This is a genomic window from Cryobacterium sp. MP_3.1 (genome assembly GCF_035984795.1).
Taxonomy (GTDB): Bacteria; Actinomycetota; Actinomycetes; order Actinomycetales; family Microbacteriaceae; genus Cryobacterium; species Cryobacterium zongtaii.
Genome location: NZ_JAXCHV010000021.1, coordinates 1 through 53,812, shown reverse-complemented (window position 1 = coordinate 53,812; position 53,812 = coordinate 1). Strand labels below are relative to the sequence as shown.

At 69.6% G+C, this 53,812-nt stretch carries 61 protein-coding genes (1 of these 61 cut by a window edge); 33 read left to right on the top strand and 28 right to left on the bottom strand.

The window, feature by feature from the left end:
- Positions 1 to 305: the 3' end of an MBL fold metallo-hydrolase gene (locus RCH12_RS13255; protein ID WP_327017152.1), read on the top strand. It extends 511 nt beyond the left edge of the window; 305 of the gene's 816 nt are visible here — the last part of the coding sequence; its start codon lies off the left edge, out of view; the stop codon is at positions 303 to 305.
- A gap of 10 nt (positions 306 to 315) precedes the next feature.
- Here the strand turns inward: RCH12_RS13255 and RCH12_RS13250 are convergent, their stop codons facing one another.
- The 3 genes from RCH12_RS13250 to RCH12_RS13240 all read right to left on the bottom strand — a co-directional run bounded on the left by RCH12_RS13250 (position 316) and on the right by RCH12_RS13240 (position 2,128).
- Positions 316 to 636 (bottom strand): DUF7882 family protein, encoded by a 321-nt coding sequence (locus RCH12_RS13250; RefSeq protein ID WP_088457684.1) that lies wholly within the window; start codon positions 634 to 636, stop codon positions 316 to 318.
- Positions 637 to 773: 137 nt separating this feature from the next.
- Entirely contained in the window at positions 774 to 1,154 is a 381-nt protein-coding gene (locus RCH12_RS13245; RefSeq protein WP_103430905.1) for a hypothetical protein, read from the bottom strand.
- 56 nt (positions 1,155 to 1,210) lie between these two features.
- Positions 1,211 to 2,128: a hypothetical protein gene (locus tag RCH12_RS13240; protein WP_327017151.1), complete on the bottom strand. Its 918-nt coding sequence runs from the start codon at positions 2,126 to 2,128 to the stop codon at positions 1,211 to 1,213.
- A 418-nt stretch (positions 2,129 to 2,546) separates the two neighbouring features.
- Here RCH12_RS13240 and RCH12_RS13235 point away from each other — a divergent pair, with 418 nt between their 5' ends.
- Positions 2,547 to 3,548, top strand: a complete 1,002-nt coding sequence (locus RCH12_RS13235) for an SRPBCC family protein (protein ID WP_103430907.1) — start codon at positions 2,547 to 2,549, stop codon at positions 3,546 to 3,548.
- Here the strand turns inward: RCH12_RS13235 and RCH12_RS13230 are convergent.
- Complete coding sequence (locus RCH12_RS13230) at positions 3,545 to 4,258, bottom strand: NUDIX domain-containing protein (RefSeq protein WP_327017150.1); 714 nt, start codon at positions 4,256 to 4,258, stop codon at positions 3,545 to 3,547. The genes RCH12_RS13235 and RCH12_RS13230 overlap by 4 nt on opposite strands.
- On the bottom strand, positions 4,255 to 4,641 hold the full coding sequence (locus RCH12_RS13225; RefSeq protein WP_327017149.1) for a DUF4406 domain-containing protein: 387 nt from the start codon (positions 4,639 to 4,641) through the stop codon (positions 4,255 to 4,257). The genes RCH12_RS13230 and RCH12_RS13225 overlap by 4 nt, the downstream gene beginning before the upstream one ends.
- 55 nt (positions 4,642 to 4,696) lie before the next feature.
- Here RCH12_RS13225 and RCH12_RS13220 point away from each other — a divergent pair, with 55 nt between their 5' ends.
- Positions 4,697 to 5,458, top strand: a complete 762-nt coding sequence (locus RCH12_RS13220; RefSeq protein WP_327017148.1) for a DeoR/GlpR family DNA-binding transcription regulator — start codon at positions 4,697 to 4,699, stop codon at positions 5,456 to 5,458.
- 121 nt (positions 5,459 to 5,579) lie between these two features.
- Here the strand turns inward: RCH12_RS13220 and RCH12_RS13215 are convergent, their stop codons facing one another.
- The 3 genes from RCH12_RS13215 to RCH12_RS13205 form a co-directional block, all read right to left on the bottom strand.
- Positions 5,580 to 6,917, bottom strand: a complete 1,338-nt coding sequence (locus RCH12_RS13215) for an MFS transporter (RefSeq protein WP_327017147.1) — start codon at positions 6,915 to 6,917, stop codon at positions 5,580 to 5,582.
- A gap of 70 nt (positions 6,918 to 6,987) precedes the next feature.
- On the bottom strand, positions 6,988 to 7,668 hold the full coding sequence (locus RCH12_RS13210; protein WP_327017146.1) for an MMPL family transporter: 681 nt from the start codon (positions 7,666 to 7,668) through the stop codon (positions 6,988 to 6,990).
- Between the two features lie 9 nt (positions 7,669 to 7,677).
- Positions 7,678 to 9,291, bottom strand: a complete 1,614-nt coding sequence (locus tag RCH12_RS13205) for an MMPL family transporter (protein ID WP_327017145.1) — start codon at positions 9,289 to 9,291, stop codon at positions 7,678 to 7,680.
- 189 nt (positions 9,292 to 9,480) lie between these two features.
- Between RCH12_RS13205 and RCH12_RS13200 the strand changes: the two genes are divergently transcribed.
- Positions 9,481 to 9,861 (top strand): DUF5655 domain-containing protein, encoded by a 381-nt coding sequence (locus tag RCH12_RS13200; protein WP_133163777.1) that lies wholly within the window; start codon positions 9,481 to 9,483, stop codon positions 9,859 to 9,861.
- Positions 9,862 to 9,872: 11 nt separating this feature from the next.
- Here RCH12_RS13200 and aztA read toward each other — a convergent pair whose 3' ends face one another.
- Positions 9,873 to 10,574 (bottom strand): zinc ABC transporter ATP-binding protein AztA, encoded by a 702-nt coding sequence (aztA, locus tag RCH12_RS13195; RefSeq protein ID WP_327017144.1) that lies wholly within the window; start codon positions 10,572 to 10,574, stop codon positions 9,873 to 9,875.
- A gap of 49 nt (positions 10,575 to 10,623) precedes the next feature.
- Between aztA and aztB the strand changes: the two genes are divergently transcribed.
- The 4 genes from aztB to aztD are packed head-to-tail and all read left to right on the top strand — an operon-like array spanning position 10,624 to position 15,008.
- The gene (aztB, locus tag RCH12_RS13190; RefSeq protein WP_327017143.1) at positions 10,624 to 11,526 is read left to right on the top strand and encodes a zinc ABC transporter permease AztB; all 903 of its coding nucleotides are present in this window, start codon (positions 10,624 to 10,626) and stop codon (positions 11,524 to 11,526) included.
- Entirely contained in the window at positions 11,513 to 12,829 is a 1,317-nt protein-coding gene (locus tag RCH12_RS13185; protein WP_327017142.1) for an ABC transporter, read from the top strand. Before aztB ends, RCH12_RS13185 begins: the two co-directional genes overlap by 14 nt.
- 4 nt (positions 12,830 to 12,833) lie before the next feature.
- The gene (gene aztC, locus RCH12_RS13180) at positions 12,834 to 13,745 is read left to right on the top strand and encodes a zinc ABC transporter substrate-binding protein AztC (RefSeq protein WP_327017141.1); all 912 of its coding nucleotides are present in this window, start codon (positions 12,834 to 12,836) and stop codon (positions 13,743 to 13,745) included.
- A 30-nt stretch (positions 13,746 to 13,775) separates the two neighbouring features.
- Positions 13,776 to 15,008 carry a zinc metallochaperone AztD gene (gene aztD, locus RCH12_RS13175; RefSeq protein WP_327017140.1) on the top strand — a complete coding sequence of 411 codons (1,233 nt, stop codon included), beginning with the start codon at positions 13,776 to 13,778 and terminating at the stop codon, positions 15,006 to 15,008.
- A 71-nt stretch (positions 15,009 to 15,079) separates the two neighbouring features.
- On the opposite strand, the gene RCH12_RS13170 is transcribed toward aztD, so the two are convergent.
- Complete coding sequence (locus RCH12_RS13170) at positions 15,080 to 15,811, bottom strand: fumarylacetoacetate hydrolase family protein (protein ID WP_327017139.1); 732 nt, start codon at positions 15,809 to 15,811, stop codon at positions 15,080 to 15,082.
- A 79-nt stretch (positions 15,812 to 15,890) separates the two neighbouring features.
- Entirely contained in the window at positions 15,891 to 17,351 is a 1,461-nt protein-coding gene (locus tag RCH12_RS13165) for an MFS transporter (RefSeq protein WP_103430919.1), read from the bottom strand.
- 400 nt (positions 17,352 to 17,751) lie between these two features.
- Here RCH12_RS13165 and kduI point away from each other — a divergent pair, with 400 nt between their 5' ends.
- Complete coding sequence (gene kduI / locus RCH12_RS13160; RefSeq protein WP_327017138.1) at positions 17,752 to 18,582, top strand: 5-dehydro-4-deoxy-D-glucuronate isomerase; 831 nt, start codon at positions 17,752 to 17,754, stop codon at positions 18,580 to 18,582.
- Between the two features lie 4 nt (positions 18,583 to 18,586).
- Here kduI and RCH12_RS13155 read toward each other — a convergent pair whose 3' ends face one another.
- The 3 genes from RCH12_RS13155 to RCH12_RS13145 all read right to left on the bottom strand — a co-directional run bounded on the left by RCH12_RS13155 (position 18,587) and on the right by RCH12_RS13145 (position 21,093).
- Entirely contained in the window at positions 18,587 to 19,819 is a 1,233-nt protein-coding gene (locus tag RCH12_RS13155) for an LCP family protein (protein ID WP_327017137.1), read from the bottom strand.
- Between the two features lie 121 nt (positions 19,820 to 19,940).
- Entirely contained in the window at positions 19,941 to 20,396 is a 456-nt protein-coding gene (locus RCH12_RS13150; protein ID WP_103430952.1) for an SRPBCC family protein, read from the bottom strand.
- Between the two features lie 202 nt (positions 20,397 to 20,598).
- Positions 20,599 to 21,093, bottom strand: a complete 495-nt coding sequence (locus RCH12_RS13145) for a Dps family protein (RefSeq protein ID WP_088457703.1) — start codon at positions 21,091 to 21,093, stop codon at positions 20,599 to 20,601.
- A gap of 340 nt (positions 21,094 to 21,433) precedes the next feature.
- Here RCH12_RS13145 and RCH12_RS13140 point away from each other — a divergent pair, with 340 nt between their 5' ends.
- Positions 21,434 to 21,943 (top strand): septum formation family protein, encoded by a 510-nt coding sequence (locus tag RCH12_RS13140; protein WP_088457704.1) that lies wholly within the window; start codon positions 21,434 to 21,436, stop codon positions 21,941 to 21,943.
- A 222-nt stretch (positions 21,944 to 22,165) separates the two neighbouring features.
- Here RCH12_RS13140 and RCH12_RS13135 read toward each other — a convergent pair whose 3' ends face one another.
- Positions 22,166 to 22,603 carry a hypothetical protein gene (locus tag RCH12_RS13135; protein ID WP_103430923.1) on the bottom strand — a complete coding sequence of 146 codons (438 nt, stop codon included), beginning with the start codon at positions 22,601 to 22,603 and terminating at the stop codon, positions 22,166 to 22,168.
- The gene (locus RCH12_RS13130; RefSeq protein WP_327017136.1) at positions 22,600 to 23,037 is read right to left on the bottom strand and encodes a GNAT family N-acetyltransferase; all 438 of its coding nucleotides are present in this window, start codon (positions 23,035 to 23,037) and stop codon (positions 22,600 to 22,602) included. Before RCH12_RS13130 ends, RCH12_RS13135 begins: the two co-directional genes overlap by 4 nt.
- Before the next feature lie 262 nt (positions 23,038 to 23,299).
- On the opposite strand from RCH12_RS13130, the gene kdpF reads away from it, so the two are divergent.
- The 7 genes from kdpF to RCH12_RS13095 all read left to right on the top strand — a co-directional run bounded on the left by kdpF (position 23,300) and on the right by RCH12_RS13095 (position 32,602).
- Complete coding sequence (kdpF, locus tag RCH12_RS13125; RefSeq protein ID WP_103430925.1) at positions 23,300 to 23,389, top strand: K(+)-transporting ATPase subunit F; 90 nt, start codon at positions 23,300 to 23,302, stop codon at positions 23,387 to 23,389.
- Positions 23,389 to 25,062, top strand: a complete 1,674-nt coding sequence (gene kdpA / locus RCH12_RS13120; RefSeq protein ID WP_327017135.1) for a potassium-transporting ATPase subunit KdpA — start codon at positions 23,389 to 23,391, stop codon at positions 25,060 to 25,062. The genes kdpF and kdpA overlap by 1 nt, the downstream gene beginning before the upstream one ends.
- A gap of 3 nt (positions 25,063 to 25,065) precedes the next feature.
- Positions 25,066 to 27,249 carry a potassium-transporting ATPase subunit KdpB gene (gene kdpB / locus RCH12_RS13115; RefSeq protein ID WP_327017134.1) on the top strand — a complete coding sequence of 728 codons (2,184 nt, stop codon included), beginning with the start codon at positions 25,066 to 25,068 and terminating at the stop codon, positions 27,247 to 27,249.
- Positions 27,250 to 27,298: 49 nt separating this feature from the next.
- Positions 27,299 to 27,931: a potassium-transporting ATPase subunit KdpC gene (gene kdpC, locus RCH12_RS13110; protein ID WP_327017133.1), complete on the top strand. Its 633-nt coding sequence runs from the start codon at positions 27,299 to 27,301 to the stop codon at positions 27,929 to 27,931.
- An 8-nt stretch (positions 27,932 to 27,939) separates the two neighbouring features.
- A complete protein-coding gene (locus RCH12_RS13105) occupies positions 27,940 to 30,507 on the top strand; it encodes a sensor histidine kinase (RefSeq protein WP_327017132.1) in 2,568 nt (855 codons plus the stop codon).
- Positions 30,504 to 31,205: a response regulator transcription factor gene (locus tag RCH12_RS13100; protein WP_327017131.1), complete on the top strand. Its 702-nt coding sequence runs from the start codon at positions 30,504 to 30,506 to the stop codon at positions 31,203 to 31,205. The genes RCH12_RS13105 and RCH12_RS13100 overlap by 4 nt, the downstream gene beginning before the upstream one ends.
- Before the next feature lie 98 nt (positions 31,206 to 31,303).
- Complete coding sequence (locus tag RCH12_RS13095) at positions 31,304 to 32,602, top strand: sensor domain-containing phosphodiesterase (protein WP_327017130.1); 1,299 nt, start codon at positions 31,304 to 31,306, stop codon at positions 32,600 to 32,602.
- Here the strand turns inward: RCH12_RS13095 and pepE are convergent.
- Entirely contained in the window at positions 32,541 to 33,308 is a 768-nt protein-coding gene (pepE, locus tag RCH12_RS13090) for a dipeptidase PepE (protein ID WP_327017129.1), read from the bottom strand. The genes RCH12_RS13095 and pepE overlap by 62 nt on opposite strands.
- A gap of 159 nt (positions 33,309 to 33,467) precedes the next feature.
- Between pepE and RCH12_RS13085 the strand changes: the two genes are divergently transcribed.
- On the top strand, positions 33,468 to 34,358 hold the full coding sequence (locus RCH12_RS13085; protein WP_165789072.1) for a D-hexose-6-phosphate mutarotase: 891 nt from the start codon (positions 33,468 to 33,470) through the stop codon (positions 34,356 to 34,358).
- Between the two features lie 156 nt (positions 34,359 to 34,514).
- Here the strand turns inward: RCH12_RS13085 and RCH12_RS13080 are convergent, their stop codons facing one another.
- Complete coding sequence (locus RCH12_RS13080) at positions 34,515 to 34,832, bottom strand: hypothetical protein (RefSeq protein ID WP_327017128.1); 318 nt, start codon at positions 34,830 to 34,832, stop codon at positions 34,515 to 34,517.
- A 203-nt stretch (positions 34,833 to 35,035) separates the two neighbouring features.
- On the opposite strand from RCH12_RS13080, the gene RCH12_RS13075 reads away from it, so the two are divergent.
- Entirely contained in the window at positions 35,036 to 36,169 is a 1,134-nt protein-coding gene (locus RCH12_RS13075) for an SDR family oxidoreductase (protein WP_327017127.1), read from the top strand.
- Positions 36,170 to 36,208: 39 nt separating this feature from the next.
- Positions 36,209 to 36,574 (top strand): SdpI family protein, encoded by a 366-nt coding sequence (locus tag RCH12_RS13070; protein WP_327017126.1) that lies wholly within the window; start codon positions 36,209 to 36,211, stop codon positions 36,572 to 36,574.
- A gap of 4 nt (positions 36,575 to 36,578) precedes the next feature.
- Here RCH12_RS13070 and RCH12_RS13065 read toward each other — a convergent pair whose 3' ends face one another.
- Positions 36,579 to 36,875 carry a helix-turn-helix transcriptional regulator gene (locus RCH12_RS13065; protein WP_103431345.1) on the bottom strand — a complete coding sequence of 99 codons (297 nt, stop codon included), beginning with the start codon at positions 36,873 to 36,875 and terminating at the stop codon, positions 36,579 to 36,581.
- 63 nt (positions 36,876 to 36,938) lie between these two features.
- Between RCH12_RS13065 and map the strand changes: the two genes are divergently transcribed.
- Together map and nhaA are read left to right on the top strand one after the other, a co-directional pair.
- Positions 36,939 to 37,739 carry a type I methionyl aminopeptidase gene (gene map, locus RCH12_RS13060; RefSeq protein ID WP_327017125.1) on the top strand — a complete coding sequence of 267 codons (801 nt, stop codon included), beginning with the start codon at positions 36,939 to 36,941 and terminating at the stop codon, positions 37,737 to 37,739.
- Between the two features lie 91 nt (positions 37,740 to 37,830).
- Entirely contained in the window at positions 37,831 to 39,198 is a 1,368-nt protein-coding gene (gene nhaA / locus RCH12_RS13055) for a Na+/H+ antiporter NhaA (RefSeq protein ID WP_103431343.1), read from the top strand.
- A gap of 24 nt (positions 39,199 to 39,222) precedes the next feature.
- On the opposite strand, the gene RCH12_RS13050 is transcribed toward nhaA, so the two are convergent.
- The 3 genes from RCH12_RS13050 to RCH12_RS13040 all read right to left on the bottom strand — a co-directional run bounded on the left by RCH12_RS13050 (position 39,223) and on the right by RCH12_RS13040 (position 41,698).
- The gene (locus tag RCH12_RS13050) at positions 39,223 to 39,567 is read right to left on the bottom strand and encodes a VOC family protein (RefSeq protein WP_327017124.1); all 345 of its coding nucleotides are present in this window, start codon (positions 39,565 to 39,567) and stop codon (positions 39,223 to 39,225) included.
- Between the two features lie 98 nt (positions 39,568 to 39,665).
- Positions 39,666 to 40,964: an ABC transporter permease gene (locus RCH12_RS13045; RefSeq protein WP_103431341.1), complete on the bottom strand. Its 1,299-nt coding sequence runs from the start codon at positions 40,962 to 40,964 to the stop codon at positions 39,666 to 39,668.
- The gene (locus tag RCH12_RS13040; protein WP_103431357.1) at positions 40,961 to 41,698 is read right to left on the bottom strand and encodes an ABC transporter ATP-binding protein; all 738 of its coding nucleotides are present in this window, start codon (positions 41,696 to 41,698) and stop codon (positions 40,961 to 40,963) included. The genes RCH12_RS13045 and RCH12_RS13040 overlap by 4 nt, the downstream gene beginning before the upstream one ends.
- Before the next feature lie 292 nt (positions 41,699 to 41,990).
- On the opposite strand from RCH12_RS13040, the gene RCH12_RS13035 reads away from it, so the two are divergent.
- The gene (locus RCH12_RS13035) at positions 41,991 to 43,343 is read left to right on the top strand and encodes a sensor histidine kinase (protein ID WP_327017123.1); all 1,353 of its coding nucleotides are present in this window, start codon (positions 41,991 to 41,993) and stop codon (positions 43,341 to 43,343) included.
- Positions 43,340 to 44,011, top strand: coding sequence for a response regulator transcription factor (locus RCH12_RS13030; protein WP_103431340.1), 672 nt, complete (start codon positions 43,340 to 43,342; stop codon positions 44,009 to 44,011). Before RCH12_RS13035 ends, RCH12_RS13030 begins: the two co-directional genes overlap by 4 nt.
- 19 nt (positions 44,012 to 44,030) lie before the next feature.
- Here RCH12_RS13030 and RCH12_RS13025 read toward each other — a convergent pair whose 3' ends face one another.
- The gene (locus tag RCH12_RS13025; protein WP_103431339.1) at positions 44,031 to 44,603 is read right to left on the bottom strand and encodes a YdeI/OmpD-associated family protein; all 573 of its coding nucleotides are present in this window, start codon (positions 44,601 to 44,603) and stop codon (positions 44,031 to 44,033) included.
- Positions 44,604 to 44,736: 133 nt separating this feature from the next.
- Between RCH12_RS13025 and RCH12_RS13020 the strand changes: the two genes are divergently transcribed.
- Entirely contained in the window at positions 44,737 to 45,165 is a 429-nt protein-coding gene (locus RCH12_RS13020; RefSeq protein WP_327017122.1) for a hypothetical protein, read from the top strand.
- Positions 45,166 to 45,187: 22 nt separating this feature from the next.
- On the opposite strand, the gene RCH12_RS13015 is transcribed toward RCH12_RS13020, so the two are convergent.
- Positions 45,188 to 45,532 (bottom strand): hypothetical protein, encoded by a 345-nt coding sequence (locus RCH12_RS13015; RefSeq protein ID WP_103431337.1) that lies wholly within the window; start codon positions 45,530 to 45,532, stop codon positions 45,188 to 45,190.
- 90 nt (positions 45,533 to 45,622) lie between these two features.
- Complete coding sequence (locus RCH12_RS13010) at positions 45,623 to 46,615, bottom strand: bile acid:sodium symporter (protein ID WP_327017121.1); 993 nt, start codon at positions 46,613 to 46,615, stop codon at positions 45,623 to 45,625.
- Positions 46,616 to 46,711: 96 nt separating this feature from the next.
- Here RCH12_RS13010 and RCH12_RS13005 point away from each other — a divergent pair, with 96 nt between their 5' ends.
- The gene (locus tag RCH12_RS13005; protein ID WP_165788003.1) at positions 46,712 to 46,870 is read left to right on the top strand and encodes a hypothetical protein; all 159 of its coding nucleotides are present in this window, start codon (positions 46,712 to 46,714) and stop codon (positions 46,868 to 46,870) included.
- 88 nt (positions 46,871 to 46,958) lie between these two features.
- Entirely contained in the window at positions 46,959 to 48,380 is a 1,422-nt protein-coding gene (locus RCH12_RS13000) for a GH1 family beta-glucosidase (RefSeq protein ID WP_327017120.1), read from the top strand.
- Here the strand turns inward: RCH12_RS13000 and RCH12_RS12995 are convergent.
- Together RCH12_RS12995 and RCH12_RS12990 are read right to left on the bottom strand one after the other, a co-directional pair.
- Positions 48,377 to 48,982 carry an Asp23/Gls24 family envelope stress response protein gene (locus tag RCH12_RS12995; protein ID WP_133163824.1) on the bottom strand — a complete coding sequence of 202 codons (606 nt, stop codon included), beginning with the start codon at positions 48,980 to 48,982 and terminating at the stop codon, positions 48,377 to 48,379. The two genes, RCH12_RS13000 and RCH12_RS12995, sit on opposite strands and share 4 nt — an antisense overlap.
- Positions 48,979 to 49,533, bottom strand: a complete 555-nt coding sequence (locus tag RCH12_RS12990; protein ID WP_103431333.1) for an RNA polymerase sigma factor — start codon at positions 49,531 to 49,533, stop codon at positions 48,979 to 48,981. The genes RCH12_RS12995 and RCH12_RS12990 overlap by 4 nt, the downstream gene beginning before the upstream one ends.
- 227 nt (positions 49,534 to 49,760) lie before the next feature.
- On the opposite strand from RCH12_RS12990, the gene RCH12_RS12985 reads away from it, so the two are divergent.
- From RCH12_RS12985 to RCH12_RS12970, 4 genes are read left to right on the top strand one after another with little or no spacing between them, the layout of a single operon-like run.
- Positions 49,761 to 50,201 carry an Asp23/Gls24 family envelope stress response protein gene (locus RCH12_RS12985; RefSeq protein WP_103431332.1) on the top strand — a complete coding sequence of 147 codons (441 nt, stop codon included), beginning with the start codon at positions 49,761 to 49,763 and terminating at the stop codon, positions 50,199 to 50,201.
- A complete protein-coding gene (locus tag RCH12_RS12980; RefSeq protein WP_327017119.1) occupies positions 50,198 to 50,554 on the top strand; it encodes a hypothetical protein in 357 nt (118 codons plus the stop codon). Before RCH12_RS12985 ends, RCH12_RS12980 begins: the two co-directional genes overlap by 4 nt.
- 41 nt (positions 50,555 to 50,595) lie before the next feature.
- Positions 50,596 to 51,048 (top strand): hypothetical protein, encoded by a 453-nt coding sequence (locus RCH12_RS12975; RefSeq protein WP_103431330.1) that lies wholly within the window; start codon positions 50,596 to 50,598, stop codon positions 51,046 to 51,048.
- A gap of 58 nt (positions 51,049 to 51,106) precedes the next feature.
- On the top strand, positions 51,107 to 51,280 hold the full coding sequence (locus tag RCH12_RS12970; RefSeq protein WP_103431329.1) for a CsbD family protein: 174 nt from the start codon (positions 51,107 to 51,109) through the stop codon (positions 51,278 to 51,280).
- Positions 51,281 to 51,291: 11 nt separating this feature from the next.
- Here the strand turns inward: RCH12_RS12970 and RCH12_RS12965 are convergent, their stop codons facing one another.
- Complete coding sequence (locus tag RCH12_RS12965; RefSeq protein WP_327017118.1) at positions 51,292 to 52,581, bottom strand: serine hydrolase domain-containing protein; 1,290 nt, start codon at positions 52,579 to 52,581, stop codon at positions 51,292 to 51,294.
- 253 nt (positions 52,582 to 52,834) lie between these two features.
- Here RCH12_RS12965 and RCH12_RS12960 point away from each other — a divergent pair, with 253 nt between their 5' ends.
- A complete protein-coding gene (locus RCH12_RS12960; RefSeq protein WP_327017117.1) occupies positions 52,835 to 53,527 on the top strand; it encodes a DUF4232 domain-containing protein in 693 nt (230 codons plus the stop codon).
- A 95-nt stretch (positions 53,528 to 53,622) separates the two neighbouring features.
- Positions 53,623 to 53,812, top strand: a 190-nt coding sequence (locus RCH12_RS12955; protein WP_327017116.1) for a hypothetical protein, incomplete at its 3' end; no start/stop codon positions are given.

The following is a 53,812-nucleotide window of genomic DNA, read 5'->3' as shown; positions in this document are numbered from 1 at the left end:
TCCCCGGCAGCGGGGTGCTGCACTGGGCGGCCGGCGCGGCGGGGCGGGGAGTGCTGCTCAGCGGCGACACCGTGTTCGCCAACCCCGACCGTACCTCGGTGAGCTTCATGCGCAGCTACCCCAACCGGCTGCCTCTGTCGGGTCCGGTGGTGGAGCGGATCGCCCGCACCCTCGAGCGGTTGACCTTCGACCGGCTGTACGGCAACTTCGACACCGTGATCGCGGCGGATGCCCGCGGCGTGGTGCGCCGATCGGCCGACCGGCACTGGGGCTGGGCGCGCGGCGACTTCGACGACCTCACCTGAGGCGCGTGGGTCACTCGGCTCGCGGGGTCCGCTCTGGCGGTTCGGGGAGGATGCGCAGGCCGGCCGGGGTGTTCGCCACCTGCACGAGTTCATCGATCCAGGTGCGGTTGAGGGTGGGCTCCCGCTTGCCGGAGAACTCGAAATCGAGGGGTACCGCGGGGTTCAGCCAGATGGAGCTGTGGCCACTGCCCGAGTCCTTGGACCGTTCCCAGGAGAATGCGAAACTCTCGCCCCGGCGCAGCTTGGCCACGATCACGACCTTGAGGTGCGCGAGTGTGCGGTCGTCGATCTCCACCGAGATCGCCGGCGTCCCGTAGATGAACTTGCCCATCGCATTCCTCGTTTTGCACATTCCTCGTCGTGACCGGAGGGCCCGCACGATCCGAGGACCGACGCGGACAGGTGTCTCACGACGGAGTGTAGGCCGAGGTGGCCTCGCTGGCTATGACACTCGGCACCCGCCGGTTCTCACCGGTCGAACAACCCATCGCTGCCCTGGTCGATTTCCTCGACCGCCCTGTTGAAGTCCGCGGCGTGCTCCTCGGCCTCCGCCTCGGTCTCGGCCGACGGCTCCTTCACCGCGAGGATGTGGCTGGGCGGGAAGACCGGCAGGGGAAAGAGCGCGATCTCACCCGCGAGCGAGTCCTCCGCGACATCGGCGACGTCCAGTTCGGTGGCCGGGCCGAGCACGAGAGTGTGCGTGCGGGTGCTGCCGTCGGGTTCGAGCACCTGGATCTCCACCGCAATGCTCTCCTCACCCTGGGAGTGTGCGGTGACGTAGTCGAGTAAGGCCTCCGCGACGTCGTCGCCGGTGAGGATGGTGCCACCGGCGTAGGTGATGAGCTTCATATCACCGACGATAACCGCGCGGATGGGTCTTGGGAATGACCTCGGCCCGGCAGCTGCTACCGGACGAGCGCCTGCACGGCGGCCGAACCCTCGGGCAGCACCAGGTCGATCCGCGCCGCGCCCAGGCGGACGGTGACGACGGAGGCGCCCAGGTAGGTCGGGTGCGGCGCCAGCACGATCTCATCGATCGCGGCCAACGGGATGCTCGTGTGCGAGCGCGACAGATCCGGGGTGTTTCCGCGCACCAGCCAGCCCTTGCGGCCGACGATGTGCAGCTCACGGTCGGTGCGGCAGAGCACCGCTCCGTGCAGGGTCATCGGGTAGAGGGCGTGCACGGCCCGACTGACCAGGCCGCCGCGGGGCGGCAAGAGTGTCCGGCCGTGGGCGGCGAGCAGCGTCGCCCCGAGCTCGTGGCGCATCACGTCGAAGTACGAGGTGACCAGGCCCACATCTTCCTTGCCCAGGTCGAGCAGATCGAGGTCGGCGGGCGGGGCATCCGCTTCGGGGATGGTCACGGCGGGCGTGGGCCGCAGCGCCGCCAGCGTGAGTTCGCTCAGCACGTCGACGAGGCGGGTGATCACCTGTTGCGACGACCCGTTGTACGGCACGGTGAGGGTCTCGCCCGTGCGGGCCAGGATGTCGAGGCGACCGTCCACCAGGTCGATGGTGTCGGTGACCGCGACGACGTCCCCGTAGCCGAGGGTCCTCTCGGTGTAGCCGCGGGGGCTCCCGCTGGTGTCGGCGTTCGCGCGGCTCAGCACGACGAGCGTCTCCGGGGCCGCGATGATCAGGTGGTCGTAGAGGTCCATCGTGGGCAGCGCATCGCGCCGGCTGATGTTGCGGGGCACCTTGAGCACAAGCCGGCTGGTGACAAAATCCACCGGGTAGTCCCGGTACAGGCCGGGGACCTCTGTGGCGTCGTGCACCCGGTCCACCCAGGGGCCGAAGGCATCGAATTCCGCCGATCGTGTCATATCCGTCGAACTCACTGGCCGCTTTCCGGGGCCTCCGCGCCGGTGCGTGCCCCCCGCGGCCACAGTGCCGCTGAGGATCAGGCTAGACCTTCCACGCCCCCGGCCGTGACCACGGAATTCCGGGCGGCCCCCGAGCCGCGCGCAGACGAATCCGCTTTCGAGAGTGCTAGCACGCGGGAGGCGGGGAGCGGACTTCGCCGCGCCGGGCCGTTTCGGAGAAGTGCACAGCTCTCTCCCCAGCTTTTCCACAGCCCAATCCACAGCCTCAGCGCGGTGATTCCGGGGTTTTCCACACCCTGTCCACAGGGTTATCCACAGGATGGGATGGGAAGGTACTTTCGAACAATCTCATACTCCCGGCATTCGGGTCCGGTGCCGAGCCCTAGGAGCGTGATGCGGCCGGAGCTACACTCACCGCATGGAAACGCAGCATTTCTCAATTCTGGTGAATGCGCCGGCCGCCATCGTCTGGCAGACGATGTTCGACGCTTCCACCTACCGGCAGTGGACGAGCGTGTTCGACCCGGACTCCTACTTCGAGGGTGACTGGTTGCCCGGAAGCGAGATCCGGTTTCTCGGCAGCAATCCCGGCGGTGAGCTGAACGGCCTCAACGGCATGTACGGGGTGATCACCGAACATCGTCCGTACGAGTTCGTGCTGATCGAGTACCAGGGCCAGATCGTGAACGACGTCGATGACACCACCAGCCGAGAGGCCAGGCAACTGATCGGCGCGCGCGAGGCCTACACTTTCAGCGAGGTCGATGGGGCGACGACGGTGACGATCGACGTGGACACCGCCGACACCTACGCCGAACTGTTCGGTGAGCTGTGGCCGAAGGGTCTGGCCAAGCTCAAGGATCTGGCCGAGGCAGCCTGGGCGCAGCGGGCAGCCGAACCGGCTGCGCAGCCGCGAGACCGGAGCTACACTCCCGCCATGGAAACCATGCATTTTTCAACCCAGATCAATGCCCCGGCCGAAATCGTCTGGGAGACGATGCTCGACGACGCCACCTACCGGCAGTGGACCAGCGTGTTCAACCCGGGGTCGTATTTCCTCGGCAGCTGGTTGCCCGGCAGCGAGATCCGGTTTTTCGGCAGCGACGAGGACGGGGACGAGGGCGGCATGGTCGGGGTGATCGTCGAGCACCGCCCGCACGAGTTCCTCTCCATCGAGTACCGCGGGCAGATCGTGAACGGCATCGAGGACACCACCAGTGACGACGCCAAGCGGTTGATCGGCACCCACGAGAACTACACCTTCACCGAGGCCGACGGGGTCACCACCCTGACGGTGGATGTGGACGTGGACGATGAGTGGGCGGGCATGTTCGGCGAACAGTGGCCCCTGAGTCTCGAGAAGCTCACCGAGCTCGCCGAGGCCGAGGTGGCCACGCGCGGTCAGCATCCGGCCGACTAGTCGGACTTCGCCACCGTGCGGGAGGCCGGGTTCGTGCAGGCCTGGAAGATGCCGGCCAGTGCCGCCCACTGCAGCAGGCTGACGGTCTTGCCGTCGACGATGCGGCCGTCGGCCACCATGGCCAGGGCGTCGTCGATGGGCAGCTCGAGCACCTCGATGTCTTCACCCTCCTCGGCGAGACCGCCCCCGGAGTCGACCCGGTCGGCCGGCCCGTACTCGGCCAGATAGAAGTGCACCAGCTCGGTGACCGAGCCCGGGCTCATGTACAGGTCGAAGACGTGCCGCACCGCGCCGACCCTCACGCCGAGCTCCTCGCCGGCCTCCCGGCGGATCGCCACCTCGGGGGCGTCGTCGTCGAGCAGCCCGGCCGCGGTTTCGATGAGCATGCCGTCGGCGTGGCCGTTGACGTAGGCGGCGTAGCGGAATTGCCGGGTGAGCAGCACGGTGCGCCGGTCCGGGTCATAGAGCAGGATGGTGGCGCCGTTGCCGCGGTCGTACGTTTCCCGCTGCTCGGTGACGACCTGGCCATCGCGCCGCCGGTAGCCGAAGGTGGTGCGCCGCAGCACATGCCATCCGTCGGACGTCACCTCCACCCGCTCGACCGTGACGGCAGGGTTGCCGTGCAGGCCGGTGCCGGCCTGGTCCAGGCCGGTGCGCCCCCGACCGTCCGGCAGGTCGACGCCCAGTCGCCCGAGTGCGACCGGGGTCACCGGTGCGCCGGTGCTTCGGTCAGGCCCGGGATCTCGGCGAGGCTGGTGTACACCGGCATGCCCCGGCGCCGGGCGATGGCGACATCCTGGTCGGCGCCGCGGGAGTCGCCGGGCAGCCGCAGCACACCGTCGCACCTCTCGAGCAGGCGCTCGGCCGTGGGATACATCACGTCGGCGGCCAGCGGATGGGCCACATCCGTCACCCCGGCGCTGGCGAGAACCGGCAGCGCCACCCACTCGCCGATCATCGGCACGTGGCCGGCCTGGAAGATCGGCCAGGCGGCCTCTTCGAGGCGGGCGAGGTTCTGGCGGAGGAGCACGGGGTCGTCGCCGGTGCCCGAACGGTAGGGGCCGGCGATCAGGATCATCAGGGAGCTGGTCATGTCCGCTACAGTAATACAACGTGCAGAAACATGCACAACTCGGAAGGAACGCGAAATGCTCGCTGCGGAACGCCAGGCACTCCTGCTCGACCGCCTCGCCAGGGACGGCAAGGTCGTGGCCAAGGAGATCGCCGCAGAACTGGGCCTCTCCGACGACAGCGTGCGCCGCGACCTGCGCGAACTCGCCGCCGCGGGCCTATGCCAGCGGGTCTACGGCGGTGCCCTGCCGGTGTCGCCCGCACTGGCGCAGTATGCCGAGCGCAGGCTCGTGGAACCCGACAGCAAGGACCGGGTCGCCGCGCGTGCGGCCCGGCTGATCATGCCGGGCAGCACCGTGATCCTCGACGGCGGCACGACCACCCTCGCGGTGGTGCAGGCGCTGCCTTCGACCCTGACCTGCACGATCATCACCCATAGCCCCACCATCGCCGCCGCGCTGGTGCCGCACGACGGCGTCGAGGTCTTCCTGCTCGGCGGCCGGCTGTTCAAGCACTCCGCGGTGACCTGCGGCGCCGCCGCGGTCGAGGCCGCCCAGGCGATCACCGCCGACCTGTTCCTGCTCGGCGTCACCGGGGTGCATCCCACCGCCGGCCTGACCACCGGAGATGTGGAGGAGGCCGCGATGAAACGGGCGCTGGCGGGCCGGGCGGCCGACACCTACGTGTTGGCGAGTGCCGAGAAGATCGGGGTGGCCTCGCCCTACCGGGTGCTGCCGTTCGACGAGATCGCGGGCCTCATCACCGACACCGCGGCCGACGATCCGACTCTGGCCGGGCTGCGCGACGCCGGCGTCAGCATCCTGGGCCTCGGCGACTGAGCGTCGACCTCCCCGCTGCTGCCGACCGCCCGCCGACCTCCCGCCGACCTCGGTGGCAACTGTTGCCGAATCGGACATTTGCACCCGGCGTACCGGGTGCACATGTCCGCAACGGGAACAGTTAAGGCTGGCTTGGAGCGGGGTCGGCAGGCACAGCAGCATCGGTGCCGGCAGCCACGGCGGGCGGGGCGTCGGCAGGGGGCACGCCGACGGTGAGCCGGCGGACGCTGCGGACGGAGAGCGCCGCGAGGCTCGCGACCACGATCACCGCGGCGCAGCCGAGCAGCACCGGCGTGGTTCCCCAGAGGTGCGCGAGCGGTCCCACCAGGATCTCCCCCACCGGGATGGCGATGAACGAGCCGACCGCGTCGTAGGAGTACACCCGGGCGAGCTTGTCTTGCGGAATATTCTGCTGCAGCGACTGGTCCCAGGCCACCCCGAATTGCTCGATGGCCACCCCGCCGATGAGGAAGGCGATGACGAGCAGCGGCACCAGCGGCACCAGCGCGAGTCCCACGATGGGCACGGCCGTCACTGCGACCAGGCCCACCCCGATGCCCAGGGCGTGCCGGGGGCGCCAACGCAGCGCGAGCATCCCGCCGAGAGCGAGGCCCACGGTTTCGGCGGCGATGATCAGGCCCCAGGCGGCGCGGCCGAAACTCTCGTCGGCCACGAGCGGGCCGAGCACCGCGATCGCTCCCACAAACGCGGCGTTCACGAGGGCGAACTGGGCCACGACCACCCACACCCAAGTGCGGCTGGAGAACTCCTGCCAGCCCTCCCGCAGCTCCCGGAAGACGCTGGCCGGGGGCGCGGCGCCGCCGGTAGCGACGGTGCGCTGCGCGTCGGGCGTGCGAACGAACGCGAAGACGATGCCGGCCAGGGCGAAGGATGCGGCATTCAGCGCGAGTCCCCAGCCGGGGCCGACCGCCGCGATCAGGATCGCGCCGAGGCTGGCGCCGAGGATCGCGCCGCCGTTGAGGCTCAGCCGCAACAGGGCGTTGGCCGGGCGCAACTCGGTGACCGGCACGGTCTGCGGCACGATCGCGGCCGAGGCCGGAAAGCTGACGGCGGCCACGGCCCCGTTGAGGATACTGAGGACCACGAGCAACGGGATGGTGGCCGAGCCCGACAGGACGAGCGCGGCCACCACGGCCTGGGTGGCCGCGGCCGCGAGGGAGGTGCCCACCAGCAGCAGGTGCTTGGGCAGCCGATCGGCGATCACCCCGCCGAACAGCAGCACGGCCACGTTGGCGAGGGAGCGGCTGGCTACGACGATGCCGAGGTCCACCGCGGACCCGGTGAGGTCGAGCACCGCGAAGGCGAGGGCGATCGGGGCGGCGGCGTTGCCCAGGGTGGCGATGGTGCGGGCGGTGAGCAGCCAGCGGAACGGCGCGAAGGCGAACGGTCCGGCACCGCCCGGGGCGCGGTCCTGCGACGTGCGCCCCCGAGTAGCCATGCCGCAAGTCAACCACGCCGGCCCGGCCGGCCCGGCCGGGCCGGTCCGTGCCCGTGCGCGGCACGTGTTGTTATTCGCTGAGGCCGAAGCGGGTGTGGATGGGGGCGGTCCAGCGCGGGGCCCACCAGAGGACTCGCTCGAGGGAGGTCATCACGGCGGGCACGAGCACGATCCGCACCAGCGTCGCATCCAGCAGCACCGCCACGGCCAGGGCCGTGCCGATCTGTTTCATCTGCATCAGCTCCCCGGTGGCGAAGCCCGCGAAGACCAGCACGATGATCAGCGCGGCCGAGGTGATGATGCGGCCGGAGCTCTGCAGGCCGGTCTCGATGGACAAGCGGGTGCTCTCGCCGCGGTCGTGGTGCTCCTTGATCCGGGCGAGCAGGAACATCTCGTAGTCCATGGCGAGGCCGAACCCGAAGGTGAGCACCAGGGTCAGCACGAGGGCGTCGACGCCGGAGATGGTGACGGGGTCGAAGTTGAGCAGGCCGGACAGGTTGCCCTCCTGGAACCCCCAGACCAGGACGCCGGCGGCCGCGCCCAGCGAGATCGCGCTGATCACCAGGGCGGTGAGCGGGATGATCACCGATCCGGTCATCAGGAACAGCAGAACGAAGGTGGCGAGGGCGATGATCAGCACCGCCCAGGGCGCTCCCCTGGCCAGAGAGTCGAGGTAGTCGACGGCCTGCGCGTCGGCGCCGGCGACCCAGTTCTCGAAGGCCGGCCGGTCGGCGCGGATCTGGCGCACCACGTCGTCGCCCTAGTGGGTGTCGACGTTCACCCTGGACACCCAGTAGCCGTTCTGGTCGACCGGCGGCGCCACATCCGTCACCCCGGGCAGGGTGGCGACCTCTGTCGCCCAGTCGGCCGCCGCGGCCTCGTCGGTGTTCGACACCAGCAGCACCCGCGGCGCGGTGGCCAGGGGGAACTCCTCGTTCAGGGTGGTGATGAAGTCGTACTGGGTGGACGAGGGCGGGATGGCGTCGTCGGCGCTGTTGGCGACCGTCATCGACAGCACGGGGCTGCTCAGCAGAAGGAGCACGGCGGTGCCGCCGAGCGCGACGAGCACCGGCGCCCGCTGCACGAGTCGGGCCAGCTTGGAGAAGACGCCTTCCTCCGGCGCGATGTCGCCGAAGCGGGTGAGCCACCGGCCGACTCCGGGGATGCGGGTGAGCACGCCGGGCTGCACCAGCCTTTCGCCGAGGTAGCCGAGCAGCGCCGGCACCAGGACCAGCGCGGTCAGGACGGCGATGAGCACCACGCAGATGGCGCCGATGGCGATGGCCCGGATGATCGACGGTTCGAACACGAGCAGCCCCGCGGTGGCGATCGCGAAGGTCAGCCCGGAGTACAACACGGTGCGTCCGGCCGTGTTGACCGTGGCGCCAACGGCCTGGAGCATCAGTTCATGACGACTGTGCCGGTGGTGCGGCAGGGTGGCCAGCTCCCCGGTTTTCAGTGGCGGCAGGTCCGCGAACGGCTCGCCGTGCGGGCCCGGCGGGGCGCCGGGGCCGCCGCCGCCCACCCGGGCCCGGAACTCCTCCCGGAACCGGCTGACCATCAGCAGGCCGTAGTCGATGGACAGGCCGAGCCCGATCACGGTGATCACGTTCATCACGGTGATGCCGATGTCCGACACGTAGGTGAAGGCGTAGAGCATCCCGAGCGCCCCGATGATCGACGCGATGGCGCCGACCAGCGGGATGCCCGCGGCGAGGAAGCCGCCGAAGATGATCAGCATCACCAGCAGTGCGATCGGCAGTGCGATCAGTTCGCCTTTCTGCAGGTCGGACTCGGCGACGGCGACGAGGGACTCCACGATCAGGGGCGTTCCGCCGACCTCGACCCGGGCGTTGGGGTCCAGTTGGCCGATCTCGTCGGCGGCCACCTGGAGGCGCCGCTGAACGTAGGTGAGCAGCGGATCACTGACGGTTCCGTCGGTGGTGTCCATGGCCACGGTCAGGAGCATCCCCGCGCCGTCGGCGGAGAGCAGCGGCGCGGCGGCCGGGTTGGGGCTTCCGTCGGGCAGCGGCGGGATGACGAGCGGATTGACCACCTGGGCGACCCCGTCGACCTGTTCGAGGCGCAGGGTGGCGGAGTCGAGGATCGCGGCGAGGTCGGGTGAGGCCAGGTCGGTGGGGTGCACAAGCAGGGAGAGCGATTCGGTCTGCTGGTCGGCCGGGCCCTCAATCAGGTCGGTGGCGGCTTGGGCCTCACCGTCCACCGACGGGCCTGCGCTGGACAGCCGTTGGAAGAGACTCTCCCCGGTGACCCCGAGCAGGGCCGTGGCCAGGCAGGCGGCGAGCGCCACCGCCCAGCACAGCAGCGCGATGAGTCGGTGGCGGGCGACGCTCACGCCCAGTTTTCGCAACATGGCGGGTCATTCCTCAGCTAGTGGATGCGCACCCGCTCTGCCCGGATACGCCGGGCCGCCGGCCCTACCGCGGCCAAGCTACTCCCGTCGGAGCGCCCGTGGCGGGTCTGGGCGGGCAACTCACCCGGTTTCGACGGGCTCAACCAGCGGTGCGGGCGCGACCGGGCGGACGGGGCTACCCTGGCGCACATGACCGCACTGGCGAAGACCATCCCGCTCGAGCAGTACTTCGCGGGCCGCGATCCGCTCGCGCGGACTCTCTTCGATGCGGTCTCTGCGGCCGTCCTGTCGATCGGTGACGCCGAGGTCCGCGTGACGACGAGCCAGATCGCGTTCCGCCGGCAACGCTCCTTCGCGTGGACCTGGCTGCCGGCTCAGTACCTCTCCGGCAGCGTGGCCCCGCTCGTGCTCACGGTCGACCTGGACCGGTTCGACACCTCGTCGCGGTGGAAGGAGGTGGTCGAGCCCACGCTCAACCACTTCATGCACCATCTCGAGCTGCACTCCGCGGACGATCTCGACCCCGGCGTGCTCGCCTGCCTGCGCGAGGCCTGGGCCCAGGCCGGCTGAGCGCCGTCGCGTCAACTCCGGACGCCGTGCTCCCCCGGGGCTGCGTGGCTGACGAGGACACCCGCCGCTAACCGGATTACCCGGTCGGCCCGGCGAATCACCGCTGGGTCGTGGGTGGCGCAGACGACGGCGACGCCCCGGTCGGCCTCGGCGCGGATGGCCAGGTCGATGAGCAGCAACGCCTCACCGTCGAGCCCGGCGGCAGGTTCGTCGAGCAACAGCACATCCGCCCGTTGGGCAAGCCCCTGGGCCACCAGGGCGCGCTGGCGCTGGCCGCCGGAGAGCTCTCCGAGCGAGCGCCGTTCGAGCCCGGCCAGGCCGAGGGCGCCGATGCTGTCGGCGATGATGGCGCGATCCTCGCCGGACAGCGGCCGCCACAGGCCCCGGCGGCCCCACCTCCCCATGCTCACGGTCTCGAACACGGTGAGCGGCAGCGTGTCGGGGGCCGCGCTCCGCTGCACCACCATCGCGATCCGGCCGGCGCCCACCGCGTGGCGCTGGCCTGCCTGCCAGGGCTGGATACCGGCCAGGACCCCGAGCAGGGTGGACTTGCCCGACCCGTTCGCGCCGGCCAGAGCGGTCACCCGGCCGGGCTCGATCGCGGCCGACACGCCGTCGAGGGCAACGGTGTGCCCATGAGTCACCCGGATGCTCCGGACGGTGATCCGCGGCGGATTCACGGGGATCTGAGGGGAGGTCCGAGAGGGTTGCATGCACCCACCGTATCAATAATGAGAACCATTATCAGTTAGAGTCGCTGTCATGACCTGGCTCACCGACCCGCTCTCGGCGGATTTCATGCTGCGCGCCCTCCTCGGTGGTGTGCTCGTGGCCGCGATCTGCGCCGTCGTGGGCACCTGGGTGGTCGTGCGGGGCATGGCCTTCCTCGGTGAGGCCATGGCGCACGGCATGCTGCCCGGTGTGGCTCTCGCCGCGCTGCTGGGCCTGCCCGTGATCGTGGGCGCCGCCGTGAGCGCGCTGGTGATGAGCCTGGGTGTCGGCCTGATCACCCGCCGCGGGCGGCTCTCCTCCGACACCAGCATCGGCCTGCTCTTCGTGGGGATGCTCGCCCTCGGTGTGATCATCGTGTCGCATTCGCGCAGTTTCGCGGTGGACCTCACCGCGATCCTGTTCGGCGACGTGCTCGCCATCCAGGCCGGCGACCTGGCCGGGCTGGCCATCGCCCTCGCCGTCACCGTGGTCCTGGCCGCTCTGTTCCACCGGGCCTTCGTGGCGCTGGCCTTCGATGCGCGCCTCGCCCGCACCCTGGGCCTCCGCCCGCGGCTGGCCCAGCTGGTGCTGGTCGGCCTGGTCACTCTGGCCGTGGTCGCCTCCTACGGCGCCGTCGGCTCCCTGCTCGTGGTGGGCCTGCTGCTCGCGCCCGCCGTCGCGGCCGGGCACTGGGTGCGCCGGATCCCCGCGATCATGCTGCTCGCCGCCCTGCTCGGCGCGGCGGCGGTGATCGCCGGGCTCCTCGTCTCCTGGCATGCCGGCACCGCGGCCGGCGCCACGATCGCTGCGGCGTCCGTGGGCCTCGTCGCCGTCTCGGCCGCCGGGCGCCGGCTCGTCAGCCTCGTCCGTGCGCACTCCGCCTCGCCGCCGGCCGCGCGGCCGGCCCTTGCCCCCTCCATGCCCGACCAGAAAGTCGCCAGTGCCTCCCAGTAGTTCCCTGACCACCGCTCCCCTGACCACCCGAACCGTCGCATCCGTGCTCGGCGCCGTTGCTTTGCTGGGCATCACGGCCTGTGCCGACCCGGCCGCGAGCCCGGCCTCCTCTCCCACGGCGAGCGCCGCGCACGGCTATGTGGCCGGCGCCGCCGAAATGCCCGAACCGCAGCTGCACCTCGCCACGGTCGACGCCACCGGCCGCCTCGACCTGCTCGATCTGCTCGACGGCGCCTCCACCTCGGTCACCACCCTCGACCGGGTGAGCGGCGTCTCCACCGACGGTCGCTTCGTGTTCGCCGCGGCCGCCGAGCAGGGCACCGTCACGATCGTCGACAGCGGCGCCTGGACCGTGGACCACGAAGACCACCAGCACTACTACCGGGCCGACCCTGCCGTGGTCGGCACCGTCAGCGGCAGCGGCGCCGGCATCACCTCCGGCGGCGGCACCCTCACCACCGTGCGCTTCGCCGACTCCGGCACCGCCGTGATCCTCGACACCGGCGACCTCGGCGACGGCACGATCACCGAGCTGGCCCGAATCGATGTCGAGCCAGGCCCCGGCACGCTGGTTCCGGTGGGTGACCGGGTGATCGCCGGGCGTACGGATGCGCCGGGCAGCGCCACGAACGGCATCGACGCCGTGCAGGTGCTCACGTCGTCCGGCGCCCCGATCGCCGGGGCGACCGCGGACTGCGCCGAGCTCTCCGGAACGATCAGCACTGCCGTCGGGGTGGTGTTCGGCTGTTCCGACGGAGCCCTGCTGGCCACGGCGAACACCGCCAGCGCGGGCGCAGGGACGGCAGAGTCCACGATCACCTTCGAACGCATCCCGTACCCCGCCGGCGTGAACGACGCCGACCGGGCCCTCGAATTCGCCAACCGCGCCGGCCGGCCCACCGTGGCCGCCGTCGCCGGCGACACCGGCGCCTGGCTGCTCGACACCCGGGAGCGCCGCTGGTCGCGGCTGGTGACCGACACCCCGTTGCTGCAGGTCGCCGCGGTCGACGACTCCGCCGAACACGTCGTGGCCCTCGCCGACGACGGCCGGGTGCTCGTTCTCGAGGCGGCGACCGGCAGCACCCTTGCCGCAACCGAGCCGCTGCTGCCCGCCACCCTCGCCGCCGACGGCGCCGAGGCGCTGCTCGCCGGCGTCGAACTCACCGTGGACGCCGGCCGGGCCTACCTGAACGCCCCCGCTGACGGGCTGGTCTACGAGATCGACTTCGCCGACGGCGCGCGTATCGCCCGCACCTTCCCCATCGACGGCGAACCACGCTTCCTCGCCGAGACGGGCCGGTAGACCGATGCGCTCCCTCTCCCTGGCCCTCGCCGCCGCCCTCGGCCTCGGCGCCCTCTCCGGCTGCGCCGCCCCGGCCGGCGACCGGCCGCTCATCGTGGTGACCACCAACATCCTCGGCGACGTCGTGCAGAACATCGTCGGCGACCAGGCCGAGGTTCTCACCCTGATGCGCCCCGACTCCGACCCGCACTCGTTCGAGATCTCCGCACAGGAGGCCGCGCGCATCCTGCGCGCCGACCTCGTCGTGTCCAACGGTCTCGGACTCGAGGAGGGCCTGCAACAGCAGCTCGACGCGGCGGAGACGGCGGGGGTGGCGATGCTCACCGCGGGCACCGTGATCGACCCGCTGCCCTACGCCACCGGCACCGGCAGCGACACGGCCGACCCGCACTTCTGGACCGATCCGGCCCGCGTGATCGAGGTCGTCGAGGCCGTCACCGCGGCCGTGCGGACCGACGTGGCGGGCGTCGATGCCGCCCTGATCGAAGCGCAGGCCGCGGCCTACACGACCGAGCTGCAAGCCCTCGACGCCGAGATGACCACGGCCTTCGCCGCCATCGGGGCCGAGCACCGCAACCTGGTCACCAACCACCACGTCTTCGGCTACCTGGCCGACAGGTTCGATTTCACCGTCGTGGGCGCCGTGATCCCTGGCGGCTCCACCCTCGCCGCACCGAGCGCCTCAGACCTGCAGAGCCTCGTCGACGCGATCGACACCGCCGGTGTCGCCACCATCTTCGCCGAGTCCTCCCAGCCCGACCGGCTCGTGCAGGTGCTCGCCGACGAGGCCGGCCTCGACGTGGCCGTGGTGGAACTGTTCACCGAATCTCTCAGCGAACCGGGCTCGGGCGCCGACAGCTACCTCACCATGATGCGCACCAACACCGAGCGCATCGCCACCGGGCTCTCCCTTTAACCGGGCGCCCTCCGACACAGAAAAGAAAACATGAGAACACAACACCGCAGCACGGCCTTCGCCGCCGTCATCGCCGCCTCGGCCCTGCTCCTGACCGGCTGCGCCTCGACGGATGCCGCGCCTGGCGCCACCGGCACCGGCTCGGCCGCCGACACCGGCACGTCCGCCCTGCCCCGGGTCGCCCTCACCTACGACGGCGGGCTCTACGTGCTCGACGGCGACACCCTCGAGCTCGAAGCCGACCTGCCCCTGGCCGGATTCAACCGGCTGAACACCGCCGGGGACGGCCGCCACGTGCTGGTCACCACCGCCGACGGCTTCCGGGTGCTCGACACCGGCACCTGGACCGATGCCTCCGGCGATGCCCAGACCGCGGACCCCGCGCTCACCGACCTGGTCTTCGAGGCTCCGGCCGCCGGGCATGTGGTCAGGCACGGCGACAAGACCATCCTCTACGCCGACGGCACCGGCGACACCACGATCTTCGAGACCGCCGCACTGCTGGACGCCACCGACGACCTGCCGGCCACCGAGGTCATCCCCGCCGAAGCCGCGCACCACGGCGTGTCCATCGAGCTTGAAGACGGCACCCTGCTCAGCACGGTCGGCACCTCGGAGGCTCGCACCGGCATCCGCGTGCTGAACGCGGAGCGGGAGGAGACCGCCCGCAACGCCGAGTGCCCGTCGGTGCACGGCGAGGGCGCGGCCGCGAACGAGGTGGCCGTGTTCGGCTGCAGCGACGGCGTGCTGGTCTACGACGACGGCGAGATCACCAAGATCGCCGCGCCGGACGCCTACGGCCGCACCGGCAATATGTACGTCTCCGAGACCTCCACCATCGCCGTCGGTGACTACAACTCCGACCCCGACTCCGAGGGCTACCTGCTGAGCGAGCTGGTGCTCGTGGACACCGTGGCCAAGACCTCCACGGTGATCGACCTGCCCACCGGCGTGGAATACACCTGGCGGGATGTGGCCCGCGGCCCGAACGACGAGGCCCTGATCCTGGCCTCGGACGGCGCCCTGCATGTGCTCGACCCGGCAACCGGCGAGCTCGGCGACTCCTACCCGGTGATCGGCGCCTGGGAGAGCCCGGTCGAGTGGCAGGATGCCCACCCGGCGCTCGTCGTCGTCGGTGACACCGCCTACGTGACCGAGCCGGCCACGAACTCGTTGCACGCTGTGGACCTGACCACCGGAGCGGTCGTCAGCTCGGTCAAGCTGTCCGCCACCCCGAACGAGATCGCCGTCGTCACCGGCTAAGCCTTGCCGACGAGCCGCGAAATGCCCCTTCAGATCACCCGAAGGGGCATTTTGCGGCAGCTCGCGGCGCGCTAGACGATGGTGTTGCGCAGGGTGCCGATGCCCGCGAGGGTGATGTCCACCGTGTCACCGGGCGTGACGGCGATGTCGGTGCCCGGGGCGCCGGTGAGCACCACGTCGCCGGCTTCCAGGGTGAGCCAGCGGGTGACGTAGACCAGGGTCGCGGCCACCGAGGACGGCAGGTTGAACGAGCCGGACTGCGCGACGACGGCGCCGTTGATGACGACCTCGGTCGCCACGTTCTCGGGGTCGGCGAGCTCGGTTTCGATCCACGGACCGAGCGGCGTGTAGTTGGTGCCGCTCTTGCCCTGGAAGTTGCGCTCGTCGATGGCGCCCTGATCGACGTTGGTGACGTCGTTGGCCACGGTGTAGCCGAGCACCGCCTCAAAGGCGTTCGCAAGGGTGAGGTTCGACGCCGTCCTGCCGATCACCACGGCGAGCTCCCCCTCGATGTTCACGGTGCCGACGTCACGCACGGCGGGGATGTCGTCGCCGGTGCCCGCCACGGTGTGCACCGACTTGTGCCACGCCTGCATCGGCAGCGCAGCGCCCGGTTTGTTGTGGCCGATGCCGACGACCACGCGAGGGTCGACGGATGCGAGAAGCACGGCTTCGCCCTCCGAGATGGATTCCCCGGTGTAGACGAAAGGCGTGCCGTACGGATCCATGATCAGGTGCCAGCGGCCTCCCAGCGCGACGGCGTGGCGGGGACCGGTGGGGGTGTCGAGTCGGGCGATGCGCATGAGCTGCTTTCCTGGAACGAAAGTGGGAAGACGAAACGGGGCGCCGTGCGTGCACACGGCGCCCCTGGTGTGTGTCGGGTTACTTCGCCGCGAGCGAGGCGCGGGTGCTCTCGCCGATGACGCCGTGTTCCCAACGACCCTCGTTCAGGTCCTTGGCGATGCGACGGTACTTGTCGTCGCTCACGTTGTAGATGAAGTAGATGATGATGGCGGCGATGGTGAGAGCGACGGCCGGGTAGAGCGTCATGGCGGCCTTGATGCCCTGCAGCGTCGCATCCGACTGCTCGGCGGACTGCGCGACATAGCCGGTGACGGCCAGCATGCCGGCGCCCACCAGGGCGGCCAGGGACTGGGAGACCTTGCGCGAGAAGTTGAAGGCCCCGTAGGTGATGCCCTCCTTGCGCACGCCGGTGTGCCATTCGCCGTAGTCGATGGTGTCCGACACGAAGGCCCAGGTGATGCCGTTCGGGATCGCCAGGGCCGCGTAGCCGATGGTGACGAGGATCATGAACGACCACAGGTTGGTCGGGATCACGTAGTTCAGACCGTTGGCGAGTACCGCGATGGCGAAGCTGACCATAACGGTCTGCTTCTTGCCGAAGCGCACGACCAGCTTCGGGATGAACATGATGCCCACGATGGAGGCACCGATCATCACGAAGTTGAGCACGGCCTGCAGGGCGATGTTGCCGAGGTTGAACTCTGCGAAGAAGATCATCATCATGTTGTTCACGTTCATCGACGAGATCGTGAACAGGCTCATCAACACGAGAGCGAGCAGCGGACGGTTGGTGAACACGGCGCGGACGTAGTCCTTGAAGCCGTTCTTCTCCGTGCTGGCCGCTCGGTTGACGTTGACGTGCTCCTTGGTGCCGCGGTAGCAGAGCACGAAGGAGATCATGCCGAGGACGGCCATGGCGAGGGCTGCCCACATGTAGTTCTCGGCGGTCATTCCACCGAGCATCATCATGATCGGGATGAAGGCGATGCCGCAGATCCACTGGGCGCCGAGCGAACCGGCCTGGCGGGAGGTCGCGAGCTGGGCGCGCTCCTTGATGTTGCGGGTCATCACCGAGGCCAGGGAGCCGTACGGGCCGTTGACGAAGGAGTAGGTAGCGCCCCAAATGGCGTAGGAGCCGGCGGCGAAGGCGATCTTCCAGCCCATCGACACATCGGGCATGGTGAAGGTGACGACGGTCATCACGCCCAGGACGCAGGCGGACACCATCATCACCGGACGGAACTTGCCGCGCTTGCCGACCTTGCGGCTGTCGATGAAGATCGCCGCGACAGTGTCCATCACCGCGTCGAACAGCTTGACCAGAACGAAGATCAGCGCCACGACTGCCGGGCCGATGCCGGCCGTGTCGATCCAGAACTTGGTGAGGTAGGCCTGGCCGAGGTCGAACATGAACCCGTTGCCGAGGTCGCCGAACCCGTAAGCCACCTTCTCCTTCCCGGTCAGGGTTCCCTCGGCCTCATCGGCTGCGGTGACTATCGCGGCGTCCGGGACGACGTCAATGTTGTCTTGGATACTCATGGGGCTTCTTTCGGTTGCGATCATGGGTGTACGTAGGGGCAGCGTTGCCGGGGGCAGGCTGGGCGGTGAGGGAAGTCGCGCCGGCTCGGCGGGCGGAGAACTCAGCCGAAGCTGGTGCGGGCGCGGCCGGATGCTGCGGCGGGCCGGGCGGCGTGCGCGGGCACTGGTTCCTCCTCGTTGAGCTTCAGTGCCGCAGCGTAAGTTCCGCCGGACGGAATCCGGGGCCGCGGTACAGACTTAGAGTACGGCTGACACGCCGCCGATCAACGGGACCAAGGTCCTAATTTCGGTCAGTTAGTTCCATTGGCGGGCAGAATGCTGGTATCTTGTTCCGCGAGACGGAATACAGCCTCGGCCGCCGCAGCCGCGGCAGATGCCTCCAGAGGAAATGAGAAAAACAATGCAGTTGCGTCATTCCACCAATCCCGCCCAGATCCGCTCCTTCGACACCGCATCGCTTCGGGCGAACTACCTGGTCGACGATCTCTTTGCCGACGACGAATTCCGGGCCACCTATACCCACGAGGACCGGATCGTGCTCGGCGGCGCCCGCCCGGTGCACACCAGCATCACGCTGGGCACCTTCGACGTACTCCGCACCGCTACGTTCTTCGAGAACCGCGAGGCGGGCATCGTCAATGTCGGCGGCGCAGGCACCATCTCGGTCGACGGCACCACCTACGACCTCGAGCCGGGATCCTGCCTCTATATCGGCCGCGGTGTCGTCGAGGTGGTGTTCACCAGCGCCGACGCGGCCGCGCCGGCCTCGTTCTACCTGTTCTCCGCCACCGCGCACACCGCGTACCCGACCACGCTGGTCGGCAAGGGCCACGGCACCGTGCGCGAGCTGGGCGACGCCACCACCTCCAACGAGCGCACCATCAACCAGTACATCCACGCCAATGGCGTGCAGAGCTGCCAGGTTGTGATGGGCGTCACGGTGCTGAGCACCGGCAGCATGTGGAACACCATGCCGGCCCACACCCACGACCGTCGCACCGAGTGCTACCTGTACTTCGACCTCGCTCCGGAGCACCGCGTGATCCACCTGATGGGCGAACCGACCGAAAGCCGTCACCTGGTCGTGGCCAACAACGAGGCGATCATCTCCCCGAGCTGGTCGTTGCACAGCGGGTTCGGCACCGGCAGTTACTCATTCGTCTGGGCGATGGCCGGCGAGAACAAGACCTTCGACGACATGGACCACGTGCAACCGGCCGAACTGAGGTAGTCGCTCAGCCGCGGTTCACCTCTGCGCAGGACTCGTCGTCGGCCGTGCGCCCGGTGAGACCGTCCAACGCCTCGGGGGTCGGCGTCGGTGCGGGCGGCGCCGCGGCATCCGTTTCGCCGGGGGCCTCTGGGGTCTCGGCCGGCGGTCCGAGGACGAGCGGTTCGTCGCTGGGCGGGGCTGCACCGAGGGTGAACGGCTCGTCGGCGGCGATCTTGGCGAACATCGTGTCGGCGAGGCCCTGCAACGGAACCACCTTGCCGGGGAAGGCCGGATCCTCCGTGGTGCCCGGATACTGCACGAAGACCAGTCTGTCCAGGTCGATGTCCGCCAACGCCAGCGCCATCGACACCATGGTGTCGGTGTGGGCGAGGCTCGTGGAGAGACTGATATTGCCGGCCGCCGCATTGGCCAGGGCGTACAGCCTGGGCAGGTCGGTCAAGGTGCCGTCGCCCCGCACCGTGCGCATGAGCGAGGCCAGGTACAGCTGCTGCGACGATATACGGGCCAGATCGCTGCCGTCGCCGACGCCGTGACGGCTGCGCAGGAAGGCCAGGGCGGTATCGCCGGACACGACGCTGGTGCCGGCGGGCAGGGAGAGGCCGGCCTTCGGGTCGTCGACGGGCTCGGACAGGCAGATCGGCACGCCGCCGACGGCATCGCTGAGCCGGACCACACCGGCGAATGAGGTCAGCCCCGCGTAGGGGATCTCCAGCCCGGTGAGTTCTTCTACGGTGCTGACCACGCAGGGCAGACCGCCGCGGCCCATCGCCTCGTTCACCGGTGCGGCATCCAGTTCGCCGACCACCGCGCCGGTGGCGGTATCGATGCATTCCGGATGCGCCACCACGAGATCTCTGGGGATGCTCACAACCACGGCGTTGCGGTGGTCGGCCGACACGTGCACCAGGATGTTCACGTCGTTGAGGGTGGTCTCCCGCACGCCGTACGTCTCGCCCTGGGCCGAGTCGTTGTCGACGCCGACGATGAGCAGGTTGAAACCGTTCTCGTAGCTGCCGATCCCCGGGGGCGGATCGGCGGCATCAGGCCCATCGATGTCGATCGAGTTGGCGACCACCGCACTGCGGAACTGCCACAGCGCGAACGCCGTGACGGCCCCGCCGCTGACGAGGAGCACGGCCAGGCCCAGGGCCACCGCGCTCAACACCCCCGTCACGGCGTGGGACCTCTTCAGTCGTCCATGCCGGGCAATGCCCGTCGTGTGCTGCAGTTCGGTCACCGGTCGGCCCATCCGTTGCACGGCTCGAGACGGAATCTAGCTTGCTGCTAGGCCTCTCGCACGGAGCATAGTCTGGCGGGGGAACCGCGGCCAGAGGGTCGACGGTGGATCGGCGGGCGGGTCAGACGGAAACGTCTCCGCGCCAGCCGCCGGCCTGGTTGGCCGGGTTCTCCACGAAGGTCTTGAACTGCTTGAGGTCCTTGCGGATCACGTGGTCGTCGACGCCGAACACGGCACCGACCTTCTCCAGGAAGCCTTCGGCCTCCCAGTCCAGCTGCACGGTGACCCGGGACGTCGTGTCGCTCAGGCGGTGGAAGGTGACCACACCGGCGTGCTTCTCGTCGCCGGAGATGCTCTTCCAGGCGACGCGCTCGTCGGGGTGCTGCTCGGTGATCTCAGCATCGAACTCACGTTCGGCTCCGCCGATCTTCACCTTCCAGTGCGTGTGGGTGTCGTCCTGTTGCGTGATGCTCTCGACGAAGTCGAGGAAGTGCGGGAAAGACTCGAACTGGGTCCACTGGTTGTACGCGGTCCGCACGGGAACGTCTACGTCGATTGTCTCGATTACCTGGGTCACGGGATTCATCCTCTATTCCTTGAGCGGGCGCCCCGTCGTGCCGATCATGACTCGGTCTCGCCGATCATGTCTGGCGGACGGGTCACAGCCGAGTGGGCGGACTGGGTAGTGCGATGTGTTCGTCTTAGCTATGACGCAGCCACGCGCCCATTCGTCACGGCGGCGGCCGAATTCGTAGCTGAATCCGGCCGCCGGAGGCGACCTACGCCTTGCCGACCGGGCGGGTCGAGTCCTTCGCGGTGGGCTTCCGGGGCTTCCGGTCCTCCGCGCTGACCATCCAGATGTACTGCTCGAGCTTCAGGATGAAGCCGTTCAGGATATCGGCGCTGGCCGGGTCTTCTTCATCGACAGCCTCGTGAATTTCGCGGATGTTGTCGACAGTTGCGGTGAGCAGCGCCGTAACCAGGCCCACGGTTTCGGTGGTGTCGACCTCGCCGGCGGGGAACTTGGGCAGGTGCGTGGTCTTGGTGACGGTTTCGGTGCGGCCGTCGGGCAGGGCGTCGAGTGCGCGCATCCGCTCGGCCAGCTCATCGGTGAAGATTCGGGCGTCGTCGATGATCTCGTCGAGCTGCAGGTGCAGGTCGCGGAAGTTCTTTCCCACGACGCTCCAGTGCGCCTGCTTGCCCTGGACGTGCAGTTCGATCAGGTCGACCAGGACCGACTGCAGGTTGCTGCCGAGTTCTGCGGATGCCTTCATGGAATTCCCTTCGTCACCGGCGGGAATGGATTTCGGCCGAATGGTCGGCCGATGCCCCGCCTGTTCTGAGAGCACACACTAGCAGCGGTCGCCGACAAAACCGCGACTCAGGACACTCTCGGTTCCGGCCGGGGTTTTCAGGGCTTTTTTGATCAGACCTTCGGCGATCCCTGCGAGTCGGCAGCGCGGGTGTGGCTTGCGCTGGTGTTTCGGAGTCGGCCAAGATGGAGGCGCCACCAGTGCCAATTTTCTTGGGGTTCGCGCACCGGGTGGCATTCTCTGACTGTGTGCGCACACCGCCCTGCGCTCTGGACCCCAGCATCGGTTGAAAGGCACCACTATGTCCCGCACCACCGCACGCCTGCGCACCGGTTTGCTCATCGCCGCTTTCTCGGTCGGCGCACTGACCCTCTCCGGGTGCACCGCGATCAGCGACCTGTTTCCCCAGCAAGCGGCACGGGATGCCGAGACTCAGGAGATCAGCGAGGCCGGTGAGGCCGATGTCTTCTCGCTGGCGGTCGGCGACTGCTTCAACGACCAGGACGCCGACGCGGTCGAGAGCGTCACGGCCATTCCATGTGCGGATGCCCATGACTACGAGGCCTACTTCGCTTTCGACGTGAGCGAGGATGGCGCCTTCCCCGGTGACGAGGCCCTCGCCCAGATCGCGGAGGAACGCTGTGTCGCCGAGTTCGCCACCTTTATCGGCAAGTCCTACGAAGAATCCACCCTGGACTTCAACTACCTCTCCCCCAGCGAGGGCAGCTGGGACAGCGGAGACCGAGAAATTCTCTGCCTCGCCATGGCTGAGAACAAGACCACCGGCTCACTCGCCGGCACCGGCATTTAGCCCCACCCGACCGGGGAACACCGCCGGAGCAGTGCCGCCCACGGCCGGCACATAGAAAACTTTAAGGCGGCGTGCAGCGCACATTCAGCGCACAGGGCGTACGGTTACACCTGGAGTTCCCCCACTCCAACGATTGGCCCCGGTGCCAGCTCCCTTTCCCCCAAAGCGTGAGCGGTGCCGGGGCTTTTTTACGCCCGGGCGCATCCGCCCGCCCGCAGGGGCTCAGAGGGCGGGTAGGACCGCGGTTCCCGACTCGCCGTAGCGGATGGTGACCTCCCCGGTCGGGTCCAGCCCGGCCGGTGTCGTGAGCACGTGAGTGCGCAGCTTCATGTCGGCGGTGCAGGCCGGGCCGCCGCTCTGCCCGATCTCGATGGTCAGGGTGCGACTGTCGTCCACGACCATCGACACCGGGTAGCTGGGGCAGCTCGAGCTGCCACCGAGGACGATCGCGAACCGGTCGCCGTCATCGAGCCAGCCCGCGGTGGGGAACGGTGACAGCAGGTTGGCCTCGTCATCGTCCGGTGCGGGCGTCGTGATGGCGTCGTCGGGCAGGGTCCCGTCGTACGACGACGCGGCGATCGACGCCGAGCAGGCGGCCAGGCCGACGACGCAGAACAACCCGACGGCGGCCATCCGCACGGTTCTCGGCTGGTGGGTCACGAGGCGGCCGGCGCCACGGCCCGGCGTTCCATCCAGTGTTCGGGGGCGGCCACGACGTCGAAGCCGAACTTGGCGTACAGGCCGTGAGCCGTGGAGGTCGCCAGCGCCACCCGGCGCAGGTTCAGGGTGTCGAGCGCCGCCCCGACGTTCTCGATCAGCGAAACGCCCACTCCCCGCCCGCGCACGGTGGGGTCGACGAACACGTCGCAGAGCCAGGCGAACGTCACCGAGTCGGTCACCAGACGGGCGTATGCCACCTGCCGACCCGTTGCCACCTCGAACATGCCGAAATTCACGGATGCGTCGATCGCGGCATCCTGCACCGATCGCGCCCGGCCCAGGGCCCAGTACGCCTCGGTACTCAGCCAGCGGTGAATCTGGTCCCGGTCCATCTCGGCAGTGTCTGCAGAGAATCGGTAGGCAGCTTCCGTCATGAGGTCACTCAACCGGAACCGGCCGGCTCGCGCAACTCCGGCGCGGGGGCGCGAGAAGCCGGGTGTTAGGGGTTCGTTAGGAAACGAGTGGGCGGCGCGGCACGGGTGTTTACTCGGTTCGTGCTCGTGCGGAGCACGGATGCCGACCGGTACACCGGCGGCCTACGGATGGAGAGAATCGCATGCTCGACCTTGTCTACGTGCTCGGCGTGATCGCCGTGTTCGCACTGATCGGCCTTGTGGCCTGGGGGGTGGCGAAACTGTGATCGTGTTCGACATCGTGGCCGCCGTACTCGCCGTTGGCGCCATCGGCTACCTGGTCTTCGCCCTCGTGAAACCGGAGCGGTTCTAATGGCGCTCTGGCTGGGCATCCTGCAGGCCCTCACCCTCGTGGCCGTTCTCGTGGTGCTGCACCGCCCGCTCGGCGATTACATGGCCACCATCTACACCTCGCACAAGGATCTCGCCGTCGAGCGCGGTTTCTACCGGCTGATCGGGGTGGATGCGCGCGGCCAGCAGACCTGGTCGGCGTACCTGCGCGGAGTGCTCGCGTTCTCGCTGGTGGGAGTGCTGTTCGTCTACGCGCTCCAGCGCGCCCAGGCCGTGCTGCCCTATTCGCTGGGCTTCGATGCGGTGCCGGAGGGCCTCTCGTTCAACACCGCGGTGTCGTTCGTGACCAACACCAACTGGCAGTCCTACTCCCCCGACGTCACCCTGGGCTACACGGTGCAGCTGGCCGGCCTGGCGGTGCAGAACTTCGTCTCCTCCGCCGTGGGCCTGGCCGTGGCGATCGCCCTGGTGCGGGGCCTGATGCTGCGCCGCTCGGGCACCATCGGCAACTTCTGGGTGGACCTCACCCGCGGGGTGCTGCGGCTGCTGCTGCCGCTGGCGGTGATCGCCGCGATCGTGCTGCTTGTCGGCGGCGTCATCCAGAACCTCACCGGATTCACCGAGGTCACGACACTGACCGGAGCCACCCAGTCGATCCCCGGCGGCCCCGTGGCCTCCCAGGAGGCGATCAAGGAGCTCGGCACCAACGGCGGCGGCTTCTTCAACGCCAACTCGGCGCATCCGTTCGAGAACCCGAACGGCTTCACCAACCTGTTCGAGATCGTGCTGATGCTCGCCATCCCCTTCAGCCTGCCGCGCACCTTCGGCACCATGGTGGGCGACAAGAAGCAGGGCTACACGATCCTGGCCACCATGGCCACGATCTTCGTGGTCTCGCTCACCGCCCTCACCCTGTTCGAACTGAACGGCGCCGGCACCGCCCCCGGGCTGGCCGGGGGTGCGATGGAGGGCAAGGAGACCCGATTCGGCATTCTCGGTTCCACCCTGTTCGCCACCTCGACGACCCTCACCTCCACGGGTGCGGTCAACTCGATGCACGACTCATACACGGCGCTCGGCGGCATGATGCCGATGCTCAACATGATGCTCGGCGAGGTCGCCCCCGGCGGCACCGGGTCCGGCCTCTACGGCATGCTCATCCTCGCCGTTATCGCGGTGTTCGTGGCCGGCCTGCTCGTGGGGCGCACCCCGGAGTACCTGGGTAAGAAGATCGGCCCGCGGGAGATCAAACTGGCCAGCCTGTACATCCTGATCACGCCGAGCCTGGTGCTCGCCGGCACCGCGCTGTCCTTTGCGATCCCCGCCGTGCGAGCGGATGTGGAGGCCACGTCGATCTGGAATCCCGGCCTGCACGGGCTCTCCGAGGTGCTCTACGCCTTCACCTCTGCGGCCAACAACAACGGCTCCGCGTTCGCCGGCCTCACCGCGAACACGCCCTGGTTCAACACCGCGCTGGGCGTGGCCATGCTGCTCGGCCGGTTCCTGCCGATGGTGTTCGTGCTGGCCCTGGCCGGCTCGTTCGCCGCGCAGGACCGGGTGCCGGCCACCGCGGGCACCCTGCCCACCAACCGGCCCCTGTTCGTGGGCCTGCTCCTCGGCGTGACGATCATCATCACCGCTCTCACCTATTTCCCCGTACTCGCGCTGGGTCCCCTGGCGGAAGGGCTGCAGTAAGCCATGACCACTCTCATAGACACCCCCACTCAGCCGTCGCACAAGCCGGCACCCAAGAAGGCGATCAGCTCCGGCCAGCTCGTGGCCGCCCTGCCCGGCGCGGTGCGAAAGCTCGACCCGCGCCTGATGTGGCGGAACCCGGTGATGTTCATCGTCGAGATCGGCGCGGTGCTCACCACCGTTCTCGCGGTGGCCGAACCGTTCCTCGGCGGCCCGGGCGACTCCGGCGGCTCCGCCGTGCCCGGTTCGTTCACCGTGGGCATCGCCTTCTGGCTCTGGCTCACCGTGATCTTCGCCAACCTGGCCGAGTCCGTGGCCGAGGGCCGCGGCAAGGCCCAGGCCGACAGTCTGCGGCAGACCCGCACCAGCACCAACGCCACCCAGGTGCTCGACTACCAGCCAGACACCAACCCCGGCGCCGAGGGTGCCAGGGTGCAGACGGTCTCCTCGGCCGACCTCGGCCTCGGCGACACCGTGATCGTCACCGCGGGTGAACTCGTGCCCGGCGACGGCGACATCGTCTGGGGCATCGCCTCCATCGACGAATCCGCGATCACCGGCGAATCCGCCCCCGTGGTGCGGGAGTCCGGCGGCGACCGCAGCGCCGTCACCGGCGGCACCCGAGTGCTCTCCGACCGGATCGTGGTGCGCATCACCAGCAAGCCCGGCGAGACCTTCGTCGACCGCATGATCGCCCTCGTCGAGGGTGCGGCCCGGCAGAAGACCCCCAACGAGATGGCGCTGAACATCCTGCTGGCCAGCCTGTCCATCGTGTTCCTGGTCGTGGTGCTCACCCTCAACCCGATCGCAAGCTACTCCGCGGCCACCGTGAGTCTGCCCGTGCTCATCGCCCTGCTGGTCTGCCTGATCCCCACCACCATCGGCGCCCTGCTGTCGGCGATCGGCATCGCCGGCATGGACCGGCTCGTGCAGCGGAACGTCCTGGCCATGTCGGGCCGAGCCGTCGAAGCGGCCGGCGACGTCACCATCCTGCTGCTCGACAAGACCGGAACCATCACCTACGGCAACCGGCAGGCCCGCGAGTTCGCGCCGTTGACCGGCGTGACCGAGGCCGAGCTGGTGCGGGCCGCCGCGCTCTCCTCGCTGAGCGACCCCACCCCGGAGGGCAAGTCGATCGTGGACCTCGCCGCCGAACGAGGCTTCCACCGGCCGGAAAGCCTGGCCGGCGACATCGTGCCGTTCACCGCGCAGACCCGCATGAGCGGCATCGACCTCGCTGTCATCGGCGCCGGCGACGGCGCTGGTGGCGGGCAGATCCGCAAGGGCGCCGGCTCCGCCGTGCTGGCCTGGGTGGGTGAGGCCGGCCCGGTGCCGGAAAACGTGAAAGCCGAGCTGACCCTCGAGGTGGAGCGTATCTCCCGGCTGGGCGGCACCCCGCTCGTGGTCGCCACCGGAACATCAGAAACCGCCACAGCATCCGGCGAGCGCACCGTGCTCGGCGTGATCTACCTCAAGGACATCGTCAAGGAGGGCATCAAGGAACGCTTCGCGGAGCTTCGCTCGATGGGCATCCGCACCGTCATGGTCACCGGCGACAACGCCCTCACCGCCACCACCATCGCGGCCGAGGCCGGCGTCGACGACTTCCTCGCCGAGGCCACCCCGGAGGACAAGCTCGCCCTGATCCGCCGGGAGCAGGAGGGCGGCAACCTCGTGGCGATGACCGGCGACGGCACCAACGACGCGCCCGCGCTGGCTCAGGCCGACGTGGGGGTGGCGATGAACACCGGCACCTCCGCCGCGAAGGAGGCCGGCAACATGGTCGACCTCGACTCTGACCCCACCAAACTGATCGACATCGTGCGGATCGGCAAGCAGTTGCTGATCACCCGCGGGGCGCTGACCACCTTCTCGATCGCCAACGACCTCGCCAAGTACTTCGCGATCATCCCGGCCATGTTCGCCGGGGTGTTCCCGGGCTTGGCGGTGCTCAACATCATGCAGCTGAGTTCACCGGCCTCGGCGATCCTGTCGGCGATCATCTTCAACGCGATCATCATCGTCGTGCTGATCCCGCTGGCGCTCCGCGGCGTGACGTACCGGGCGGCGAGCGCATCGAGCGTTCTCGGCCGCAACCTGCTGATCTACGGGCTCGGCGGTGTGATCGCCCCGTTCGTGGGCATCAAACTGATCGACCTCGTCGTGTCGCTGCTGCCGGGTTTCTGATCACCATGCTCCTGTTCTCCTTGCCCCACCAACCGAAACGGATCACCTCATGAGCGTCTCCCGCCCCCGCACCGGCCCCCTGGCCCGGCCCTACTGGGTGGCCCTACGGGCCATGCTCGTCTTCACAGTCGTGCTCGGCGTGGCCTACCCGCTGAGCATCACCCTGGTCGGCCAGCTGGGCGTGCCCGGGCAGGCCAACGGCTCGCTCGTCTCGGCCGGCGACGGGTCACCCGTGGTCGGCTCCAGCCTGATCGGGCAGTCCTTCACGGATGCCGACGGCGCGGCCCTGCCCGAGTGGTTCCAGTCCCGCCCGTCCGCGGCCGGAGACGGCTACGACGCGAGCGCCTCCAGCGGCAGCAACTGGGGGCCGGAGAACCCCGACCTGATCCAGGCGATCGGCGACCGGCAGGCCGCCATCGAAGACCTCGACGGAGTCCCGGCCGACGAGATCCCCGCGGATGCCGTCACCGCCTCCGCGTCCGGCCTGGACCCGCACATCAGCCCGGCCTACGCCCTGCTGCAGGTGCCCAGGGTCGCGGCGGCCCGCGACCTGCCGGAGGCCGAGGTGCGCGCCCTGGTCGAAGCCGTCGAACAGGGCCGTGATCTCGGCTATCTCGGCGAACCGACCGTGAATGTGCTCAACTTGAACCTCGAGCTCGCAACGCTCGATTCCGGTAGGTGAGGTAACCCATGAAACGCGGTCGATTGCGCGTGCTGCTCGGCGCCGCCCCCGGCGTCGGCAAGACCTACAGCATGCTCGAAGAAGGCCGCCGACTGCAGAGCGAGGGTGCGGACGTGGTCGTGGCGATCGTGGAAACCCACGGCCGCGCGGCCACCGCGCTCCAGGCTGAGGGGCTCGAGGTGGTGCCGCGGATGCTGGTGCAGCACCGCGGCATCCAGCTGAGCGAACTCGACCTGGCCGCCGTGCTCGCCCGCCGGCCCGAGATCGCCCTGGTCGACGAGCTCGCGCACACCAACGCGCCCGGCTCGGTCAACCCCAAGCGTTACCTGGACGTGGAGGCGATGCTGGCGGCGGGCATCGACGTGATCTCGACCGTCAACATCCAGCACATCGAATCGCTCAACGACGTGGTGCAGCAGATCACCGGGGTGCCGCAGCGCGAAACCCTGCCGGATGCGGTGCTGCGCACCGCCGACCAGGTGGAGGTCGTCGACCTGGCCCCGCAGGCACTGCGCGACAGGCTCGCCGAGGGCAATGTGTACCCGGCGGCCCGCATCGACGCGGCCCTGTCGAACTATTTCCGGCTCGGCAACCTCACCGCCCTGCGTGAGCTGGCGCTGCTCTGGCTGGCCGACGAGGTCGACACCGCCCTGCAGAGCTACCGGGCCGAGCACGGTATCTCGACCAAGTGGGAGGCCCGCGAACGCGTGGTCGTTGCACTCACCGGGGGGCCGGAGGGCGACACCCTCATTCGCCGGGGCGCCCGCATCGCGGCCCGCTCGGCCGGCGGCGAGCTCGTCGCCGCGCACGTGATCAGCCAGGACGGCCTGGCCGCGGCGCATCCGGGCGCGCTCGCGACCCAGCGGGCGCTGGTGGAGGAGCTCGGCGGCAGCTACCACCAGGTCGTCGGCGACGACATCCCCCGGGCGCTGGTGGAGTTCGCCCGCGCCGCCAACGCCACCCAGCTCGTGATCGGCGTGAGCCGGCGCAACCGGCTCACCGCGGCGCTGTCCGGGCCGGGCATCGGCAGCACCATCACCCGCGAATCCGGCGATATCGACGTGCACATCGTCACCCACTCCGCGGCCGGCGGAAAGTTCGTGCTGCCCAGGCTCGGCGGGTCGCTCACCGTGCGGCGGCGCCTGGCCGGCTTCGCCCTGGCCCTGATCGGCGGGCCGCTGCTGACCTGGCTGCTGGTCAGTTTTCGCAGCGAGGAGTCGATCACCAGCGACGTGCTCAGCTACCAGCTGCTGGTGGTGGTCGTCGCGCTTGTCGGCGGGCTCTGGCCGGCCCTGTTCGCGGCCCTGCTGTCCGGCCTCACCCTGGACTACTTCCTGGTGCAACCGCTGTACACGGTCACCGTGGCCGAACCGCTGCACCTCTTCGCGCTCTCGCTCTACCTCGTCAACGCCCTGCTGGTGAGTTACGTCGTCGACCAGGCGGCTCGGCGCACCCGCGCGGCCCGGCGGGCGGCGGCAGAATCCGAGCTGCTGGCCACCGTGGCCGGCAGCGTGCTGCGCGGGGAGGACGCCCTGCAGGCGTTGGTCACCCGCACCCGGGAGGCGTTCGGCCTCGACACGGTGCGCCTGCTCGCCGGCGGCGCGGTGCTGGTCGAGGCGAGCGCGGCGGACGCGGCGGCGCCGGGCGGCACGGCGGGCGGCACGGCGGGGCCGGGCGTACCGGACGTTGCGGCACCCCCGGCCACGATGGTGCCCATCGGCAGCCGGGCCACCCTGGAGCTCACCGGACCCGACCTCGCCGCATCCGAACGCCGGCTGCTCAGCGTGATCGCGAGCCAGATCGATGCTGCCCTCGAGCACCGCGATCTCGCCCAGACGGCCAGCGAACTCGGCCCGCTCGAAGAGGCCGACCGGATGCGCAGCGCCCTGCTCGCCGCCGTCGGCCACGACCTGCGCCGGCCCCTCGCCGCCGCGACCACGGCCATCAGCGGGCTCAGGGCCACCGACATCACCCTCACCGACAGTGACCGCACCGAGCTGCTCGCCACGGCCGGCGAAAGCCTGGACACCCTCGCCTCGCTGGTGACCAACCTGCTCGACGTGAGCCGGTTGCAGGCCGGGGCGCTGGCCGTGTCGCTGGGGCCCGTCGACCTCGCCGACGTGGTGCTGCCGGCCCTCGACGAGCTCGGCCTCGGGCCGGACACCGTGCAGCTGGACCTGCCGGTCGAGACCGCACCGGTGCTCGCAGACCCCGGCCTGCTGCAACGCGCGGTGGTCAACCTGCTCACCAACGCCATCCGCTTCTCGCCGGCCGGCACACCCGCCAGGGTATCGGCCAGCCGGTTCGCCGACACCGTGCAGTTGCGCATCATGGACCAGGGACCCGGCATCCCCGCCGATCGGCGGGGCGACGTGTTCGTGCCGTTCCAGCGGCTCGGCGACACCGACAACGCCACCGGCCTGGGTCTCGGCCTGGCCCTGTCGAAGGGATTCGTCGAGGGCATGGGCGGCACCCTCGAAGCCGATGACACCCCCGGCGGCGGTCTCACCATGGTGATCACCCTGCCGGCCGTCGCGTCCACCGCAGTCCCGGCAGGCAACGAGGTCAGCCCATGAAGATCCTGATCGCCGACGACGACCCGCAGATCCTGCGGGCCCTGCGCATCACTCTCGGCGCCCGCGGTTACGAGATCGTCACCGCACACGACGGTCGTACCGCGCTGGCCGCGATCGTGGAGCAGCACCCCGATCTGGTGATGCTCGACCTCGGCATGCCCAACCTCGACGGGCTCGCTGTGATCGACTCTGTCCGGGCGTGGAACAGCGTGCCGATCCTGGTGGTGAGCGGCCGCAGCGGTGCCTCCGACAAGGTGGAGGCCCTGGACCGGGGCGCCGACGACTACGTCACCAAGCCGTTCTCGATCGACGAGCTGCTGGCGCGCATCCGGGCCCTCACCCGCCGGATGCCCACCAGCGGTGACGAACCGGTGGTCACCTTCGGTGACATCACCGTGGACCTGCCGGCCAAGACCATCACGCGAGTGACAGCCGCCGGGCCGGAACACGTGCGGCTGACCCCCACCGAGTGGCAGATCCTCGAGCTGCTGCTGCGCACACCGGGCAAACTGGTGAGCCGGCAGGCGCTCTACGCCGAGGTCTGGGGCCAGCACAAGATGACCGACACCGGCTACCTGCGGCTCTACCTCGCCCAGCTGCGGAAGAAACTCGAGCCCGACCCGTCCCGGCCCCGCTACCTGCTCACCGAGGCCGGTATGGGCTACCGGTTCGCGCCCGACGCGCCGACACCCGCCTGAGCCCTGCGGATGCCGGCGGCGGCGATCTGCGGATGCGGCGCCTGGGCCTCAGCGCGTCGGTAGACTGCCAGAACGATGCGCCTCGGCGCTGATGGGGGATGCTGTGGGCACGACGACGAGCGAGCGCGAGTCCGACGCCCTGTTCAGCGAGATTCTCGCTGAACAGGCTGATCAGCAGCAGGTTCCAACCCATTGTCGAGCTCGACTCCGGCACCGTCGTCGCCTATGAGGCCCTCAGCCGGGGTCCGGTCGACACCGTGTTCCACAATCCGGCCGCGCTCTTCGACCGCGCCCACGAGCTGGGCCGGGTCGGCGATCTCGACCTGGCCTGCTGGCTGTCGAGCGTGCACACCGCCACCGAACAGGGCTTCACCACGCCGCACACTCTCTTCGTCAATGTGGAGCCGGGATCGCTGCGCCGTGCCGACCTCACCACTGCACCGCATCCGCCGGCGCCCGCTGTGCTCGAGGTCACCGAACGCGCGCTGATGAACGACCCGGCCGGGCTGTTCTACGCCATCGACCGGGCCAGGGCGATGGGTTACCGCATCGCCGTGGACGACCTCGGCGCCGATCCGGCCTCACTGGCCCTGCTGCCGCTGCTGGCGCCCGACCTGATCAAGCTCGACATGGCGCTCATCCGTGAGCGCCCCGACCAGGACGCCGCCCGGGTGATGAGCGCCGTCGCCGCGCACGCCGAACGCACCGGGGCCGTGGTGCTCGCCGAGGGCATCGAGACCGAGGAACACCGGGTGACCGCTCGCGCCCTCGGAGCCACCTACGGGCAGGGCTGGCTCTTCGGCCGCCCGGTGGCCGAGGTCCCGAACGCCGCCGCACTCGCCGGCATCAGCTTCCCCGGTGACCCCTCGGCGTCGCTGCCGACCAGCGGCACCCCCTACAGCGTGGTGGCTCCACAGCGCACCTCCCGGTCGTCAAACCGGGCGTTGCTGGTGCAGATGAGTATCTTCCTGGAATCGCGGGCGCTGGCCAGCGGCGACTCGGCCGTGGTGCTCTCGACGTTCCAGCACCACCCCAACCTCACCCCCGCCACCCGCAGACGCTACGAGACACTCGCCGGGACGGCCGGCCTGGTGGCGGTCTACGTCGCCGGGGACGCCCGCCTCGACGGAGCCAACGGCATCCGCGTGGCCCAGATCGACCCGACCGACCCGTTGCTCGACGAGTGGGACATCGTGGTGCTCACCGCGGATTTCGCCGCCGTCCTGGCCGCGCGCGAGGTCGATCCCGACAACCACGGCGAGGGCGCATACGAGTTCGTGCTCACCCACGACCGTGACCTCGCCACCGCCGCGGCCCTCACCCTGATCAGCCGGCTCAGCTCACCGCCGTCGCCAGAGGGCGGTCGTACCGGGGGCGCCGCACCAACAGTGGGCTGACGTCGCCGGCGACGTTGTGCGGCGCGCGTCCTCGTTCGAAGACGATGCCCGGCTCGGTGGAGAGCAGGCCGGCCGGGCCGCCGCCGACCACGGCGAGGGCGCAGGCGAGGGTCGACGTGACACTGAGGTGGGTGCCCTCACGCAGGCCCAGCACCGGCACGTCGTTCTCGTCGAGGAACTCGGTCAGGCGGGTTTCCCGGGAGTCACCTGCGTGGGCCCCGACCAGGTCGGCGTCCACGTAGTGCGGGTTGATCTGGAACGGCACCAGGCCGAGCGCCGCGAACGACTCCGGCTGCACGATGGGCATGTCGTTGGTGGTGCGGATGCTGGGCGCGGTGATGGTGGCGCCGGCGCTGGAGCCCAAGTAGGGCAGACCGTTCTGCACCCGAGCGCGGATGACCGGTATCAGTCCGAGTCGCTGCAGGGCGGCGAGCAGGCGGAAGGTGTTGCCGCCACCGACGAAGAGCGCCTGCGCTGACGCGACAGCGGCGACAGGGTCGGCGGCCTCGTGCAGGCTGCGCACCCCGATGCCGTGGGGCTCGAACGCGGCCCGCACGGTCGCCGTGTACGCATCGTGGTCACCTCCGGCGAAGGGCACGAAGGTGATCTCGGTCACCCCGTGCAGGAAGGCGAGGATCTCGGGCAGCGCGTGCTCGAGGTAACCGTGGCCGGGGCTGGTGCAGTTGGCAAGGAGGAGCAGTTGCATGGGATCCTTCCGATCGGGATGATTCTCCGGCGCGCCCGTTGTGAGACCCGATACGGCCCATTCCGTCGCTCGAAAGGTGATCCTACCTGCCTCCGCAAGGGGCCCAAAGAGGTCCGGGTTCCTAGGATGGGATCACGCCCATCGACCACGGAGGTCATCATGTCTGCCATCGACTCGCAACTGCCCGAACTGCCGTCATCCGTCGAACTGGGGATGGGTCAGGGCGGCCTCGCCGTGGCCCGTGTGTTCGCCCGCGCCGGCTCCGCCGAGATCTACCTCCGCGGCGCACATGTGAGCGCCTGGGTGCCCACCGGCGGCAGCCCGGTGATCTGGATGAGCGAGCAGAGCGAATACGCGCCGGGGGTACCGCTCCGCGGCGGGGTACCGATCTGCTTCCCCTGGTTCGGCGCGCACCCCACGGACGCCACGGCCCCGTCGCACGGGTTCGCCCGCCTGGCCGACTGGCGGCTCGCCGAGGCGCGCGAGGCCGGCGATGACGTGGTGCTGGTCTTTGTGCTCACCGACACCGAGGCCACCCGGGCGTCGGCCTGGCCACACCGGTTCGAGGCGCGTTACACGGTCACCGTCGGCGCCCAGCTGGCGCTCTCGCTGCAGGTCACCAACCTCGACACCGTGCAGCTGAGCTTCGAGGAGGCCCTGCACACCTACCTCGACGTCGCCGACATCCGCCAGACCGAGGTATCGGGGCTGGAGGGCGCCCCGTTCACCGACCGCCTCACCGGCCCGCGCCCCGCCGAGAGCGATCCGGTGCGCTTCGATGCCGAAACCGACCGGATCTACCTGAACAGCACGGCCGCCACGACGGTGACGGATACCGCGACCGGCCGGCAGATCACCATCACGAAGCAGGGCTCGGCGAGCACCGTCGTGTGGAACCCGTGGATCGACAAGGCCGCCGCGATGGCCGACTTCGGCGACAACGAGTACACCGGCATGGTGTGCGTGGAGACCTGCAACATTCGCGACAACGCGATCACCCTGGCGCCGGGCGCCGGCCACGAGATGGGCGTGCGCTACTCGGTGGCCTGAGCCGGGCGGCGGATGCGGCTCGGCTCGGCTCGGCTCGGCTCGGCTGCAGTATGCGGGGTAGGCGCCGTTATGCGGGTGGCGCGCCACCCGCATAACGGCGCGTGGCCCGCACAACGAGGAACATCACGCCCCGAGCCGGCGAGCGCCGCGACCGCCTCAGCCCTTGCGACCCGGCGTGGCGTAGCCGCCGGCGCTCGCGGGACCGCCGAAGGCGATAGCCACCCCGATCATGAAGCCGAAGTTGTAGAAATTACCGTCGTTGCGCACCTCGTAGATGTTCACCTCGGCGTTGAACAGCGACACGATAAAGGTGATCGGGCTGATGAAGCCCTGCCACAGGCCCATCCAGAAACCCGCCAGTTCCTCGGGCGGCACTGTGGCCGCCGCGTCGTTGGCGCCCGGCGCGCATCCGGTCAGCAGCAGTGCCGCCAACACGACCACCGCGGCGAGCGCCGCGACCCTGGACCTGCCCATGATTCCTCCCGGAGCGGCGGCTCAACCCGCGGCAGGCACCGCGTGCCGCCCCGGCCGACGTCGCACACGGTAGGCGCGCTCCCCCTTCCCGGCAAGGTGCCCGCCGGAGCTGACCCGCCCGCCGCACCACACCGCACCGCACCGCACGGCACGGCACGGCACGGAACGGAATTCCCCGACCGGCCGGGACGTTGCCCCCTGTGATGCCTATTTCCAGCGAAGCCCTGCCCGTTCCAGACCCCCACACCGCCGGCCCCACCGGCACACCGAGCCAGCCCGGTCGCACCGCCCTCGTCGCGGGTGCCAGCGGCATCGCCGGATCGGCGCTGGTGGACCTGCTCACCGCCGAGGGCTGGAGCGTCATCGCCCTCTCCCGCACCCCCGTGGCCGCGCGGCCCGGCGTGATCCCGGTGAGCGCAGACCTCCGCAGTGTCGACTCGCTGCGCACCGCCCTGGCCCCACACGCGCCCACCCACGTGTTCTTCACCGCGTGGCTCCGACAGGACACCGAGGCGGAGAACATCGTCGTCAACTCCGCCATGGTGCGCGACCTGCTCAGCGCCCTGGCCGACGCCCCGGTGCAGCACGTGGCCCTGATGACCGGGCTCAAGCAGTACCTCGGCCCGTTCGAGGCCTACGGCCAGGGCGAGGTTCCCGACACCCCGTTCCACGAAGACGAACCGCGCCTGTCGGTGGAGAACTTCTACTACGCGCAGGAGGACGAGCTCTGGGCCGCCGCCCGGGCGCGCGGCTTCACCTGGTCGGTGCACCGCGCCCACACCGTGATCGGCCACGCCGTCGGCAACGCCATGAACATGGGCTCCACTCTGGCCGTCTACGCCGCCGTCTGCAAGGAACTGGACCGCCCGTTCATCTTCCCCGGCTCCGAGACCCAGTGGAACGGCGTCACCGACATGACCGACTCGGGCCTACTCGCCGACCAGATGGTGTGGGCCGCCACCACCCCGGCCGCCGCGGACACCGCCTTCAACATCGTCAACGGCGACACCTTCCGCTGGCGCTGGCTCTGGCCCCGCCTGGCCGCCCACTTCGGCGTCGAGCCGGAGGGCTTCGCCGGCGCCCCACGGCCGCTCGAGACGCAGATGACGGATGCCCAGCCGGTCTGGGACCGCATCGTGGCCGGCCACGGCCTCGTCGAGTCCGACCTGACCCGGCTGGCATCCTGGTGGCACACCGACGCCGACCTCGGTCGCACCATGGAGGTGTTCGCCGACATGGGCCGCAGCCGGGCGGCCGGCTTCACCGGTTACCGCAACACCGAGCAGGCGTTCGTGGACCTGTTCGCCAGGTACCGCGCCGAGCGTCTCATTCCCTAGGCGGATCCGCTGGAGCGAGCCGGCCGATAGTCTCCAGGCATGATCGTTTCGGGAATCGTCCTCATGCTCGGCGGCATCCTGGTGGCCGCGGTCAGCGAGGCCGCCGCTCGCGGGCGACTCGGGGTCAACTCGGTGGCTGGCATCCGCACGCGCGCCCTGATGATGTCCGAGGCGGCCTGGATCGCCGGCCACCGGGCCGCCCGGATCCCGGTGGGCCTGGCCGGACTGGTCATGTTCCTCACCGGCGCCGCCGTCCTCGCGCTGCGTCCGGACGAGGACACGACCGGACCCCTCGTGCTCGCGGCCGCGGCCGTGGCAGTGGTCCTCGTCCTGATCGGTGCGGCCGTGGCAACCCCGGCCGCGCACCGCGCGCTTGAGCTCGGCGACGATCACGAGCAGCGCTAGCAGCTCAGGACGCCAATCGCTCGGAGGCGCCGGTGCCGACTCTGTCAGCGGCACGTCCGGGCTCGCTGATCTCCGCCCACACCGCATCCAGCGAGAGCCCGAGGACCTCGGCGATCGCCGCGATGGTCGGGAACGCCGGAGTCGCGATTCGGCCGGACTCGATCTTCCGAAGGGTCTCCGGCGAGACGCCGGCAGCCAGCGCGGTGTGCAGCATCGAACTCTCCCCCCTGGCCGAACGCAGGAGGGCGCCGAGGCGCGCTCCACGGTCGAGCTCTGCGGGTGTGAGCGGCAATCTGACCATGACACCGATTCTACCGGGATAATATGGCCGGTATAGTTATTGGTTTACCGTGAAAGGTGCCGCATGATCGAGATCCTGACCCCCACCGAACTGACCCGAGCGCGAGAGTCGGGCGCCCTGGTCGCCGACATCCTGCACACCCTCAAACGCCGCAGCACGGTGGGGACCAACCTCCTGGACCTCGACCGGTGGGCGCAGGCCATGATCGTCGAGGCCGGCGCCTCGTCCTGTTACGTCGACTACGCGCCGTCCTTCGGCCGCGGGCCGTTCGGCCACTACATCTGCACGTCCGTCAATGACGCGGTCCTGCACGGGCTGCCCCACGACTACGCCCTGGCCGACGGGGACCTGCTCACTCTCGACCTCGCCGTGTCCACCAACGGGATCGCCGCGGACTCGGCCATCAGCTTTCTCGTGGGTGACTCGAAGCCCGCGGAGAGCGTCACGATGATCGACGCGACCGAACGAGCCCTGGCCGCGGGGATCGCCGCCGCCGCGCCAGGAGCTCAGATCGGGGATATCTCCGCCGCCATCGGCTCCGTCCTCAGCGCGGCGGGCTACCCCATCAACCTGGAATTCGGCGGTCACGGCATCGGATCGACCATGCACCAGGACCCGCACGTGTCGAACGACGGACGGCCCGGCCGCGGCTACCGACTGCGCCCCGGCCTGCTGCTGGCCCTGGAACCGTGGGTCATGGTGGACACGGCTGCGCTCATCACCGACGCCGACGGCTGGACCCTGCGCAGCGCGACGGGCTGCCGCACGGCACACAGCGAGCATACGATCGCCATCACCGAGGACGGCGCCGAGATCCTCACCCTGCCGACGCGGACGAACTCGAGAGGCGTCGCGTTTACATGAGGTGATCAGGAGACTTCGGTAAACTACCGTGAGGTGAGCTGGGAAGTCTGGTCAGCACTCGTATGACCGACCCCAAACCCTCTGGAGTGCCTTGACACACGACACCCCCCTTCCTTCCGCCCCGCAGACGGTTCCCTCGCGCGGCAGCTACCCCGAGAAGCTCCGCATCGGCGCGATCCTGCGCAAGGAGACCGTCGGCGGCTTCCTGCTGGTCTTCGCGGCCGCCGTCGCGTTGATCTGGGCCAACTCGCCCGCCGCAGACAGTTACTTCGCCCTGCGCGATTTCCGCATCGGCTACGAGCCGTGGCACCTAGAGCTGAGCCTGGGCGCCTGGGCGGCCGACGGGCTGCTGGCGATCTTCTTCTTCCTGGTGGGCCTGGAGCTCAAGAAGGAGTTCGTGGCCGGTGACCTGCGCTCACCGTCCCGGGCGATCGTGCCCGTCGCCGCGGCGATGGGCGGTGTGGCCGTGCCCGCGCTGTTCTATGCCGGCGTCAACCTGGTCAGCCCGGAGACCCTTCAGGGCTGGGCCATCCCCACGGCCACCGACATCGCCTTCGCGGTGGCGGTCCTGGCCATCGTGGGCTCGCACCTGCCCAGCGCCCTGCGCATCTTCCTGCTCACCCTGGCCGTGGTCGACGACCTGCTGGCCATCTCGATCATCGCCGTGTTCTACTCCGACGACGTGCAGTTCGGCCCGCTGCTGCTCGCCCTGATCCCGCTGGCCCTGTACACCTTCCTGGCACAGAAGTACCGACGGTTCTTCGCCGAGCGGGCCTGGGCGGCCTGGTTGATCCTGCTGCCGTTGGGCTTCGCCACCTGGGCGCTCGTGCACGCCGGTGGCATCCACGCCACCGTGGCGGGTGTGCTGCTCGGCTTCGCCGTGCCGGTCATCCACCGCCGCACCGGCCCGGGCGTGGCCGCCGAGGAGGGGCCCGGCCTGTCGGAGACCTTCGAACACCGGTTCCGCCCGCTCTCGGCCGGTTTTGCCGTGCCGGTCTTCGCGTTCTTCTCCGCCGGCGTCACCGTGGGCGGCTGGGACGGCCTGGTGGGCGCACTCACCGACCCGGTCGCGATCGGCATCATCGTGGGCCTCGTGCTCGGCAAGCCCGTGGGCATCGTGGGCACCACCTGGCTGATGACCAGGCTCACCCCGGTGAAGCTCGATCCGGCGCTCCGCTGGATCGACCTGATCGGCGTGGCGGTTCTGGCAGGCATCGGCTTCACGGTGTCGCTGCTCATCGCCGACCTGAGCTTCGGTGCCGGTTCTCTCACCAACGACCACGCCAAGGTGGGCATCCTCGTGGCGTCGATCACCGCCGCCCTGCTCGCCTCGGTGATCCTGCGCGCCCGCAATCGCCTCTACCGCCGCATCGAAGAGGCCGACGCGGTGGATGCCGACGGTGACGGCATCCCGGATGCCTACCAGCAGGGTGAACCCGACCGCACCCCGGCCGGCTGACACCGACGGGCCGGCGACGCCGGGTCAGGCGTTCAGGGAGTACATGCTGAGCGCGTTGCCGTCCGGATCGGTGAAGTCGAAGTAGTCCACGGCCCCCGGCACATGCTCGAGAGTGCCGAGGTCCACGCCGAGCCCGGTGAGGCGTTCGTACTCGGCGGAGGCGTCCGGCACCCCCAACCGGAGGGTGACCTGGGCGCCCGAGCGCTTCGGCGGCTCCTCGCTGAGCTGCAGGTCGATGGGACCGACCACAAACTCGATCACCCCCGGGGCCGGTTCCACCGAGGGAGTGGACACCTCGAACACCCGCCGGTACCAACGCTCGGCGGCCGGCAGATCGCGAACGGGCAGGCCTACGGTTACGCTCGTCACCTTCATACCGGCCATCTCACCGCGTGACCGGCGCGCGCGCAAGGGCCCGCACCCGCGTGAGCGGATGCGGGCCCCGAGTGCTGCCGACTACTACCCGGCTACTCGTAGCGGAGCGACTCGATGGGGTCCTGACGAGCGGCACGGAGCGCCGGGATGGTGCCGGCCAGGAACGCCAGGCCCATGACCACCAGGACGATCGTGGCGAGCGCCGACGGGTCGAACGCCACCAGGGTGAGCCCGGGGAGGTCGGCCAGCAGGGTATCGGCCAGCAGCGCGTTGGCGCCGGTGCCGGCCAGCATGCCCACGGCGACGCCGAGCGCGCTGCCCATCAGGCCGATGAACACGGCCTCCAGGCTGAACAGGCCGAAGATCTTGCCGCCGCCCAGGCCCATGGCCTTCATCAGGCCGATCTCCCGGGTGCGTTCCTGCACGCTCATCAGCAGCGTGTTGACGATGCCGAATCCGGCGGCCAGCAGGGCGATCACGGCGAAGGCGTTGAGCACCAGCACGATGCCGTCGATCACGGCCTTGAAGGAGCCGATCTGGTCTTCCACCGTGGTGCCGGTGTAGCCCAGGTCGGTCAGGTCGGCCTTGAGCGCGGTCAGGTCGGCCTCGCTACCGGTCGGATCGAACCGGACGACGGCCTGCGCGTAGCTGTCCTTACTGGTCTCGGACAGGCCCACGCTCTGGGCGTCGTAGAGCGCCTCGGTGAGCACCTCGTTGGCCGTGAACGCCGTCGAGCCCGTCAGGCCTTCCTCTGAGACGCCGACGATGGTGGCGGTCAGCTCGGACTGGGTACCGGTGACGTCGGTGATGGCCAGGGTGAGCGTGGCTCCCAGGGCGTCGGCGTCATCCGCGAAGCCCAGGGGCGCGACGAACGAGACCGGGATGGCCACCTGGTAGTCGCTGCTCTCCGCGTCGGGTTCTGCGCCCGCGGCGAGGTCCAGCGCCATGCCGGGAATGAAGCTCCCCACGTTGGCCTCGTAGGCCGTACCGTCGGCCACCTGGACGAAGTCGGGCCTCACGCTGAGCTGCGGCTGGACGGAGAGGACGCCGTCGACGGCGCCGATCGTGTCGAGGTCGTCGGAGGTGAGTGCGATCAGGCTGGATCCCGGAGCGCCGGGGGGCGAGTTCGGGGAATCGATGGCGACCGCGGTGGGATCGTACTCGACCGGACCATCCGTGCTGTCTTCGGCCGCCTTGGTGACCGTGATGACGTCGTCGGCGCCGATCGAGGCGACAGTCGTGTCGATGTACTGGTTGATTCCCGTGCCGACCCCGCTGGTGAGGGTGAGGGTGAACGCGCCGATGAAGATCGAGAGCACCGTGAGGGTGGTGCGGGTCTTGCTGCGCAGGCTGTTCCTGACGGCAGAGCGGATCAGGTCGAAGGCGTTCATGCGCGCACCTCCCCGGTGATCGTGGCCGAGGCCGGGGTGGCGGGCACCGTGTGCAGGCTGTCGACGATGAGGCCGTCGCGGATGTACACCCGACGGTCGCAGCGCGCCGCGAGGTCCTCGTCGTGGGTCACGATGATCAGGGTGATGCCGTTGTCCTTCTGCAGCGAGAACAGGATGTCCTCCACGACCTTGCCGGTGGCGGAGTCGAGGTTGCCGGTGGGTTCGTCGGCGAAGATCACGCTGGGATTGTTCACCAGTGCCCGGGCGATCACCACCCGCTGCTTCTGGCCGCCGGAGAGGTCGGTGGCCTTGTTCTTGGCCTTGTCGGCCAGTTCCAGCTGCTCCAGGGCCGCCATCCCGCGGCGTTTGCGTTCGGCGCCGCCGATGCCGGCGATCTGCAGCGGCAGAGTCACGTTGTCGAGCACGCTGGTGTTGGGCGTGAGGAAGAACTGCTGGAACACGAAACCGAAGGTCTCGTTGCGGGTCTGGTTGACGACCTTGCCGCTCAGCGCGCTGGCATCGCGGCCGCTGAGCTCGACGGCACCGGAGCTGGGGTTGTCGAGCAGGGCCAGCAGGTGCATCAGGGTGGACTTGCCCGAACCGCTCTTGCCGACGATGGCGATGGACTCGCCCTGGTGGATGTCGAGCGAGACACCCTTGAGGGCGTCGAACCGGGTGGCGCCGCGGCCATACGACTTGTGTATGTCGCGGGCGGCGAGAATGGGCACGGTCATGGGTGGGCTCTCCTGGTTGAAACGCGGATGCGGGCTGTGCGGGGTGGCGTGCCGGCCGGGCCGGCTCACGGTGAACCGGTCCAACGGCACGACTCCAGTCTCGCGGGCTGCGCCGCCAGGGGCATCCTCCGACCGTGGCAACCTGGCCGTACCGCGCTCGGGACCGTTTCGCGGCCGGCCGACCGCCCGGTACCACGAACGCAGTACACCCGGCACCCACGGGCGCGGGCAGACGCGGGCCGGATCGGTTGACACAATGGGGTCAAGCCCGAATCCCGGGCGGGAGGACAGCATGCCCAGCCAGCACGACAACGCCCCGGAAACCCACGAACCGCCAGCCCGCACCCGGCGCGACCCGGGAACGCCGAACGGTCGGCGGCGCTACGCGCCCGATCCGGCCGAACGCAGCTTCTCGCCGCTGTCCTGGCTGCCCTTCTGGCTGCGCGACGTCATCCTGGTGCTCCTGGTGGCCCTTCCGAGCGTTGCTCCCACCGGTTTCGGCGGCAATTTCACCTCCAGCCCGGCCGCGGCCCTCCTGGTGGTGGCCTCCGCAGGGTCGGTGCTGCTGCGTTGGCGGGCGCCGCTGGCCGGCGCATCGGTGGCCGTGGTCGCCTGCGTGCTCGGCCTGATCGTCGACGGGCCGCTCGTGACCTGTTTGATTGCCACGCTGATCGGGGTCTTCGCCGTGGCCCGGCGACTCCCTCGGCGCACCTCGCTGCTCTTCTCGGCCGGCACCGTCGTGGTGCTGGCGGCGGCAACCCTCGCCTTCCTGGCCTCACCCTGGAACGATGCCCGCGCGCTGCTGCAACTGGCGGCGTTCGTGGGCTTCGCCACCGCGGCCGGAGACGCCAACCGGTCGCACGCCGCGTATATTCGCGGCATCACCGAGCGGGCCCGCCGCGCCGAGGAGACCAAGGAAGCCGAGGCGTTGCGCCGGGTGGCCGAGGAGCGCCTGCGCATCGCCCGCGACCTGCACGACCTGCTCGCGCATCAGATCGCGGTGATCAACCTGCACGCCAGCGTGGCCTCCCAGGCGCTGCCCGACCGGCCGGACGACGCCGAGACATCGCTGGCCACCATCCGCGAGGCCGCCCGCACCGTGCTGGGTGAGATCGGCAGCCTGCTCACCGTGCTGCGGGCCACGGATGCCGGCGGCACCGGCCCGTCGACGGCGCCCGTCGCCAGGCTCGCCGACCTGGAATCGCTGCTGATCGACTTCGAGCGCAGTGGGTTACGCGTGGACCACCGGGTGGCCGGCACGCCGAAACCGCTCCCCGGCGCCGTCGACATGGTGGCGTACCGGGCGGTGCAGGAGGCGCTGACCAACGCGCACAAGCACGGTGCGGACCACTCCGCGCTGCTGCACCTGGATTACCAGCCGGCGGGCGTGGAGATCACGGTGACCAACACCGTGGCTGCGACGCCACGACCCGGGTCGGCGGCGGTGGACACCGCGGCAGCGGCCGGGCACGGCCTGCTCGGCGCCCGCGAACGGGTGGGGTCGGTGGGCGGCCGCCTCACCGCGGCGAGGGGGCCCGGTCCGGTCTTCAGGTTCACCGCCTGGCTGCCAGCCGACACCGACTTCCCCGCCGATTCGGCCCCGGACGCGACAGTTTCAGACTCCCAACCGAATGGTGCCTCATGATTTCCGTGGTCCTCGCCGACGACCAGTCCCTGATCCGCACGGCGGTGGCCGAGCTCGTGTCGCACGAGCCCGGCTTCAGCGTGGCCGGGCAGGCCGGCAACGGTCGTGAGGCCGTGGATCTGGTGCGGGCGCTGCGCCCCGACATCGTTCTGATGGACATCCGGATGCCCGTCATGGACGGCATCCAGGCGACCGCGGCGATCTGCGCTGACCCGTCGTCGGCGGGCACCCGGATCATCGTGCTCACCACCTTCGAGGAAGACGAATACGTGCTGCAGGCCCTGCGGGCCGGTGCCAGCGGGTTCGTCGGCAAGGGCACAGAGGCGCGCGACCTGATGAACGCCATCCGCACCGTGCACGGCGGTGATGCCCTGCTCTCGCCACGGGCGACCAAGGCCCTCATCGACCGCTACACCGCTCCCGTCGAACCGGCCGCCCTCGTGGCGCCGGCCGCACTGGCGTTGCTCACCGAGCGGGAGCGGGAGATCCTGCTGCTCGTGGGGCGCGGGCACGCCAATGGAGAGATCGCCGACGAGCTGGTGATCTCCCCGCACACCGCCAAGACCCACGTGAACCGCATGATGACCAAGCTCGGCGCGCACGACCGTGCCCAGCTGGTGATCGTCGCGTACGAGTCGGGCCTGCTCGTGCCCGGCGAACACCCCTGAGCACCCGCTGAGACGACCGTCAGCGGTAGTGCTGCTCGCCGCGGGCGGCCTTCTCCACCACGTCCCGGATGCGCGCGGCCCGCACGGCGGGGGTCTTGATGTTGGCCAGCCGGAAGTAGATCCGGAACCGGTCCACCTTCGTCAGCGAGGCCAGATACGCGGCCGCCGCCGGCTCGGCGTCCAGGGCCGCCTGCAGGTCCGGCGGGGCCACGGCATCCCGTTGCCGGTAGGCGGCGTCCCACCGGCCATCCGCCTGGGCCCGCTCGACCTCCGCGATCCCGGCCGGCCGCATCCGCCCCTCGTCGATGAGCCGCGCCACGTGCTCCCGGTTGACCTGCGACCACGGGCTGTTCTTGCGGCGCGGTGAGAAGCCGGTGAGAGTGTAGTCGTCGTCGAGCCGGTTGGTCTGGCCGTCGATCCAGCCGTAGCAGAGCGCCACGTCCAGGGCCTCCGACCAGGTCATTCCCGAAGCCTTCGAGTTCTTCTTACGCAGCTTCAGGCGCACGCCGCCGTCATCGGGCTCACCGGCCAGGTAGGCCTCCCATTCCTGAACGGTGACGTCGAGGATGACTCGGTCCTGCATTCCCACCATGCGCTCATTTTACGGATGCTCGGGCAGTGCTTTTCTCCTGACTTCCAGGCGCCCGCGGCGTAGCATCGGCCGTGGCGGGCGCCGCTGACGGCATCGGGATGGGCCTGGGCCCGGTCTCCCGCGAAGGAATGGTGTGACGATGATGAACACGACCATGCAGATGATGGAAATGCACATGAAGGACATGCCCGTGCAGGGGATGGACATGATGCTGATGCAGGAGTGCATCGAGGCCTGCTCGGCCTGCGAGCAGGCCTGCACGATGTGCGCGGACTCGATGATGGGCGGGGGCTCGGGGATGGGGCACAGCCTGTGCGCCACCACGGCCGACCTGGCCGGCACCATGATGCGGGCGATGCTGCGCCCGAACGGGATGCACATGGAGGGCCTGATGGCCATGCACACGGCCACCATGACCATGGCGACCGCCTGCGCCGAGGAGTGTATGAAGCACGCCGGCATGAGCGAGGACGCCCGGATGTGCGCCGAGGCGTGCCGTCAGTGCGCGATGGCCTGCCAAAAGATGATGGACGCCATGTCCGGGATGATGCCCGCGAACTGACTCCGGCCGCCGGCCGGACCGGTTAGAGCCGCACGACGCTGATCCGGCTGCGGCCGCTCGCGAGCACGTTGTAGACGGAGTGCAACGCCACCGGCGCTCCGGCGCTGAGGTGCGCCGTCAGGTCGGCGTGGTTCCAGACCCACACCGTGGCGGTGTCGCTGTCGGCGGTGTCGTCGGGTCCGAACAGGGCGATCCCGATCCACCCGTCGGATGTCGCACGCAGCACGATGCCGTCGGCCCACTTGCTCGGGGTGGCCTCGGCGACCCGCACGTGAATGGGTTGGGTCGCGTGGCCGGCCCCGTGGTTGATGCAGCCATCGCCACCCGTGCTGTTGCACTGCAGGATGTGCAGCGGTTGCGTGATCATTGAGCCTCCGTCACGATAGGCGTTCGTTGCCTCGAGTGTAGGTTCGCGATTTTCGGCTGTCACGCCGGTGCCGTCACAGAACGACACACACTACGAGCGGTCAGCACCCGACGGGGAACCCGGAACCAGTCGCGGCACCAACCGCACCAGGATCACCATGCCGACCAGCTCGACCAGCGTCTGCGTCACCACGGCCAGCGGCGCCAGGGCCAGGGAGGCCGGCAGGGCGAGGGCCAACGGCAGCACCACCAGCGAGTTTCGGGTGGCGCCGCTGAAGACCAGGGCGCGGGAGGCCGGCACGTCGAGGCCGCCGAGCCGGGCGGCAACCAGACCGACCCCGACCAGGATGACCAGGAAAGCGACGTAGAGCGGGACGAGGGCGACCAACGCCGCGGCCTGGGCGCCCACTGCTGCCAGCTGCGACCCGACGACCACCGCGAGGGTGGCCATCATCAGCGGCACCATGAGCGCCTGCAGGATGGTCACGATGGCGCGGGCCGCCCCGGCCACCCGTCGCCTGCTGGCACCGAACTGAACCGCCGCCGCGGCGGCGAGGGGCAGCACGATCAGGGCCAGGAACGCCTCGACGAACGGGCCCACCTCGATCAGCGCCACTGCGGCCGGCCCGGCGAACAGCGCCAGGTAGACCGGCAGCAGCACGATCTGCAGCAGCATCAGCAACGGCGTGGCGGCCAACAGCTTGTCGCGGGCCCCACCGGCCAGCCCGGTGAACACGATCACATAGTCCACGCAGGGGGTGAGCAGCACCAGCAACACCCCCAGGAGCAGGGCCCAGTCGGCGGCGACGAACCGGCTGAGGCCGAAGACCACCACGGGTACGATCACGAAGTTGACCGTAAGGACGGCACCGACAAAGCGGAGGTCCAGGAACGATCGCCCGACGCTCACGAGCGGCACACCCAGGAAGGTGGCGAACAGCAGCAGCCCGAGCAGCGGGGTGATGGCGACCGAGAGCACGGGGGCCGTGCCGGGGGCCAGCCGGCCGACCAGGGCGCCGAGCGCTATCGCGGCCAGGTACAGCGCCACCTGGCGGTGTTCCAGCCGCTGCACGATCCCCGCCATGCTCCCACCCTAGAGGCGGGCGCGAGGTCGAGCGGATACGGCGACGCCGGGTCACCGGCCCGCCCCGGTGTCATCGTCGCTGCCTATAGTGGTGGGATGACTACCGACAACACGAAGAACCCGAAGATCCCCGACGGCTCCACCGAGGTCAGCAGCGAAGAGACCGAACGCACCGAGAAGCTCGCGGACGGATCGCAGAGCGACGACAGCTCCCCGACCGAGGACGACACCGCGTCCGGCGGTCCGGCGGACTGACCTGCCGCGCCGTTCCCGGCGCCCCCAGCCACAACCCGGCACGACCCACGCCACACGTTCCGCCAACAGAATCGGTAACACTCGCACCATGATCGACGGCTCTCCCGACTTCCGCGACAGCGGCCTGCAGTTCCCCGATTCCTTCGTCTTCGGTTCCGCGACGGCCTCGTATCAGATCGAGGGTGCCGTCGACGAAGACGGCCGCGGCCCCTCGATCTGGGACACCTTCTCGCACACCCCTGGCGCGGTGCAGAACGGCGACACCGGCGATGTGGCCGACGATCACTACCACCGGCTCGAGGCCGACCTGGACCTGATCCAGAGCCTGGGTCTGGACGCGTACAGGTTCTCGATCGCCTGGCCTCGCATCCAGCCGACCGGGCGCGGACCCGTGAACGCGGCCGGCCTTCACTTCTACGAACGCCTCGTCGACGGACTGATCACCCGCGGCGTGACCCCGGTGGTCACCCTGTACCACTGGGACCTGCCGCAGGCTCTGGAAGACGAGGGCGGCTGGACCAACCGCGACACCGCATACGCGTTCGCGGACTACGCGCGGCTCGTCGGCGCGGCGCTCGGCGACCGGGTTCCGGTCTGGACCACCCTCAACGAACCGTGGTGCTCCGCCTTCCTCGGCCACGGCTCCGGCGAGCACGCACCGGGCCGGCAGGACAACGCCGCCGCCCTGACCGCCGCGCACCACCTCAACCTGGCCCACGGGCTCGGTGTGAGCGCGCTGCGGGAGGTCGTTCCCGCGACCGCGCAGATCTCGGTCACCCACAATCTGCACGTGATCCGCGGGGACGCCGACTCGGTGCGACGCATCGAGGCCGTTGGCAACCGGATCTTCACGGGTCCGATGCTGCACGGCGCCTATCCCGCCGACCTGATCGAGGACACCGCAGCCATCACCGACTGGGCGTTCGTGCGGCCCGGCGACGAGGAGCTCATCCACCAGCCGATCGACGTGCTGGGCATCAACTACTACAACACCACCCTGGTGGGGCCGGCCGCGGGAGCGGCCCACGCGGCAGACTCGGCGGCGGGAGCCGCCTCGCGTGCCTCGGCCTTCCCCGGCACCGACGACATTCCCCGGCTCGACCAGCCCGGCCCGTTCACCGAAATGGACTGGAACATCGAACCGAGCGGGCTTCTGCAACTCCTCGAGGCGATGCGGGACGAGTTCCCCGGCCTGCCGCTGATGGTCACCGAGAACGGGGCGGCATTCGAGGATGTCGTCACGATCGACGACCAGGGCGTGGCCGCGGTGCACGACGACAACCGGGTGGACTACCTGCGTCGGCACTTCACGGCGGCGCATCGTGCCATCCAGAACGGCGTCGACCTGCGCGGCTACTTTGTCTGGTCACTGATGGACAACTTCGAGTGGGCCTACGGGTTCTCGAAGCGATTCGGGATCGTTCGGGTGGACTACGAGACCCAGGAGCGCACCCTCAAGGACAGCGCCCTCTGGTACCGCACGCTGATCGAAACCCGCCGGCTCCCCTAGCCGTTCGGGGCCGAGCTGTCCTCGTCCTTCGGGTTCCGGCGCAGGTGCACGTCGGTGATGGTGACGTTCACCGCGACGATGTTCAGCTCGGTGTGGTGCAGCAGGGACGTCGTGATGGCCTCCCGCAGATGCTGGGCGGTCTGCGGCATCCGCTCGCCCCAGAACATGCTCGCCTCGACGTTCACCGTGACCGGGCTGCCGGGGGTCGCCACGTCACCCTCCAGGCGGCAGCGGCCGATGAAGGTGCCGGCGACGGCGTCGCCGGCCGAACGGATCAGGCCCCTGACGGCGCCTTCGGTCAGGCTCAGGTCGGCCTTGGGTGAGGAGTGCGAGACCGGGATCGAGCGTCCCGCCCTGGCCTCCCGGTGGATGTTGCTAAGGATCCCGGTGACCCAGCTGTCGTCGCGTTCGGGCTCGGACGCGACGTCGTCGTCGAGGATGTTCTGGGCCATCGACCGGAACCGGGTGAGCGCGTCGAAGGCGATCCGGTTCTCCGGCGCCTTGTTCAGGAAATCGTCCGTCGGGGACTCGCCGCGGTCCATGATCTCGCTGAGCTGCTCGAGGAGGTCGTTGTCGGCGTCATCGTCGTGACGTGATGTCATCGCCATTCCTCCATCTCCTGCATCAGCTTCTGCCTGGCCCTGGCCAGAAGACCGCGAACCGTCGACGGAGGCAAATCAAGTTCCTCGGCGATCTCGGCGTAACTGTGCCCGCCAATCTCCCGCAGCGTCCAACATTGCCGCTGCGCTTCGCTCAGAGTATCGAGTGCACGCGTGAGCCGCTCGCGCTGCGAGGCCGCTTCGGCCCTCTGGTGGGGAGATTCCGACTCCGGTGCCGGCGCATCCCACTCACCCAGGGGCTGGTCCTGCTTACGCGCACGGATGCGGTCGATCGCCTTGCGACTGGTGATTCTCATGAGCCAGGCCTTCGTGGCGGCGGGGTCCTGCAACTCGGGCAGACGCTCCCAGGCGGTGATGAAGGTCTCCTGCACCACATCGTCGGAATCGCTGTTGGAGCCCAGAATGCGGGTGGCATAGGCGCGCATCAGCGGCCCGTGGCGGCGGACGAGAACCTCGAAGGCGCGCAGGTCGCCATCCGCGGCACGGGCAGCGAGGATCGAGTCTGCGGCGTCGCCGAGGGGCACACGCTCCATCGACCCCGTACCTGCCACCGGAGACCTCTCTCTACTCACGACCGATCTCGCCGGCGGATTTCGTGACGAACCGTCCGTGAGATGCGTCTGAACAGTATCAATGAGAATCGGCAAGAGAAAAATCGCCCACCGCACTCTTCGTGCAGCATAGTGACTATCTCATCATCCAGCTTTATTGTCACAGCAGTTCCGCGCCAGCGCGGTCGACGAGCACAGGAGCCCGCCTCATGACCAGCCTCACCCCCGACATCGGTTCGAACCCTACCGATCTGCCCGCCGGCGCATCGCGCGGCAGCACCGTCATCAACGATGCCGTTGTCGCCAAGATCGTCGGCCTCGCCGTCCGCGAGGTCACCGGTGTGCACGCCCTCGGCGGCGGCGCCGCTCGCGCCCTCGGTGCCATCCGTGAGGCGATCGGCAGCGCCGACCGCAGCCAGGGCGTGAGCGTCAAGGTCAACGGGCCGCACGTCGCCGTCGACCTGAGCATCGTGGCCGAGTACCCGCTGCCTCTGCAGCAGGTCGCCGACGATGCCCGGACCGCGATCATCAACGCCATCGAGACCCTCGTGGGCCTGCAGGTCACCGAGGTCAACGTCACCATCAACGACGTGCACCTGCCTGACGAAGCCGACGAGACCGACGAGACCGACGAGGTTTCGCAGCCGTGAGCGGTTCGAGCGTGACCGTCACCCCGCACGGAGCAAACCGCATCACCGCCCGCGCGATGACCAGGCTGGTCTCGGCCGTGGCCGCCGACGCCCTCGCCGTGCAGCCCAGCCAGGTCAAGGTGGACGTGGCCGATGCGGCCGGCCGCCTGGACGTCACCGTGCGCACCCCCTCCCGCCTCCTCCCTCTCGACCGGGGCGAGACGGATGCGTCGGTCGACGATGCCCTCGACAGGACCGAACGCGCGCAGCACGACATCCGCGGCACCGTGGCCACCCTCACCGGGGCGGACATCGCCGGGGTGACCGTGCGCCTCACCGGCGCCGGCAGTCGACCGCCCAAACCGGTGGACTGACCTCCCTCCCTCCGCACGACACCACAAAGGAACACCACGCCATGACCCGCACGATCCCCTCCTCGGCCCCCGGCTCGCTCGCAGCGCGCCAGGCCGTTGCGGCACTGCAGCTGCGCCACCCGGCGGGCCGGTCCACCCGGTCCACCTTCACTCAGCAGCCGCGCCGGGAGACCCCCTCGTCATGGTCGGTCGTGGCCATCGCGCTGGCTTCGGTCATCATCGCCGGATGCCTGTACTTCGGCGCCGAACTCGTCCTCGCGCTGCTCGACCGGTCCCCGCTGATCGCTGCCCCCGGCGATGTCCTGCGCTACCTGGGCCAGGTCAACCTGAGTACACCGGTCATGGTGATCCTGGTGGCGGGCGTTGGCGCTGTGCTCGTGCTGGCGGCGCTGCTGCCCGAGCGCGAGGCGCGTGGCGAGGTTGAGGCCATTACCTACGACTCGATGCGCCCGACGCTCCTGCCCACGGTCATGATCCGCCGCATGGATCTGTGACCGACCCCACAACCAATCCGACCATCCGGAACCACCCCCAAGAGAAAGAGAGAACACGATGAGTGCATCAGACAAGGCCGAGAACACCGCCCAGGACCTCAAGGGCAAGGCCAAGGAAGCCCTCGGAAAGGTCACCAACGACGACTCCAAGGTCGCGGAAGGCAAGTCCGACCAGGCCGGTGCCAACCTCAAGCAGGCCGGCGAGAACGTCAAGGACGCGTTCAAGAAGTAGGCTCCTACCGGTCACCCGACCGGCGCCGCCGGATTCTCGGTTGCGCCGGTCGGACAGACCGCATTCACGCGCATCTGGGCCGTCGCCGCCTCCGCCGTCCAGGGCAGCTCAAGCCCCGCATCCGGCTGGCCCTCCGATACGGGCATCTCTGCGGCGATGGCCGCCAGGCGCTGCGCCAGGGCCAGGGCGAACTCCGCACCCGCGCTGGAATCGTTCACCATCACCACCACGGTCAGGCCGCTCTCCGGGTCGGAGAGCGTCGCCGACAGGAAACCGGGGATCTCGCCGCCGCCGCCGCGCATCGGCCCCAGCTGCTCCGCCCCCAGCCCGTATCGCCGCCACTGGGGGGCGCCCTCCTCCCGCACGCTCCGCCACTGCTGTTCCGCCGCGTCCGGGGAGAGCAATCCCCCGGTGGCCAGCGCCTGCGACCAGGTTTTGAGATCAGCCAGGGTGGACACGGCCCCGCCGGCCACCCCGCTCATGGAGTTGGACAGCTTCGTCACATCGACCGGACGCGCGCAGTCCGGGGTGCCTTCCGTGTCCAGAGCGGCGGCCCATCCCTGCGGGTGCTCGCCCGGCAGGTCGAAGTCCTGCGGGTCGGGATACGTCGTGTCGCGCAGCCCCAACGGCTCGAACACGTACCGCCGGTAGAGTTCCGGCCAGCTGTCGCCCGTCGCCTCTTCCAGCGCCATCCCGAGAAGTTGCACACCGGCGTCGGAAGGGTTCCACACCCGCCCGGGCTGTCCGGTCCTGGTGGACCCGAGCCCGCCGGAGACGAGTTCGAGGGGCGGCCACTGTCGGGTGGGATTGTTGACGAACTGCGGCTCGAGGTTCGGGTGGCCGAGGCCGGCGGTGTGCTGACACAGCTGGCGCAGGGTGATGCCCTCCACCCCGGGCAGGCGGGTCAGGTATGACGACACGGGGTCGTCCAGGCCCACGCGCTTCTCATCCACGAGTCGGAGCAGCACCGTGCAGGTCATCGCGCCCGTCAGGGTGCCGATGCGAAATCGCATGTCGGTGGTGAGGGCCCCGCCGCCGGCCGGACGGCCGGTGGTGGGGTCGATGCCGGAGCCCACGGCACCGGGGCTCGCCAGCCACTGCCCCGCCCACGGCGCCCAAACTCCGGCGATCGCGCCGGACGCTCCCGCCAGGTCCATTCCCTCGGCCAGTGCGGCGTCGAGCGAAGCGACGGTCTCGGTGGCCAGTGCGCCCGACGCCGTGTCCGGGCCGATGCGAAACAGCGCTGCGGCATCCACGCAACCCGGCAGGGGAAGCACCAGGCTCACCGTGAGGAGGGCCACCGCGGCCACCCCCGGTCGCCGGTGCCGCCGACCCAGCCCGTTCGGCCGGATTACGGTGCCGGTTCGGCTCCCCGGAAGCCCTCCCCGCTGTGGTGCGTTCTGACCTGTCATGACGACCCGCTGCCCATCCCGTGCCCCCTGCATCCCACCCCCGCGGGGAATGCCGGAAGAGCCCATTGCCGGGAGTGTACCCAGAGCGCGCGCCGGTCGCGCCCGTGGCGCCTGGAAGCCCAGTCGGTGCAATACTGGGCGCATGATCCGCGTAGGGACGGGTCGCTCGCGCGGCTTCACGGCCCGACGACTCGGCACAGTGTTTCTCGTACTGGTCGGCGCCACAGTGACGCTGACCGCCTGCGGAGTACCGCTGATCCCTACCCTCGACCCGACAGACACCCCCACCGCCCTCCCTTCCGCGGCCCCGGTACCCACGCCCACGCCGTCGAGCGTCCCCTTGCCCGAACCGACCGGCGGTACCGGTTCGCCGGGGTCGCCGGGTGAACCGGGTACCGCATCCGCGTGCAGCACCGACAGGCTCTCTTTCGCCCTGCGGGAACGCCCGGGCGACAGCGGCGCGGGTAGCTTCTTCTGGGACCTCTCTGTGACCAACTCCGGCGCCGTCGCCTGCACCGCCAACGGATATCCCCGGGTGCAGTTGGTGTCCGCAGACACCGGTCAGCCGATTGGTGCCGCTTCGGGCCTGGAACCGCGTGCGGCGCCATCCGCCGTGCTGCTGCAGCCGGGCGATTCGGCGTTCAGCCTGCTGCACCTCACCCGGGCCGGAGCATACGGCTGCCCGCTCATCCCGGTCACCGAGCTCGCCGTGACGCCGCCGAACACCGACCAGACCAGCATGGTCGCCACCCCCAATCCCATCGACGGCTGCGCAGACCCCGCCATCCAGCTCGTGCGCACCGGCGCCTTCGCCGCGAATCCGGTGACCTTCTAGCCCGCACCTATCCCGTGCCGCTTCACCCCGGAAAAAGTTATCCACAAGCCGAGGTTTTATCACACACGGGTTCGATATCGGGATACTCTCTTTGCATGTCCACCATCGAAGATGTATTCGCCCCGGGTCCCGGCGGTCCGCCCGGCCCGGTGGGCGTTGTTGTGCCGGGTGTGGTGGTCGGTGGTGACGAGTCGGCGGATGCGCTGACGGTGGCGGTCGAGGCCGTGTTGGGGTTGGGCTGCTGCAGCGCCGATTACGACGCCCTGTCGGATGCGCAGGTGCTGA

Excerpts from the sequence above, each read along its gene's own strand:
- RCH12_RS13105 (WP_327017132.1), top strand. The coding sequence starts at position 27,940 with ATGAAACGCGGTCGATTGCGCGTGCTGCTCGGCGCCGCCCCCGGCGTC.
- RCH12_RS13220 (WP_327017148.1), top strand. The coding sequence starts at position 4,697 with ATGCTCGCTGCGGAACGCCAGGCACTCCTGCTCGACCGCCTCGCCAGG.
- RCH12_RS13095 (WP_327017130.1), top strand. The coding sequence starts at position 31,304 with ATGCTGTGGGCACGACGACGAGCGAGCGCGAGTCCGACGCCCTGTTCA.
- RCH12_RS12985 (WP_103431332.1), top strand. The coding sequence starts at position 49,761 with ATGACCAGCCTCACCCCCGACATCGGTTCGAACCCTACCGATCTGCCC.
- RCH12_RS13165 (WP_103430919.1), bottom strand. The coding sequence starts at position 17,351 with ATGAGTATCCAAGACAACATTGACGTCGTCCCGGACGCCGCGATAGTC.
- RCH12_RS13010 (WP_327017121.1), bottom strand. The coding sequence starts at position 46,615 with ATGGCGGGGATCGTGCAGCGGCTGGAACACCGCCAGGTGGCGCTGTAC.
- kduI (WP_327017138.1), top strand. The coding sequence starts at position 17,752 with ATGCAGTTGCGTCATTCCACCAATCCCGCCCAGATCCGCTCCTTCGAC.
- RCH12_RS13205 (WP_327017145.1), bottom strand. The coding sequence starts at position 9,291 with ATGTTGCGAAAACTGGGCGTGAGCGTCGCCCGCCACCGACTCATCGCG.
- RCH12_RS12990 (WP_103431333.1), bottom strand. The coding sequence starts at position 49,533 with ATGGAGCGTGTGCCCCTCGGCGACGCCGCAGACTCGATCCTCGCTGCC.
- RCH12_RS12960 (WP_327017117.1), top strand. The coding sequence starts at position 52,835 with ATGATCCGCGTAGGGACGGGTCGCTCGCGCGGCTTCACGGCCCGACGA.
- RCH12_RS13145 (WP_088457703.1), bottom strand. The coding sequence starts at position 21,093 with ATGAAGGCATCCGCAGAACTCGGCAGCAACCTGCAGTCGGTCCTGGTC.
- pepE (WP_327017129.1), bottom strand. The coding sequence starts at position 33,308 with ATGCAACTGCTCCTCCTTGCCAACTGCACCAGCCCCGGCCACGGTTAC.
- RCH12_RS13075 (WP_327017127.1), top strand. The coding sequence starts at position 35,036 with ATGCCTATTTCCAGCGAAGCCCTGCCCGTTCCAGACCCCCACACCGCC.
- RCH12_RS13130 (WP_327017136.1), bottom strand. The coding sequence starts at position 23,037 with ATGACGGAAGCTGCCTACCGATTCTCTGCAGACACTGCCGAGATGGAC.
- kdpA (WP_327017135.1), top strand. The coding sequence starts at position 23,389 with ATGGCGCTCTGGCTGGGCATCCTGCAGGCCCTCACCCTCGTGGCCGTT.
- RCH12_RS13065 (WP_103431345.1), bottom strand. The coding sequence starts at position 36,875 with ATGGTCAGATTGCCGCTCACACCCGCAGAGCTCGACCGTGGAGCGCGC.
- RCH12_RS13080 (WP_327017128.1), bottom strand. The coding sequence starts at position 34,832 with ATGGGCAGGTCCAGGGTCGCGGCGCTCGCCGCGGTGGTCGTGTTGGCG.
- aztD (WP_327017140.1), top strand. The coding sequence starts at position 13,776 with ATGAGAACACAACACCGCAGCACGGCCTTCGCCGCCGTCATCGCCGCC.
- RCH12_RS13040 (WP_103431357.1), bottom strand. The coding sequence starts at position 41,698 with ATGACCGTGCCCATTCTCGCCGCCCGCGACATACACAAGTCGTATGGC.
- RCH12_RS13200 (WP_133163777.1), top strand. The coding sequence starts at position 9,481 with ATGACCGCACTGGCGAAGACCATCCCGCTCGAGCAGTACTTCGCGGGC.
- RCH12_RS13170 (WP_327017139.1), bottom strand. The coding sequence starts at position 15,811 with ATGCGCATCGCCCGACTCGACACCCCCACCGGTCCCCGCCACGCCGTC.
- RCH12_RS13100 (WP_327017131.1), top strand. The coding sequence starts at position 30,504 with ATGAAGATCCTGATCGCCGACGACGACCCGCAGATCCTGCGGGCCCTG.
- RCH12_RS13045 (WP_103431341.1), bottom strand. The coding sequence starts at position 40,964 with ATGAACGCCTTCGACCTGATCCGCTCTGCCGTCAGGAACAGCCTGCGC.
- RCH12_RS13250 (WP_088457684.1), bottom strand. The coding sequence starts at position 636 with ATGGGCAAGTTCATCTACGGGACGCCGGCGATCTCGGTGGAGATCGAC.
- RCH12_RS13140 (WP_088457704.1), top strand. The coding sequence starts at position 21,434 with ATGTCCCGCACCACCGCACGCCTGCGCACCGGTTTGCTCATCGCCGCT.
- RCH12_RS13000 (WP_327017120.1), top strand. The coding sequence starts at position 46,959 with ATGATCGACGGCTCTCCCGACTTCCGCGACAGCGGCCTGCAGTTCCCC.
- RCH12_RS13015 (WP_103431337.1), bottom strand. The coding sequence starts at position 45,532 with ATGATCACGCAACCGCTGCACATCCTGCAGTGCAACAGCACGGGTGGC.
- RCH12_RS13025 (WP_103431339.1), bottom strand. The coding sequence starts at position 44,603 with ATGGTGGGAATGCAGGACCGAGTCATCCTCGACGTCACCGTTCAGGAA.
- RCH12_RS13225 (WP_327017149.1), bottom strand. The coding sequence starts at position 4,641 with ATGACCAGCTCCCTGATGATCCTGATCGCCGGCCCCTACCGTTCGGGC.
- RCH12_RS12970 (WP_103431329.1), top strand. The coding sequence starts at position 51,107 with ATGAGTGCATCAGACAAGGCCGAGAACACCGCCCAGGACCTCAAGGGC.
- kdpB (WP_327017134.1), top strand. The coding sequence starts at position 25,066 with ATGACCACTCTCATAGACACCCCCACTCAGCCGTCGCACAAGCCGGCA.
- RCH12_RS13215 (WP_327017147.1), bottom strand. The coding sequence starts at position 6,917 with ATGGCTACTCGGGGGCGCACGTCGCAGGACCGCGCCCCGGGCGGTGCC.
- RCH12_RS13005 (WP_165788003.1), top strand. The coding sequence starts at position 46,712 with ATGACTACCGACAACACGAAGAACCCGAAGATCCCCGACGGCTCCACC.
- RCH12_RS13245 (WP_103430905.1), bottom strand. The coding sequence starts at position 1,154 with ATGAAGCTCATCACCTACGCCGGTGGCACCATCCTCACCGGCGACGAC.
- aztC (WP_327017141.1), top strand. The coding sequence starts at position 12,834 with ATGCGCTCCCTCTCCCTGGCCCTCGCCGCCGCCCTCGGCCTCGGCGCC.
- aztB (WP_327017143.1), top strand. The coding sequence starts at position 10,624 with ATGACCTGGCTCACCGACCCGCTCTCGGCGGATTTCATGCTGCGCGCC.
- RCH12_RS13035 (WP_327017123.1), top strand. The coding sequence starts at position 41,991 with ATGCCCAGCCAGCACGACAACGCCCCGGAAACCCACGAACCGCCAGCC.
- map (WP_327017125.1), top strand. The coding sequence starts at position 36,939 with ATGATCGAGATCCTGACCCCCACCGAACTGACCCGAGCGCGAGAGTCG.
- RCH12_RS13235 (WP_103430907.1), top strand. The coding sequence starts at position 2,547 with ATGGAAACGCAGCATTTCTCAATTCTGGTGAATGCGCCGGCCGCCATC.
- kdpC (WP_327017133.1), top strand. The coding sequence starts at position 27,299 with ATGAGCGTCTCCCGCCCCCGCACCGGCCCCCTGGCCCGGCCCTACTGG.
- aztA (WP_327017144.1), bottom strand. The coding sequence starts at position 10,574 with ATGCAACCCTCTCGGACCTCCCCTCAGATCCCCGTGAATCCGCCGCGG.
- RCH12_RS12975 (WP_103431330.1), top strand. The coding sequence starts at position 50,596 with ATGACCCGCACGATCCCCTCCTCGGCCCCCGGCTCGCTCGCAGCGCGC.
- RCH12_RS12995 (WP_133163824.1), bottom strand. The coding sequence starts at position 48,982 with ATGACATCACGTCACGACGATGACGCCGACAACGACCTCCTCGAGCAG.
- RCH12_RS13070 (WP_327017126.1), top strand. The coding sequence starts at position 36,209 with ATGATCGTTTCGGGAATCGTCCTCATGCTCGGCGGCATCCTGGTGGCC.
- RCH12_RS13240 (WP_327017151.1), bottom strand. The coding sequence starts at position 2,128 with ATGACACGATCGGCGGAATTCGATGCCTTCGGCCCCTGGGTGGACCGG.
- RCH12_RS13030 (WP_103431340.1), top strand. The coding sequence starts at position 43,340 with ATGATTTCCGTGGTCCTCGCCGACGACCAGTCCCTGATCCGCACGGCG.
- RCH12_RS13085 (WP_165789072.1), top strand. The coding sequence starts at position 33,468 with ATGTCTGCCATCGACTCGCAACTGCCCGAACTGCCGTCATCCGTCGAA.